Annotated in this window: 51 protein-coding genes and 1 riboswitch (1 of these 52 cut by a window edge); of the genes, 20 read left to right on the top strand and 31 right to left on the bottom strand. The window is 35.1% G+C overall.

Translation table 11 applies throughout. The features are described 5' to 3' along the window. On the bottom strand, positions 1–1,292 hold the 5' portion of the coding sequence (locus KA878_RS07980; protein WP_193838991.1) for an MFS transporter. Its footprint begins 103 nt before the window's first position; only the first 1,292 of its 1,395 coding nucleotides appear in the window; it begins with the start codon at positions 1,290–1,292; the stop codon falls past the left edge of the window. 429 nt (positions 1,293–1,721) lie between these two features. Between KA878_RS07980 and KA878_RS07975 the strand changes: the two genes are divergently transcribed. The 4 genes from KA878_RS07975 (at position 1,722) to lrgB (ending at position 5,677) form a co-directional block, all read left to right on the top strand. Then, positions 1,722–3,476, top strand: coding sequence for a sensor histidine kinase (locus KA878_RS07975; protein WP_193838990.1), 1,755 nt, complete (start codon positions 1,722–1,724; stop codon positions 3,474–3,476). After that, the gene (locus tag KA878_RS07970) at positions 3,477–4,244 is read left to right on the top strand and encodes a response regulator transcription factor LytR (protein WP_193838989.1); all 768 of its coding nucleotides are present in this window, start codon (positions 3,477–3,479) and stop codon (positions 4,242–4,244) included. A gap of 276 nt (positions 4,245–4,520) precedes the next feature. Continuing rightward, a complete protein-coding gene (gene lrgA / locus KA878_RS07965) occupies positions 4,521–4,976 on the top strand; it encodes an antiholin-like murein hydrolase modulator LrgA (protein WP_053028738.1) in 456 nt (151 codons plus the stop codon). Further along, complete coding sequence (gene lrgB, locus KA878_RS07960) at positions 4,976–5,677, top strand: antiholin-like protein LrgB (protein ID WP_075109019.1); 702 nt, start codon at positions 4,976–4,978, stop codon at positions 5,675–5,677. The genes lrgA and lrgB overlap by 1 nt, the downstream gene beginning before the upstream one ends. 284 nt (positions 5,678–5,961) lie before the next feature. Here the strand turns inward: lrgB and KA878_RS07955 are convergent, their stop codons facing one another. From KA878_RS07955 to KA878_RS07940, 4 genes are read right to left on the bottom strand one after another with little or no spacing between them, the layout of a single operon-like run. Then, positions 5,962–6,648 carry an ABC transporter permease gene (locus tag KA878_RS07955; protein ID WP_075109018.1) on the bottom strand — a complete coding sequence of 229 codons (687 nt, stop codon included), beginning with the start codon at positions 6,646–6,648 and terminating at the stop codon, positions 5,962–5,964. Then, positions 6,648–7,595, bottom strand: a complete 948-nt coding sequence (locus KA878_RS07950) for an osmoprotectant ABC transporter substrate-binding protein (protein WP_075109017.1) — start codon at positions 7,593–7,595, stop codon at positions 6,648–6,650. Before KA878_RS07950 ends, KA878_RS07955 begins: the two co-directional genes overlap by 1 nt. Positions 7,596–7,619: 24 nt before the next feature. After that, a complete protein-coding gene (locus KA878_RS07945; RefSeq protein ID WP_037535693.1) occupies positions 7,620–8,255 on the bottom strand; it encodes an ABC transporter permease in 636 nt (211 codons plus the stop codon). Beyond that, on the bottom strand, positions 8,255–9,562 hold the full coding sequence (locus KA878_RS07940; protein ID WP_193838988.1) for a betaine/proline/choline family ABC transporter ATP-binding protein: 1,308 nt from the start codon (positions 9,560–9,562) through the stop codon (positions 8,255–8,257). Before KA878_RS07940 ends, KA878_RS07945 begins: the two co-directional genes overlap by 1 nt. Positions 9,563–9,992: 430 nt before the next feature. Between KA878_RS07940 and KA878_RS07935 the strand changes: the two genes are divergently transcribed. Beyond that, positions 9,993–11,036 carry a 2,3-butanediol dehydrogenase gene (locus KA878_RS07935; RefSeq protein WP_053028744.1) on the top strand — a complete coding sequence of 348 codons (1,044 nt, stop codon included), beginning with the start codon at positions 9,993–9,995 and terminating at the stop codon, positions 11,034–11,036. Positions 11,037–11,209: 173 nt separating this feature from the next. On the opposite strand, the gene KA878_RS07930 is transcribed toward KA878_RS07935, so the two are convergent. Next, positions 11,210–11,809 (bottom strand): YdeI/OmpD-associated family protein, encoded by a 600-nt coding sequence (locus KA878_RS07930; protein WP_193838987.1) that lies wholly within the window; start codon positions 11,807–11,809, stop codon positions 11,210–11,212. Between the two features lie 185 nt (positions 11,810–11,994). Between KA878_RS07930 and KA878_RS07925 the strand changes: the two genes are divergently transcribed. Both KA878_RS07925 and KA878_RS07920 read left to right on the top strand, forming a co-directional pair. Next, positions 11,995–13,656: an APC family permease gene (locus tag KA878_RS07925; protein WP_070854694.1), complete on the top strand. Its 1,662-nt coding sequence runs from the start codon at positions 11,995–11,997 to the stop codon at positions 13,654–13,656. Between the two features lie 357 nt (positions 13,657–14,013). Continuing rightward, positions 14,014–15,366 carry a carboxylesterase family protein gene (locus tag KA878_RS07920; protein ID WP_193838986.1) on the top strand — a complete coding sequence of 451 codons (1,353 nt, stop codon included), beginning with the start codon at positions 14,014–14,016 and terminating at the stop codon, positions 15,364–15,366. Between the two features lie 155 nt (positions 15,367–15,521). Here KA878_RS07920 and KA878_RS07915 read toward each other — a convergent pair whose 3' ends face one another. Beyond that, entirely contained in the window at positions 15,522–16,697 is a 1,176-nt protein-coding gene (locus KA878_RS07915; RefSeq protein WP_193838985.1) for an MFS transporter, read from the bottom strand. A 117-nt stretch (positions 16,698–16,814) separates the two neighbouring features. Continuing rightward, complete coding sequence (locus KA878_RS07910; protein ID WP_193838984.1) at positions 16,815–17,045, bottom strand: hypothetical protein; 231 nt, start codon at positions 17,043–17,045, stop codon at positions 16,815–16,817. A gap of 151 nt (positions 17,046–17,196) precedes the next feature. Here KA878_RS07910 and KA878_RS07905 point away from each other — a divergent pair, with 151 nt between their 5' ends. Next, positions 17,197–17,874: a response regulator transcription factor gene (locus KA878_RS07905; protein ID WP_075109012.1), complete on the top strand. Its 678-nt coding sequence runs from the start codon at positions 17,197–17,199 to the stop codon at positions 17,872–17,874. After that, positions 17,867–19,333: a sensor histidine kinase gene (locus KA878_RS07900; RefSeq protein WP_193838983.1), complete on the top strand. Its 1,467-nt coding sequence runs from the start codon at positions 17,867–17,869 to the stop codon at positions 19,331–19,333. Before KA878_RS07905 ends, KA878_RS07900 begins: the two co-directional genes overlap by 8 nt. Before the next feature lie 78 nt (positions 19,334–19,411). Here KA878_RS07900 and KA878_RS07895 read toward each other — a convergent pair whose 3' ends face one another. The 4 genes from KA878_RS07895 to lnsB all read right to left on the bottom strand — a co-directional run bounded on the left by KA878_RS07895 (position 19,412) and on the right by lnsB (position 22,908). Then, positions 19,412–20,197, bottom strand: a complete 786-nt coding sequence (locus KA878_RS07895; protein WP_193838982.1) for an ABC transporter permease — start codon at positions 20,195–20,197, stop codon at positions 19,412–19,414. After that, a complete protein-coding gene (locus KA878_RS07890) occupies positions 20,190–20,852 on the bottom strand; it encodes an ABC transporter ATP-binding protein (RefSeq protein WP_075109009.1) in 663 nt (220 codons plus the stop codon). Before KA878_RS07890 ends, KA878_RS07895 begins: the two co-directional genes overlap by 8 nt. 422 nt (positions 20,853–21,274) lie before the next feature. Then, entirely contained in the window at positions 21,275–22,075 is an 801-nt protein-coding gene (locus tag KA878_RS07885) for a CPBP family intramembrane glutamic endopeptidase (RefSeq protein ID WP_193838981.1), read from the bottom strand. A 50-nt stretch (positions 22,076–22,125) separates the two neighbouring features. Next, entirely contained in the window at positions 22,126–22,908 is a 783-nt protein-coding gene (lnsB, locus tag KA878_RS07880) for a CPBP family lipoprotein N-acylation protein LnsB (RefSeq protein WP_193838980.1), read from the bottom strand. A 188-nt stretch (positions 22,909–23,096) separates the two neighbouring features. Between lnsB and KA878_RS07875 the strand changes: the two genes are divergently transcribed. Then, positions 23,097–24,674 (top strand): FMN-binding glutamate synthase family protein, encoded by a 1,578-nt coding sequence (locus KA878_RS07875; protein ID WP_193839953.1) that lies wholly within the window; start codon positions 23,097–23,099, stop codon positions 24,672–24,674. 60 nt (positions 24,675–24,734) lie between these two features. On the opposite strand, the gene KA878_RS07870 is transcribed toward KA878_RS07875, so the two are convergent. After that, positions 24,735–25,202, bottom strand: a complete 468-nt coding sequence (locus KA878_RS07870) for a YehR family lipoprotein (protein ID WP_228480672.1) — start codon at positions 25,200–25,202, stop codon at positions 24,735–24,737. A 160-nt stretch (positions 25,203–25,362) separates the two neighbouring features. Between KA878_RS07870 and KA878_RS07865 the strand changes: the two genes are divergently transcribed. Continuing rightward, positions 25,363–26,439 carry a M42 family metallopeptidase gene (locus tag KA878_RS07865; RefSeq protein WP_193838979.1) on the top strand — a complete coding sequence of 359 codons (1,077 nt, stop codon included), beginning with the start codon at positions 25,363–25,365 and terminating at the stop codon, positions 26,437–26,439. Between the two features lie 100 nt (positions 26,440–26,539). Here the strand turns inward: KA878_RS07865 and KA878_RS07860 are convergent, their stop codons facing one another. After that, positions 26,540–27,358 (bottom strand): SDR family oxidoreductase, encoded by an 819-nt coding sequence (locus KA878_RS07860; RefSeq protein WP_053028758.1) that lies wholly within the window; start codon positions 27,356–27,358, stop codon positions 26,540–26,542. A 270-nt stretch (positions 27,359–27,628) separates the two neighbouring features. Here KA878_RS07860 and KA878_RS07855 point away from each other — a divergent pair, with 270 nt between their 5' ends. From KA878_RS07855 to KA878_RS07845, 3 genes are all read left to right on the top strand, one after another. After that, positions 27,629–29,173 (top strand): AbgT family transporter, encoded by a 1,545-nt coding sequence (locus tag KA878_RS07855; protein ID WP_193838978.1) that lies wholly within the window; start codon positions 27,629–27,631, stop codon positions 29,171–29,173. Positions 29,174–29,381: 208 nt separating this feature from the next. Further along, on the top strand, positions 29,382–30,923 hold the full coding sequence (gene ppx, locus KA878_RS07850; protein ID WP_075108123.1) for an exopolyphosphatase: 1,542 nt from the start codon (positions 29,382–29,384) through the stop codon (positions 30,921–30,923). Positions 30,924–31,019: 96 nt separating this feature from the next. Continuing rightward, positions 31,020–33,185, top strand: a complete 2,166-nt coding sequence (locus KA878_RS07845; RefSeq protein WP_193838977.1) for an RNA degradosome polyphosphate kinase — start codon at positions 31,020–31,022, stop codon at positions 33,183–33,185. A 58-nt stretch (positions 33,186–33,243) separates the two neighbouring features. Here the strand turns inward: KA878_RS07845 and KA878_RS07840 are convergent, their stop codons facing one another. Both KA878_RS07840 and KA878_RS07835 read right to left on the bottom strand, forming a co-directional pair. Next, the gene (locus KA878_RS07840) at positions 33,244–34,476 is read right to left on the bottom strand and encodes an acetylornithine deacetylase (RefSeq protein ID WP_210130028.1); all 1,233 of its coding nucleotides are present in this window, start codon (positions 34,474–34,476) and stop codon (positions 33,244–33,246) included. 117 nt (positions 34,477–34,593) lie between these two features. After that, a complete protein-coding gene (locus KA878_RS07835) occupies positions 34,594–35,289 on the bottom strand; it encodes an SDR family oxidoreductase (RefSeq protein ID WP_193838975.1) in 696 nt (231 codons plus the stop codon). 189 nt (positions 35,290–35,478) lie between these two features. On the opposite strand from KA878_RS07835, the gene KA878_RS07830 reads away from it, so the two are divergent. Continuing rightward, positions 35,479–35,745 carry a DUF1413 domain-containing protein gene (locus tag KA878_RS07830; RefSeq protein ID WP_070854710.1) on the top strand — a complete coding sequence of 89 codons (267 nt, stop codon included), beginning with the start codon at positions 35,479–35,481 and terminating at the stop codon, positions 35,743–35,745. A gap of 284 nt (positions 35,746–36,029) precedes the next feature. Here the strand turns inward: KA878_RS07830 and KA878_RS07825 are convergent, their stop codons facing one another. The 15 genes from KA878_RS07825 to KA878_RS07755 all read right to left on the bottom strand — a co-directional run bounded on the left by KA878_RS07825 (position 36,030) and on the right by KA878_RS07755 (position 53,158). After that, positions 36,030–36,221, bottom strand: coding sequence for a hypothetical protein (locus KA878_RS07825; protein WP_053028767.1), 192 nt, complete (start codon positions 36,219–36,221; stop codon positions 36,030–36,032). 341 nt (positions 36,222–36,562) lie between these two features. After that, on the bottom strand, positions 36,563–37,252 hold the full coding sequence (locus KA878_RS07820; protein WP_193838974.1) for a hypothetical protein: 690 nt from the start codon (positions 37,250–37,252) through the stop codon (positions 36,563–36,565). Positions 37,253–37,353: 101 nt separating this feature from the next. Beyond that, complete coding sequence (gene dcm, locus KA878_RS07815; RefSeq protein WP_193838973.1) at positions 37,354–38,592, bottom strand: DNA (cytosine-5-)-methyltransferase; 1,239 nt, start codon at positions 38,590–38,592, stop codon at positions 37,354–37,356. A gap of 105 nt (positions 38,593–38,697) precedes the next feature. After that, positions 38,698–40,170, bottom strand: a complete 1,473-nt coding sequence (locus KA878_RS07810) for a Sau3AI family type II restriction endonuclease (protein ID WP_193838972.1) — start codon at positions 40,168–40,170, stop codon at positions 38,698–38,700. An 847-nt stretch (positions 40,171–41,017) separates the two neighbouring features. After that, complete coding sequence (gene galU / locus KA878_RS07805) at positions 41,018–41,884, bottom strand: UTP--glucose-1-phosphate uridylyltransferase GalU (protein ID WP_053028771.1); 867 nt, start codon at positions 41,882–41,884, stop codon at positions 41,018–41,020. Positions 41,885–42,148: 264 nt separating this feature from the next. Beyond that, a complete protein-coding gene (locus KA878_RS07800; protein WP_053028772.1) occupies positions 42,149–43,507 on the bottom strand; it encodes a gluconate:H+ symporter in 1,359 nt (452 codons plus the stop codon). A 40-nt stretch (positions 43,508–43,547) separates the two neighbouring features. Continuing rightward, positions 43,548–45,086, bottom strand: coding sequence for a gluconokinase (gene gntK, locus KA878_RS07795; protein ID WP_193838971.1), 1,539 nt, complete (start codon positions 45,084–45,086; stop codon positions 43,548–43,550). Between the two features lie 21 nt (positions 45,087–45,107). Continuing rightward, positions 45,108–45,794, bottom strand: a complete 687-nt coding sequence (locus KA878_RS07790; protein ID WP_228481710.1) for a GntR family transcriptional regulator — start codon at positions 45,792–45,794, stop codon at positions 45,108–45,110. Between the two features lie 128 nt (positions 45,795–45,922). Next, positions 45,923–46,645, bottom strand: a complete 723-nt coding sequence (locus tag KA878_RS07785) for a MerR family transcriptional regulator (RefSeq protein ID WP_193838969.1) — start codon at positions 46,643–46,645, stop codon at positions 45,923–45,925. 94 nt (positions 46,646–46,739) lie between these two features. Continuing rightward, positions 46,740–47,615: an alpha/beta fold hydrolase gene (locus KA878_RS07780; protein ID WP_053028776.1), complete on the bottom strand. Its 876-nt coding sequence runs from the start codon at positions 47,613–47,615 to the stop codon at positions 46,740–46,742. A gap of 141 nt (positions 47,616–47,756) precedes the next feature. Next, positions 47,757–48,458 (bottom strand): GTP pyrophosphokinase, encoded by a 702-nt coding sequence (locus tag KA878_RS07775; protein ID WP_053028777.1) that lies wholly within the window; start codon positions 48,456–48,458, stop codon positions 47,757–47,759. Positions 48,459–48,626: 168 nt separating this feature from the next. After that, positions 48,627–49,049 (bottom strand): DUF2188 domain-containing protein, encoded by a 423-nt coding sequence (locus KA878_RS07770; protein ID WP_193838968.1) that lies wholly within the window; start codon positions 49,047–49,049, stop codon positions 48,627–48,629. A gap of 71 nt (positions 49,050–49,120) precedes the next feature. Then, the gene (locus tag KA878_RS07765) at positions 49,121–51,058 is read right to left on the bottom strand and encodes an FUSC family protein (RefSeq protein WP_193838967.1); all 1,938 of its coding nucleotides are present in this window, start codon (positions 51,056–51,058) and stop codon (positions 49,121–49,123) included. 166 nt (positions 51,059–51,224) lie between these two features. Then, on the bottom strand, positions 51,225–51,509 hold the full coding sequence (locus tag KA878_RS07760) for a putative quinol monooxygenase (protein WP_075108140.1): 285 nt from the start codon (positions 51,507–51,509) through the stop codon (positions 51,225–51,227). A gap of 368 nt (positions 51,510–51,877) precedes the next feature. Next, positions 51,878–53,158 carry a pyruvate MFS transporter gene (locus KA878_RS07755; protein WP_193838966.1) on the bottom strand — a complete coding sequence of 427 codons (1,281 nt, stop codon included), beginning with the start codon at positions 53,156–53,158 and terminating at the stop codon, positions 51,878–51,880. Between the two features lie 588 nt (positions 53,159–53,746). Continuing rightward, positions 53,747–53,856, top strand: a riboswitch (TPP riboswitch). A 65-nt stretch (positions 53,857–53,921) separates the two neighbouring features. Here KA878_RS07755 and KA878_RS07750 point away from each other — a divergent pair. From KA878_RS07750 to KA878_RS07730, 5 genes are read left to right on the top strand one after another with little or no spacing between them, the layout of a single operon-like run. Next, complete coding sequence (locus KA878_RS07750) at positions 53,922–54,512, top strand: thiamine phosphate synthase (protein WP_193839951.1); 591 nt, start codon at positions 53,922–53,924, stop codon at positions 54,510–54,512. Then, on the top strand, positions 54,505–55,620 hold the full coding sequence (gene thiO / locus KA878_RS07745; RefSeq protein WP_193838965.1) for a glycine oxidase ThiO: 1,116 nt from the start codon (positions 54,505–54,507) through the stop codon (positions 55,618–55,620). The genes KA878_RS07750 and thiO overlap by 8 nt, the downstream gene beginning before the upstream one ends. After that, positions 55,604–55,804, top strand: a complete 201-nt coding sequence (thiS, locus tag KA878_RS07740) for a sulfur carrier protein ThiS (RefSeq protein WP_053028784.1) — start codon at positions 55,604–55,606, stop codon at positions 55,802–55,804. Before thiO ends, thiS begins: the two co-directional genes overlap by 17 nt. A gap of 1 nt (position 55,805) precedes the next feature. Further along, positions 55,806–56,573 carry a thiazole synthase gene (locus tag KA878_RS07735; protein ID WP_053028785.1) on the top strand — a complete coding sequence of 256 codons (768 nt, stop codon included), beginning with the start codon at positions 55,806–55,808 and terminating at the stop codon, positions 56,571–56,573. After that, positions 56,573–57,571 (top strand): ThiF family adenylyltransferase, encoded by a 999-nt coding sequence (locus tag KA878_RS07730; RefSeq protein WP_193838964.1) that lies wholly within the window; start codon positions 56,573–56,575, stop codon positions 57,569–57,571. Before KA878_RS07735 ends, KA878_RS07730 begins: the two co-directional genes overlap by 1 nt. Positions 57,572–57,671: the final 100 nt, after the last annotated feature.

Below are 57,671 nucleotides of genomic sequence, written 5' to 3'. Positions count from 1 at the left end.
AAATTCATGAATGATGCGCCAAATCCAAAGATAGTACTAGACATCGCAACACCAAACGCGTTACCTAAAGATGATGCCATTTTATATAATCCTGATGCCACCCCTACTTTGTCGTCAGGTGCTTCCGCAACTGCAGTATCTGTAGAAGGTGTCGCATAAGTACCTAAACCAATACCAAATAATAAGTAACCTATAATACTTGAAATAATATAAGCAATATCTGGTAAGAACGTTAACGATAATAATAATAGTCCTAAGAATGAGAAACCACTACCTACTAATAATGGCTTTTTAGCACCTAGTTTTTGTAATAATTTCTCACCGACACGAATCATGATAAGCACGGCTACAAGATACGTGATTGAGATTAATCCTGCTTGTAATGAACTAAAGCCTAATTGACTTTGATAATACGTATTAACAACAATAAGTGTACCACCAGCAACACCATTTAACATGAAGTTTGATAATGTCGCACCACTATAGCCTTTATTTTTGAAAATACGAAAATCAACAAGTGGATTTTCCGTTTTCAATTCTCTTATGATAAATAGAATACCTGCAACGATAAATACAACGCCAAGTGATAAAATCATTGGTGAGAACAATCCACGATCTGCAGCTTGCGTAACCATTACATTAACACTTAATAGCGTGATAACTAATAATATTAAACCAGTCACGTCAAATTTAGCTTTTGTTTCGTTTTCACTAGGTTCAACTTTAGTCTCGGGTGTATGTTTAATTAAGAAAAAGGCTAAAATTGAAAGTGCAATTGAAACTATAAAAATCCACTGCCAACCAATGGTTGAGGCCATAAAACCACCAAATAATGAACAAATACCACTACCGCCCCAAGAACCTATAGACCAGTAACTTACAGCGCGTTGTCTTTCTTTTCCTATGTAATATTCATTAATGATCGCAAGTGTTGACGGCATAATTAAAGCACCAGATAAACCTTGTAACGCACGACCTACTAATAGTAACCATGCGACAGGTGCAATGATTAAACACAATGATCCAATAACATTTAATGCTAAGCCGATGTATGTCATTTTCACTCGACCTAATTTGTCTGCAATATCCCCTGCACCTACGATAAATAATCCAGAGAATAATGCTGTTAAACTAATGGCAATATTAATCGTACCCATGTCTGTATTAAATGATGATTGCAACGTTGGTACAACGTTAACTAATGATTGTGCAAATAACCAGAACGTAAGTACACCAATGATAATACCAATTAGTAATTTATTATCTCCCCTAAATTGTTTTGAAGACTCCATCTCGAAAAATTCCTCCTAAATTACCCTAAAACTAATCTACTCAAGTAGATTTACCTCATCGTAAATCATTTCTTTGAGTGTCATATATTTTATGTAGCACTATTTAATAAGTTCCCTATTTCTATAATTTATTAACATGCGTATCCTGCCTTACATCATCTGACGTTCGCTTATGAAAGATACAACACTCACTTAAGAAATTAGTTTATATTGAAAACCTTATCATAATTAAGAAGAAATGACTTAATAAAATACTCTAATTTTTTCAATAATTATTTTTCACAACATACTCAAAAGCGCAATAAACCAATTATTAGATACCTATAAATTATAACTTTTAATTTTAAACTATTAAGTTAAAATTATCCATATTATAATTAAAGAAAGAACAAGTATTTTAACTGAAACTACAATGAATAGGTGCTTACAATGTTTAATTTATTTATATTATTGCTTGAACGTGTAGGGTTAATCATTATTATTGCTTATATATTAATGAATATTAATCACTTTAAAACGATGATGGGCGAACGAGAAAAATTACGTTCGCAGTGGCAATTGACCATATTATTCGTCCTATTTGCTATCACTTCAAATTTCACTGGCATTGAAATCGAAAATGGACATATTGTATCTAGCAATATTTATTACCACCTTAACGACGAAGCTTCTATGGCAAATACACGTGTATTAACAATTGGGATGTCAGGTTTAATCGGTGGTCCTTTCGTAGCAATTATTGTCGGTATTGTATCAGGGCTATTTCGCCTTTATATCGGTGGTGCAAATGCGTATACCTACCTTATTTCGTCTATAATTATCGCACTCATATCAGGATTTTATGGTTATCGTACGATGCGTCGTTATACTTATCCAACTGTCTTAATGGGTGCTTTAATTGGCGCATTAAACGAAGCCATTCAAATGGCATGTATTCTAATTTTTGCCAATGATACAACTGCTGCATGGTCGCTTGTTCAATTTATTGCATTACCTATGATTTTGATTAACAGTATTGGGACAGCTATTTTCTTATCCATTATCCTTTCAACATTGAAGCAAGAAGAGCAAACACGTGCGATTCAAACGCATGATGTCTTTGAAATAGCCAATAAAACTTTACCTTATTTCAGATCCGGTTTAACGGCACAGTCTGCACGTCCAGTGGCTGAAATTATTCTGAAATTAATGAATGTATCGGCAGTCGCCATCACAAATAGAAAGGATATTTTAACACATGTTGGTGTCGCCAGTGACCATCACGTTGCTAAAAAGGCCATTATTACCGATTTATCTAAGGAAGTGATTCAAACGGGACAATTAAAAGAAGCCCATTCCAAAGAAGAAATCGGATGTCATAACCCGAATTGTGCTTTAGAATCTGCGATCGTTATCCCTTTAATGACCAACCAAGAAGTCGTTGGAACATTAAAATTTTATTTCACTAATGAATATGACAACACAACATCAACGAAGCAACTGGCACGTGGTTTAGCTGACATCTTTTCAAGTCAATTAGAATTGGGACAAGCGGAAATGCAGAGTAAGCTATTAAAAGATGCTGAAATCAAGTCGCTACAAGCACAAGTTAATCCCCACTTCTTCTTTAATGCGATTAATACGATTTCAGCACTCGTACGTATTGATAGTGAAAAGGCTAGAAAGTTATTATTACAATTGAGTCAATTCTTTAGATCCAATCTACAAGGCGCTCGTAATAACACCATTACATTAGATAAAGAGTTACAACAAGTAGAGGCCTATTTAGCATTAGAACAAGCTCGATTCCCTGATCGCTTTACGATTAAATATCACATTGATGCAACTTGTCATCATGTGCTCATCCCACCTTTCATTATTCAAATCTTGGTTGAAAATGCGATTAAGCATGCCTTTAAACATCGTCGAAAAGATAACATCATTGATGTGCATGCACACTATGATGACGACGTATTAACATTAATGGTTCGTGATAATGGTAATGGAATTGAGGATCATAAGTTACCATTAATCGGACAAATGAGTGTTGACTCAGAGACAGGAACAGGAAGCGCCCTAGAAAATTTAAACAGACGTTTAATTGGATTGTACGGTACAACAGCAGGATTACAGTTTGATTCAACAGAACTAGGAACGACGGTAAGTTGCCATATACCAACACATGTTATAAAGGAGGATATTTAAGTGAAGACGTTAATTGTTGATGATGAACCATTAGCTCGCAATGAGCTTCATTATTTACTCAATGAAATCTCAGGATTTAACGTTATTGATGAGGCAGAAAATATTGAAGAAACATTAGAAAAACTTTTATCTGAAACCTATGATTTAGTCTTTTTAGATATTAATCTTATGGATGAAAGTGGTATTGATTTAGCACAAAAAATCAAAAAAATGAAACAACCCCCACACATTATTTTTGCAACAGCACATGACACATTCGCAGTTAAAGCCTTTGAACTTGATGCAATAGATTATATCCTTAAACCGTTTGAACTCGAGCGTATCGAACAAGCAGTAAATAAAGTTAAGCAGGCGACATCCAATAAACAAGGATTTAGTCAAACAACGATCGAATCTCCAACACCATCGTTGCAAGCGGATGACAGTCATCATGGTGATCAGACGGTATTACCCATCGAAATGAACGAACGCATCTACGTGATTCGAATAGATGACATCACAGCCGTTTCTGTCAACAATGGTATAACAACCATTAATACAACACAGCGCACGTATCAAACAACTGAACCACTAAATTACTATGAAAAGAAATTGCCAAGTCATCTATTTATTAAAATTCATCGCGCCACTATCATTAATAAAATGCATATTGATAGTGTTGAGCATTGGTTCAATTATACTTATCAAGTCACTATGTCATCAGGCGATAAATTCCAAGTCAGTCGTTCATTTATGAAGACCTTTAAACATGAAATCGGACTTGCCTAATATAAATTTAAAATATTCATTATTAAACATATCCATATCATTAGTATTTAATCTGATGAAGTCAAGATAACGTTCTTTGTCCTACTTCATCCATGGTTAAATACTTTTTTTATTGTTTGAATCACATACATTTATCGTTGATTCATTCTTTTGATTTTCAAGTTGAATATGGTGCAACTCACATACGAATTTTTGCAAGTCACTGCCAAAAGACACAAAAGTAAACGTTTTCATACTATCCTGTTTGTAAGGGAAAGAGAAAGGGAGCGTTAAAATATGGCAAATGAACAATCACAAAGTAATGCACGCAAAAGTAATCATAAGTTAACGAAAACGTATAATTTCTTTCAGCAAGCATTAACCATTGCTATCGTATTATTTATTTCGAAAATCATTGAAAGTTTCATACCATTTCCAATGCCAGCATCAGTTATAGGACTTGTTTTACTATTCATCCTATTATGCACTGGTATTGTTAAACTAGGCCAAGTTGAAGATGTGGGTACAGCATTAACGAATAGCATTAGCTTCTTATTCGTGCCGGCTGGAATCTCTGTTATCAATTCTTTACCAATACTAAGCCAACATCCAATTTTAATATTATTATTAATCATTATTTCAACATTATTATTACTAATATGTATCGGATTTGTATCACAATTATTCGTAACAAAAACATTGTTCCCATCTAAAGAACAAAACGAACAAACTAAACTTGGGGAGGGTAACTAATGGTAGAGCATTTAGGTATAACAACACCTTATTTTGGTATCTTAGTTTCATTAATACCATTTGTTATTGCACAATATTTTTATAAAAAAACGAATGGTTTCTTCTTATTAGCACCGCTATTCGTAGCTATGGTTGCGGGAATTGTATTCTTAAAAGTAACAGGCATTAGCTATGAACATTATAAAATTGGTGGGGATATTATTAACTTCTTCTTAGAACCAGCAACCATTAGTTTTGCTATCCCTTTATATAAAAAACGTGATGTCCTCAAAAAATATTGGTTACAAATTTTTGGTGGGATCGCAATTGGTACGTTAATCGCATTAATTTTAATATACTTAGTAGCTACTGTATTCCGTTTAGGAGATCAAATCAGTGCTTCAATGTTACCACAAGCTGCTACAACAGCCATTGCCCTTCCAGTATCTGAAGGTATTGGTGGTGTCAAAGAGCTAACATCATTAGCAGTCATCCTTAATGCCGTTGTCATTTCTGCATTAGGTACTAAAATTGTTAAGTGGTTTAAAATATCAAATCCAATCGCACGTGGCTTAGCACTTGGTACAAGTGGTCACACATTGGGTGTAGCTGCAGCTAAAGAACTTGGTGAAACTGAAGAATCTATGGGCAGTATTGCCGTAGTTATCGTTGGTGTCATTATCGTTGCCATCGTTCCACCATTAGCTTCAATCTTATTCTAGATATAAAGAAAGCCTGGGACAAAAATTGATGTCTCAGGCTTTCAATATATGTTGGCAGTAGTTGATTGAATTAAAAATGCACTTGTAACAAGCTTTTTTTTATTCTAGTCAACCTTGCCGGGGTGGTACAACGAAATAAATTTTGAAAAATTTTATTTCTGTTCCACTCCCTTCTTGTGTATTGCAAACTGCTATAGCGAAATCATTTATTCCGTATTCACACACACTCACGTCAATACTTCTAATGATTGAAATCAAAGTACTACTGTATGTGGTTAGCATCATTAATTGATACTTTGTACTTGATTCTCGCGTTTTTTATTTTTAGTCGTTGGATCAAGTTTCTTTTCTAAGAAACGTAATCCTAAATCGATAATAATCGCGATTAATGCTATTGGAATGGCACCTGCAAGGATATATACAGTACCGTCAGTAGAGTTTGTACCACGTATGATGATATCTCCTAATGTTGATGCCCCAATAAATGAGCCAATGGCCACAATACCTATCGCTACAACTAGCGCAATACGAATACCGCCGATAATAACGGATAAGGACAATGGCAACTCAATCATGCGCATAACCTGATTTTTAGTCATACCCATGCCTTTACCGGCATCTTTAATATTGTAGTCCACTTCAGTGATACCAGTGTACGTATTCTTAATAATCGGAAGTAACGCATATAAGAAGACTGCAAACACTACAGTGTTAGGTCCTAATCCAAGCGCCAACATGAGTATTGCTAACATTGCAATTGCTGGTACGGTTTGAATAATATTCGCAATAGTAATGATAGGCCATGACAATTTCGTATATCTTGAAATTAAAATCCCTATCGGAATACCAATAATACAAGCAAATAAAACACCATAAATAGACATTAATAAATGCTTGAAAAAGAGTTCCATGAGATAGCCAAAGTTCAAGGTATAATATTCATAAAGCGAGCTTAACAAGTTACCTTTCATTATTTTTGACCACCTTTCTTACTATCATCTTCAAAATAGTTATGTTTTTTCACATATTCTTCTGCAATAACGGCTGGTTCTTTCCCTTTGCCATCCGCTTCATAATTTAGTTTTTGCATTTCTTTCGTACTAATTTGTCCCTGTAATTTTTTCAATGCTTCATCAATTTCAGGATGATCTTTAATTAATTTTTCAGTTGCCAATGGACTTCCATCATAAGGTGGGAAGAATTTACGATCGTCTTTTAAAATTTTCAAATCATACGCAGCAATACGTCCATCTGTTGAATAACCAACTGCCACGTCTAATTTTTTATTTTTTAACGCATCGTACACTAAACCAATTTGCATTGGACGCGCACTCGCAAATTTGAATCCATATTCCTTTTGGAAAGCTGGGTAGCCATCACCTGCACGGTTCATCCATTGTGTATCCATACCTAGACGTAAGTCATCTTTATATTTTTCTAAGTCAGATACTTTTTCTAAATTGTATTTCTTAGCAACGTCTTTGGTCACCATAAATGCATACGTATTTTCAAATCCAAATGAGTCATAATATTTTTGATTGTATTTTTCTTTAAATAGTCTTTGTGACTCTGACATTGCTTTTTTCGTATCTTTGGTTGGTGGTGCATCCAGCACACTTGTTAATTCAGTCCCTGTATATCGAACTGAGGACATATTCACATCTCCACGTTGTAACGCATTATGTTGAATAATACTTGATCCTAAATTACCAACAATTGTAGGTTTAATTTTGCCGTTTGTATAATGTTCTATCATTAACTTTTCAATGTTTGCCATAATTTTCGTTTCACTTGTTTCTGTGGCAGTAATTTTCACACTATCTTTCCCGTCACCATCGCCTAATCCTGGTAAGCTACATCCAGATAATACGATGAGAGACATTGCAAGAAGTATGAAAGTCAATTTAAGCTTTTTCATAATTTTAAAATCCTCCCTTTGTATTTATCTAGATACTTTTAACCCTTTAGGCACGGCCCACTTTTCAATTAAAGAAAGTATGAAATCTACAAGTAATGCGAGACATGTTACTAGAATAGCAGCACTTATAATCATTGGCGGTTGATATAAATTCAAGCCGTTAAAGACTAAATCACCTAGTCCACCTGCACCAACATAACTTGCTAATGTTGCCCAACTAATAACGTAAACACTAGATAAACGTATCCCACTAATGATAAGTGGTAAGGCTAAAGGTAATTCAACATCTTTCATTAACTGCATCTTCGTCATACCCATACTTGTTCCAGCTTGTATGATATTCTTATCAATATTTTGTACACCTAGGACAGTGTTATTTAAAATGGGTAATAATACATAAATGAATAATGCGACAATCGCTGGCGTCTTACCTACACCAAAGATTGGAATCATAATGGCTAATACGGCTAACGTCGGTATTGTTTGAAGCACACCCGCAATCGTTAACACTACATTTGCAGTACGCTTAGTCTTAGATAATAGAATGCCTAATGGTACCGCAACTACAATCGCAATTAACAGCGCGATGATAGATATGTAGAAGTGTTCAATCGTTTTTGATACGAGTTGGCTTCCATATTCTTGGAAAAATTGGCGCATTAGCGATCAACTCCTGATTGGTCAGAATCCTTCACATCATGTGTGTCTAATCTGTCGGTGACATCTTGCTGTTTAGACGTCGCGTCATGAGGTCTTTCTTGTGCTTGTTCTTTTTTATTGATATTTCCTAACTCATTTTCACGTTCAACGGCATTCATATGTGTATCAGATAAAATCATCTCGTCATCTTGTTCACCCCAAATAGAGTCATAAACAATGTCAACGAGATTTGCACGTGTAATCAGACCAATGAGTGCATTATCATTATCTACAACCGGTACATTTCTTACATTTCGTTTAAGTATCGTACGTACAGAGTCTTGTAATTTAGAATCAATATGTACTTTATAAACATCACGCTGCATTGTATCGATTAATTCTTTGCGTTGACGTAAGCCTTGATTGATATCTTCAATATCTAAAAATCCGAGTAAATGCTGATGGTTATTTACAACAAATATCGTATCTACACGTCTCTGTCTCATAATATTGACCGCGTCATTCAATGTGTCATTTGCGTTAACAGTGACTGGTTTAATCATTGCATCTTCAACGGTTCTCATATTTGGACGATCTTGAATTAATCTATTTTGACCAATAAATTCTTTTACGAAATCATTTGCTGGATTTCTAAGAATATTATCTGGTGTATCGTACTGCACAACTTTCCCCTTAGACATAATACAAATTCGGTCTGCAAGTTTAATTGCTTCGTCCATATCATGTGTAACGAAGATAAATGTTTTTCCTAACTTTTTCTGAAGGTCTTTAACTAAATCTTGTAACGTATCTCTAGTAATCGGATCTAATGCACCAAAAGGCTCGTCCATTAAGATAATATCTTGTTCAGCGGCTAATGCACGCACAACACCAATACGTTGTTGTTGACCACCTGATAACTCAGATGGATAGCGATCTAAATAATCTTCAGGTAAATCTACAAGTTTAATTAACTCTTTCGCTTTAGCATCTTTCTTTTCTTTAGACCATTTAAGCAACTTTGGTACTAACACGATATTTTCTCGTATAGTCATATGTGGCATCAATCCGATTTGTTGAATCACATACCCAATGCTACGACGTAATTCAACTGGATTCATATTTCGAACATTCTTGCCATTCATTTCAATTGTCCCATCAGTAGCTTCAATCATTCTATTGATCATTCGTAAAGCAGTCGTTTTCCCACTACCACTTGTCCCAATAAACGCAATAAATTCACCTGATTCAATATCTAATGAAATATTATCTACAGCTTTTTTATTGCCAGCATAAATCTTTGTTAAGTTCTTAATACTTAGCGTCATTAGATTGCTCCTCCCTATTGTTGCAAGATAAAAAAGCTCAAAATACAAAAGGCCAGTAGTCCCATTGTTAAACAAATACGTAATAAGTTAAACAAGAGCCACACGGCCTTTGCTTCATAAAATTTTAATAAATTCAATTGGAATATCATTCGAGCGTTTTCCATCTTTAATTTTTATATACCCTATATAATTTTTTGAAACATTTTTTATATAAAATGATTAAAAATGTTCACAATTGCAATTTTTTAAGTTTTATTCAAGCGTGATTGTGATAAAAAATATTTAAAAATAAAGTTGCCTACAATAAAATTCATCAAATTGTCATATTTATTCAAATAAATCATTGAAAGCTGGATTCAAAATTGCATTCTAATATCAATAGTATTAGTCTATAGGTGTAATAAGTATTTATTGAAGGGATGTTGTAATAATGAAAGCAGCAGTATGGTATGGTCAAAAAGATGTTCGCGTGGAAGATCGTGAACCTAAGCAATTAAAAGACAACGAAGTAAAAGTAAAAGTATCATGGGCCGGCATTTGCGGAACTGATTTACATGAATACTTAGAAGGACCAGTCTTCATCTCTACAGATAAACCTGATCCACTACTTGGACAAAAAGCACCTGTTACTTTAGGACATGAGTTCTCAGGCGTTGTTGAAGAAGTTGGTAAAGACGTTACAAAATATAAAAAAGGCGATCGCGTCGTTGTTAACCCAACTGTATCTAAACATGAGAAAGATGAAAGCGTTGATTTATATGACGGCTATTCATTTATTGGTTTAGGTTCTGACGGTGGCTTTGCTGAATTTACAAATGCACCAGAAGAGAATGTCTATGCATTACCTGAAAGCGTATCAGATAAAGAAGGTGCATTAGTTGAACCAACAGCCGTTGCGGTTCAAGCAGTTAAAGAAGGTAAATTATTATTTGGAGATACAGTTGCAGTATTTGGCGCTGGCCCAATTGGTTTATTAACAATTGTTGCAGCTAAAGCAGCTGGAGCAAGTAAAATCTTTGTATTTGATTTATCTGAAGAACGCCTAGCGAAAGCGAAAGAAGTCGGTGCGACTCACGTAGTCAATTCTGGTAACACAAATCCTGTAGACTTTATTAATGAACATACTGACAACGGTGTAGATGTAACATTTGAAGTTGCTGGTGTTGGTGTAACATTATCTCAATCAATTCAAGTAACACGTCCAAGAGGTACTGTTGTTATCGTATCAATCTTTGCACATGCAGTTGATTTCGATCCAATGTTATTAACTAACTCAGGTGTTCAATTGACATCTACAATTGCTTACTCACCTACTACATTCCAACAAACCATTGATTTAATTGCGAACGGAAGCTTAGACGTTAAGAGCGTCGTAACAGATGAAATCGAATTAGAACATATTGTTCAATCAGGATTCGAACAATTAGTAAATGATAAATCACAAGCTAAAATTTTAGTTAAATTAAATGGCTAATTGAAGAGAAATCGGGACATAAGTGTTTAGGATTTGAGCAGAACCGAACGACGAGTAAAATTTTTTCAAATTTTGTCGAATCGTGAGTGTCTCTGCCGATAATCCTACTTTTAAGACGTCGTTTGACGGTAGTCTTAAAACACATTATGTCCCGATCTTTTTTTATTCTCTTTTTATTTATCGTACATGCCTTTACCTTCAAGAATATGGTCGATATACTTTTCAACTCTATTTTGTCTTGTTTGGCTACGTTTCGCTTGTGAAATGTGATACATGTACTGGTGTTGTCTGCCAGGTGTTAATTGATAAAATGCCTCTTCTAATTTTGGATCATCATTAAATGCTTGTTGTAATTCTTCAGGCATTTCATAGTCTTCTGTCTTCTTCATTTCAACTTTCTTGCCCGCTTTTTCTGTTTTAATGGCTTCATCAATATAATATAAAATTTCGTCTCGACGCAGTTTAATCTCATCTAATGTTTCAAAACGTAATTGTCTTGCTGCTTGAACACGCTCTGTTTGCTGAATTAACGATTTATATTTATCTTCTAAAATTGCACCTTTATGAAACAATAAGGCTACATAATGCTTAAAACCATGGATCGTAATAACATTTTTATCATTAATTGTATAAGTCGGATGCATCCATTTATATGTTTCTGCTAATTCTGACTCATTAAAGATTAAATTTCTTAAATATTGATAAGCTTCTTGCCACTGACTCTCCTTTTCAAGAAAAGCTAACACCTGTTTATCGGATTGTTTCTCTGACACTTTAGTCACCCCATATCGTTAGTTTGATAACAATACAATCATTATATTATTTAAGTCAATCAATAACTATTTATAACACAATCATTTGTAAATTTACAAAATCATAAATTGACTAATGAAATGATAAGCGTATAATTATAACGTATCATTTTTGATGAATATTAAAATAACATAAAGGAGTATTTATGGGACAAAATAATAACGAAGGTAAAATCAATCTGGTCCAACTTGTTTTGTTAGGATTAGGAAGTTTAATTGGTTCAGGCTGGTTATTTGGTGCATGGGAAGCTTCTTCTGCAGCTGGTCCTGCAGCCATATTATCTTGGATTATCGGGTTTATCGTTATAGGAACGATTTCTTATAACTATATCGAAATAGGAACAATGTTCCCTCAATCTGGTGGTATGAGTAACTATGCTCAATATTCACACGGCTCATTGTTAGGCTTTATTGCCGCATGGGCAAACTGGGTATCATTAGTTACAATCATTCCTATTGAAGCTGTGTCTGCTGTTCAATATATCAGTTCATGGCCATGGGATTGGGCGAAACCAACTTCTGCATTAATGCATAATGGCTCAATTAGTACGACAGGCTTATTCGCCGTGTACGTCATTATCATTATTTTTTCATTATTAAACTATTGGTCTGTTAAATTATTAACATCATTCACAAGTTTAATTTCGTTCTTCAAATTAGGTGTACCGTTATTAACAATTATTATGTTAATGCTTTCAGGTTTCGACACAAGCAATTACGGTTCTTCTATAGGCGAATTTATGCCGTATGGTAGTGCGCCTATCTTTGCGGCAACAACAACATCAGGGATTATCTTCTCATTTAATGCATTCCAAACCATCATTAATATGGGATCAGAAATTAAAAACCCTGAAAAGAATATTGCACGTGGTATTGCCATTTCTTTAACATTAAGTGCCATTTTGTACATTATACTACAAAGCACATTTATTACATCAATGCCACAATCAATGATTAGCGAACACGGTTGGAGTGGTATTAACTTCAATTCACCATTCGCAGATATGGCAATCCTATTAGGCATTAACTGGTTAGCGATCTTGCTATACATCGAAGCAGTTGTGTCACCATTCGGAACTGGCGTATCATTCGTTGCGATTACTGGTCGTGTATTAAACGCGATGGAACGTAATGGTCATATTCCTAAATTCTTAGGTAAAATTAACACAACGTATAATATTCCACGAGTAGCTATCGTATTTAATGCCATCATCAGTATGGTCATGGTTACCTTATTCCGTGATTGGGGCGTACTTGCTGCCGTTATTTCAACAGCAACATTAGTCGCTTACTTAACAGGTCCAACAACCGTCATGTCATTACGTGAAATGGGACCTAAATTGCATCGTCCATTCCGAGGCGCTATGTTAAAAGTGATGGCACCATTATCCTTTGTACTTGCGTCATTAGCAATTTATTGGGCAATGTGGCCAACAACTGCCGAAGTTATTTTCATCATTATTTTAGGATTACCAATTTATTTCTTCTATGAATATAAAATGAATTGGAAAAACACTAAAAAACAAATCGGCGGTAGTATGTGGATTATCGTATACTTAATCCTATTGGCTTGCATGTCATTCATCGGTAGTAAAGAGTTTAAAGGTATGAACTTTATTCATTATCCTTATGATTTCTTAGTTATTATCGTGTTAGCACTTGTCTTTTATAGAATTGGTATTACAAGCCACTTCAAGAGTGTTTATTATAAACGCGCTAAGAAAATCAATAAACAAATGAAAGAAGATACAATGGAAGCAGAACAACAAGAAGCTGATAGAAAAGAAGCTGAACAACAGAATAATTAATCTGACCATGTCCGGAACATAGCGTTCCTGGATAAGTAAAAAAGGCATTTTCTATTGAAATAATATAGAAGTTGAGTCATGCTACAATGTTTATATATAAGGCACCTCGTTAATTTAGTTTAGTAATGTTTATTAAATTACACGAGAGTGCCTTATTTTTTTAGTACTCCATTGTAAATAAAGAAGCCAGTAAATGAATTTGTTAAAACGCATTTACTGGCTATTTCTATACGAATGATGCCCCAGACGCTTTTTAATATGATATAGCACAAATTTTAATTTCATTGTCCCAATCTGTTTTTACATTCATACGTCATGGTATAGTTAAATTAATTCATAAGTGTAGGTGATGATTTAGTGGTAACGATTAATACAACAGCTGGCTCTTTTCAAGGGATAACACATCATAATATAGAACAATTTCTAGGTATTCCTTATGCACAGCCGCCGATTGGTAATCGCCGTTTTAAACATGCTAGCCCACGATATAGCTATGATACGTTAGTTGATGCAACGCGCTTTAGAGCCATCCCACCACAACCGTACAATAAGTTAGAAACATTCTTTTCATCTAAGCAACATACATTCAAACAGGATGAAGATTGTTTATATTTAAATATTTGGCGTCAATCATCTGGTAAATCTAAGAAGCCTGTTATCATTTATTTTTATGGTGGTGGCTTTGTGAATGGTCATGGTTCTGCCGAATTATATACGCCAGAACATATTGTCGCCCAACGTGATGTCATTGTAATTACGTTTAACTATCGATTAGGTGCATTAGGCTTTCTGGATTGGTCTTATTTTAATCCCCAGTATGATAAAAATAACGGCCTATCTGATCAGATTGCGTTATTAAAATGGGTTGCACACTTTATTGAATACTTTGATGGCGATCCTAACAATGTCACATTATGCGGACAATCCGCAGGCAGTATGAGTATTCAAGCTTTAATGCAGCAACCACAACTGGACCACTATTACCACCAAGTCATGTTATTAAGTGGCGTATTACAGCTAGATTCCATAGAAACAGGTGTGCACAAAGCTAAACACTTCGATGCCTTAATTCAACAGCACTTTTCCGGAAAAAGCATATACGATTTAGACACGCACGCATTGCTACAGTTAATGGCATATGATGAACAAGCACGTGGCAAATCCAAAGGCTTAGAATTAATATATCAACCGATTAACGAGACAACGATGTGCCGTCCACTTGCTCAGTTTAATAAACCTGTTGTGTTAGGCTATACAAAGGATGAAGGTGATTGTTATATCCGTAATGAATCACGTAAACTTGAGCCACAGCGTTTTGTGAATGTGATGAAACTGAATCATATCAACGTTGATTTTAATCATGTTCAAACGGGTCAACAACAAGCTGAAGTTGTGACAGCGTTATATTTTAAAAAACCGACACTTAACTTGTTACACCAAATGCGTGAGAATCCGCATCGTTGGTTATTACGATTTGATTGGGCTCGACCTGAATATGTTGATTTCGCAAGTGCCTATCATATTTTAGACGTCGTCTTTTGGTTTGGTAAGATGGCTATACTTAAGGCGCATAACATCAAATTGCACACTTCTGATATTGAATTAAGCAAACGTATGATAAATGACATCGTTCATTATGCCACAACAGGTACCATGCCCTACGCACCCTATTCAATCGATCACACAGAACCACACATATACAATAATTAAAAAAGGAGTGGGACAGAATTCTTAATAAATTCGTTGTCCCACTCCCAGTTTGCTTAAAATGTCTTCTTAGTTCAGTCAGCTATTGTGAATTCACAAAGTAGCATTATCTTATTATTTATGTCTCAGCCTCTTCCCTATTCAATCATAAGATACGCTTAGTTTTTGGCATAATGAACATTTTTCAATGTAAGCACGATGATAAGTCCCAGTAAGCCAATAAAGGCACTGACAAATGTGACCGCTTCAACATTCGTATTTGATACAACAAGGCCACCGATAATACCACCTATACCAATACCTGCATTGAGACAAGACATATTCCAACTCATCACTTGACTTGTGTCACCTTCAACATGTTCGATGATACCACTTTGTATTGCTGGATTGGTACTCCATTGTACGATATTCCAAATAAAGAGTGCTACGAGTAATAACACCGTTGTTGACAATACTAAATTAATGGCAAGCATCACTACAATAAACACAGTAAACGCAATGATTAACCAACGTTTACTTGTTAATTTATCAGCGAGTACACCACCCATTGATGTACCAACAACACCGGCAACACCATTAACGAGTAGCGCTAATGATACATAGCCCATGGTATGACCATTTTCCAAAATAAGTGGATTGATAAATACAAATGTCACTGAATTGGCAATTAAAATAAGTAATGTAATCGCTAGAAACTTAACGATTTCAATTGGTCGAATAATATGAGATGTGACTTGATTATCTTCAGAAACGTTATTATACATTCGATTGGCTTGATTAAGTTCTGTAGTTGTAGGAAGATATTTCAACATTAATAAGCCGGCAATAAGACTGATAACAATAATAAATACGAACGTAAAACGCCAGCCAACCCAGTCACCAATCATCGTACCAATTGGCACACCAAAGACATTGGCCCCACTAAATCCAGTATAAACTACGCCAATCATCTTACCTCTATTCTTAGGTATTGTCAGCATAGCTGTTAATGCTAAGACTTTAACGATAATTAAAGATGCTGCAGCTGAAGATAATATTCGTCCAACGACTAGAATCGTAAAGTTAGGTGCAATGGCGATAATACCATTCCCTACGACAAAGGCCACTAAAGTCCACAAAAGAACGGGACGTGCAGGAAATCGATTCGTTAATTTAACCAGTATAGGTCCACATATGGCGAAGGTTAATGCGTAAAGTGTAACCAGTTGCCCGATAATCGCTTCTGAGACACCTAAGTCATCGCTCATTAAATTCATAATTCCAGCGACCATCATTTCAACCATGCCCACAATAAACACACTAATGATAAATGTCGCTATACGCATGACAGACATATTTCTTTCTCCTTTCATTTCATTATTTCTACATAAAAAAACAGTTACGCACTGTTCTTCAAATTTCGTAACTGTTCTATTATATAATATTCAATTGTATTTTTCTTCCCCTATGTTTTAAAAGGTTTGTTCATTATTGTTGTATCGATGTTCGATAAGTTCTTGTAGAAAGGCACAAATGGCAAGTAATGCGAGCGCACCATAAATGACGTAATGATTATGTAGTACACCATCAATACCAAAATTTATATTAAAATACGATTCAACTAGGCTTGTTAAAACTCTGATTATATTAAATAAAACAAGGATAAGTATGATAAACCCAAACACATTGGAAATGACTTTCATTTCATTTGCTCCTTTGCTTATTGATTTACTTATATACTAAAATTTTCAAATTAAATGCTACTTAGTTTAATCTTAATTTTTCCTTAAATCATCATTATCAGAATAGTTAAATGTTAAAAAGTTGTATAAGATAGACAATGAGGTGGTATTCATGAACGACGACGTACTCATTATTGAAGATGATAAAGATATTAATGCGTTAATGACATTATCTTTAAGTACGAAAGGGATACAACGTATCAAGTCTGTCGATAATATTGAAGATGCAAAATATGAATTATTGAATTTCAGCTTTCAGGTTATATTATTGGATTTAAACTTAAGATCTGAAGACGGTTATCAATTACTTAAATATATTGATTTAAAGGATACTGCCGTTATCGTAGTGACTGCGAAGACAACAAATATCGATGTATATAAAGGGTTTGAACATGGGGCTGTCGATTATATTAAAAAGCCATTTGATCCGATGGAGTTGTACTACAGAGTTTCTTTACATTTAAACGATACAGATCAATCAACGTACCATTATAAAGATTTAGCCATCAACTTCAACAGTATGGAAGTATTTGTTAATGACAAACCGATCAACCTTACAAATCGTGAATATAATTTATTAACCTATCTTATTAAAAATAAAAACCAAGTACTGACTAAAGATCAGCTCTATGCTAAAGTCTGGGGATATGATACCGGCGTGGATGATAATACTCTAATGGTCCATATTAGAACATTACGGAAGAAGATTGAAACCACGCCGAATGCACCTAAAATGATTAAAACTGTACGTAGTAAAGGTTACATGTTTAAGGAAGATCGCGATGATTAATAAATTCACATTAAAATTTCTTAAGTATATGACGATATTTGTCCTTCTAAACTTTACTATTACATGTATCTTAGTTGTCATACTATTTTTTAAAGTATTGCCTAATATTTACTGGGATATTAATGAAATTGAACCTACATACTTAGAGACGTATGGCATCACTCAAGCACCCAATGATAATCTAAAATCACTTGCCGAAAAGCGTCATGTTGACTTATATTTTGTTCGAAAAAATGGAGACATTCTCTATCCTAAGTCAAAGCGTCATACAAACATAAAATCAACATTGTTAAAAAATATCAATAATGCGAATTCAGTTATATCAAAAGAAGGAACCTACCTTGTTTATATTTATAAAGATAAAATTGAACAACCTAAAATAACAAATGGTCATGAAATCAAGACGTCACAATTGCTTGATAGTATCGCTACGCTTGATTTCAATCGTTACAACTATTCGGTTTCAAACAATGAACTTCACTTTGTAAGAAATCCAGGACAAAGAACGATATTGTGGAATGATAATTTCGGCGAAGCGTTCAATGATAGTAAAAACACGTATATTTTACTGTTCATCTCATTTATCATCGTTAACATCATCTTAATTGCTTTAACGGCAATGTTAATTTCGAAGCGACTCACAAGACCGTTATCTTTTTATATTGACTGGATTGGTAACTTATCGTTAGGCAAACTGCATCAGCCTACGTCGAAACGAAAGCGATTTAAGAATCGTCGTACTTATCCTGAATTGGATGCATCTTTGTCACAATTAAATGAACAAATGTTGTCTGATAAGTTTTATCATAACCAAATTTCATATTACAAATCAAAATGGATTAGCCAAATTTCTCATGATTTGAAATCGCCATTAACAACTATTTATGGTTATTCTAAGCTCATCCAGACCGATAAACAGACGCAATCTTATGTTCAACTTATTTCGGAGAAAGCAACGTTTATGAGTGATTTGATTGATAGTTTGAACCAAACATTTGATATGGAAACAAACCAGACAAAACAAGATAAAGAAGATTTTCCGATTCAATCAACGGTCAATCGAATCACACACATTATTGGTTACGATTCTATAACATGTCACTTTTATTTAGAAGATAACGCCACATTTTATGGTAATAAATTGTATTTCGAGCGGCTATTAATTAATTTAATCAACAATAGTATTGATCATAATGAAATCAATCCTAACATTCAAATGACTTTTTCTAAAATTGAAAATAAGTTAATGATTGATTACGTTGACGATGGTCAAGGCATACCACATTCAAATATAGATACATTATTTAAACAGTCGTATACATCGAAAGCGCATAAAGCACAACATGGTATTGGTTTATCGATTATTAAAGATGCTGTGAATTATCATCATGGCGCAATCACACTATTACCATCTAAACAAGGCGTTCATTTCCATATACTATTGGTGGATGACTCTTAAATATTATCTAAAAAAGTAAGGGCGTAGGACAACGAATTGAAATAAAATTCTGTCCTACGCCCTTACTTCTCATTTCGTCTATGCTTCATCATCAGGTGCATTGAGTGCGCTATTGCGTGCAACGAGTTGATGACGAACGTTAAAGAATTGATTATAGCTTAAATAAGTTGCAATTAGGGCTGACATGATTGTCGCTGTTGTGTGAATAAACACGACAAGTAATTGGAATTTAATCGCTTGTAATGGTGGTACGCCACCAATAATTAAACCTGTCATCATACCTGGTATCGAAACGAGACCGTATGTTTTAACCGAGTCTATTGTAGGTACGATGGCAAGACGTATACTCTCTCTAATCGATGCTTTAGATGCCAATTTAGGTGTCGCTGCTAATGTAAGCTTAGATTCAATGTCGGTAATGTCTTTCACAAAGGCACGGTCTAAGTTTTGATACGCTAAATTAATCGCAATTAGTCCATTATTCGCTAACATACCTCCGATTGGAATGACTTCATTTGCTTTAAAATCGATAGCCCCTGCCAACACAGTAGCCGTTAAAGGTAACGCTGTTCCAATAAAAATGGCGATAAACGAAATCCAAAAGACATGATGCATTACTGGCGAAGCACGATTAATCGTATTCCATGACGCATTAATAATAATCACTAATACCGCTAACATTAATATCCACGCTTGATTAATTTTGAAAATATAATGCAAGATAAATCCTAATATAATCAACTGTACAACTGCGCGTATGGAAGCTACAACTAAATCTTTAATAATATGTAATCCTTCTTTATATGAAATAAAGATGGGAATTAATAATAACAAAGCAGTTAAACAAAGGGCTGTATTACTCATTCTGATTTAAAGCCTCCTCTTTCGTGATTTCACCATCGCTAATTGTAATTCGTCTATGGAAATGTCTCATACTTTGATCATCACTATGTGTAATCCATAACACGGATACACCTTCTTTTACCATGTCGAAAATCATATTTTCAATGGTCTGCTTATTTTGTGTATCGAGCGCACTTGTAGATTCATCTAATAATAATATATCTGGACGGTACATGAGTTGACGGGCAATTGTAATCCTCTGACGCTCGCCGCCTGAAAGATGTTCAATTTTAGAATTCAAATCATATTGACCTAAGTTCACTTTCTTTAGTAAATCCATTGCTTTGTCTTTATCAAAGCGGTCATCTCGCGCTAACGCTGGAAATGACATGTTATCACCAATCGTTTCGCCAAAGAGCTGACTCTGTTGCATTAGATAACTGATTTTCATTCGTAATGTTTCAGGAGGATAATCGTTAAATGGCTTCCCTTTTAAATAGAGTTCCCCATCCGTCGGGCTAATTAAATTATTGATTTGCTTTAAAAATGTGCTCTTACCACTACCAGAGGGACCAATAATGGCAACTGCCTCTCCCTCAGCTAATTGAAAGTTAATATTTTTAAGTATCATACGTCTATCCGCTTTATATGATAAATTTTTGACATCTAATAACATCCTTTTACCAACCTCCTCATAATAAACACTGTTATAATTAAAAATAAATTAAAATCAGTCTGGGACATAAATAATATAATCATGCTAATTAGCAAATTCGCAGTAGCTGACTGAACTGAGAAGGCGCTTAAATCAAGCTTTTCTCAGTTCTAGTCATCCTTGCGGGCGGGGCCCCAACACAAAAAATCACGAAAGTGATTTTACAAGCAAAGCAAGTTGGGAGTCGGGGCCCCAGCATAGAGAATTTCATCAAGAAATTCTACAAGCAAAGCAAGCTGGGAGTCACGACGAATTCAAAAGAATTCTGTCCCACTCCCATGAGCATTATTTATATCTATAATAACAAAAAAAGAAGTAAGATAAGTGTCTTCAAGTTGACATTTCTTGAAACACTGTATCTTACTTCTAATTTAATGCATCATTTACCAAATCAGCGGAATAATGATAGTCACATACGATACTAAGTTGTTAATCATATGTAACGTAATCGTCATTGCTAAATTCCGTCCACTATAGTGGTATGCAATCACAAATCCAATTGCCATAATAAGATATGGACCAATTTCAAATGGAGATGATGCACTTAACACGTGTAAACTAGCAAATAACACGACTGAAACAACGTACATTGCGCCGTATGTTAATTTCTTACCAAGTTCATGAATAATTAAATGTCTAAAGAGCAATTCTTCAACAATTGGCGTTACGATAACAATATCTAGGAACAATACGGGCCAAATCCATTTTGTCTTGAAGAGTTCTTCGATTTGTTTGTTGTTTTCAGTATTACTAAACTGATATTTCTCAGGTAATAATTCTATCAAGTTACCATATATATATTGCGCCAAATACATCGCAATGAGTACAACAACGATTAGTACGATATGTTTTCTCAAATCTTTAAAGCGCTGAATTGCTAATGGGATGAGCGACTTACGATGCATTAAATAAAACAATAGTAATAAGAGGCACTGCCCTAATAAAACAAAGATTTGATTAATTCCCATCACTTGCTTCATCATTGGCGCTTCGGATGTCTGCCCTGTAATCGCCATAATCATGATCATTGTAACTATCGTTAATATCAACGGCAGTACAATATTAATGATTAAATATCCTGGTATTAGCCAAAAATCACGTTTCACAATTCGTTTCGATGCAAATTCATTTTTGAATGGCGCTTGCTTTGATGCTTCTTGCGCATGTTCATTTTCAAAAGTCATATGTCTCTCCTTATCTTTTTTAACGATGTATGTTTAATCATGCTCAATATTTAAAATAATCTTTCTATTATTGTAATAATAAATAAGATGAATTGTACAGAGCTATGATACAGATATGATGCTGCTAAATTCTTGCCAGTTCTCAGATATATAACGATCGCCCCTACTGATAATATGAAATAAGGTATGACTTCCATAACGGATATAAAGTCATAGACCTGTACGCCTACTTCAATCACTATACTCAACACAATGACGACACTAACATTTAGCCTTTTCCCAAGTTCATGAATCATTAAATGTCGATAAATTAATTCTTGAATCAACGGTTGTAACACAACCATAGTAATAAAGGTAAATACAATTGCACTCGGATGATTAAATAAGCCTTCTAAACGAAGTTGCGCCTGTGTTATATCATAACCAATAGGCTTTGGTAGATACTGCGCTACAACGTTAATCGCATAAAACAATAGTAGTGCAAATAGTGTAACTGTAATAATTAACGGTATGTAATGACGTTTAGCTATACGATACTGTCTCAATGCGACATCAGCAATATCATATTTATGTAACGCAAAAAATGAAACGATAACGACAAATTGAGCAATGACAAAACTGATACTTAACGTTAAATTATATAAATAAAGTGGCGGTGGATCTTGCGTTATCATTGCATAGACACCTAAAACGCCAAACACAATAATGATTGGTACTAAAATCTGGAGCATGATGTAAATAGGAATCAATAAGAAATCTTTCTTCACTATTTGAGAACTTCCCCATTGATTTGTAGAAACCTCATGCGTGATTGCCTTTTTTCTTTTCTCCATAGGTCACCTCATACATCTTGTAAGTCATACTTTATCATCGAAATACATCTATGTCATATACCATTTGTTAACCTAACATATTAATAATTTTAAAAAATCGTAAATTTCTTCTTATTTTAAATTGTAAAAGATTTACATTGGTGTATGATTTAAATTGTAGAAGGTTTAAAGGGGGAGAAATAAAAGTGATTTCTATACTTACAGTAATGCAGTTTATTGTGAACGTAATGATATTTATTGTCATACTTTCAATAATCGGCTTGGTACTTGTGTTGTTATTTAAAGATAAAGGACAAGATCAACACAGTGTCTTACGTAATTATCCTGTTCTAGGACGTGTACGTTACTTCGCAGAGAAGATTGGCCCGGAATTACGCCAATATTTGTTTGCGAATGATACAGAGGGGAAACCATTTTCAAGAATTCAGTATACTAATATCGTTCTAGCCGGTAAATACAATTCTCGAATGTCTAGTTTCGGGACACAACGCGCATATCAAGATGGATTTTACATACGTAACACCATGTTCCCATTACAACGTCATGAATTACAAATTGATAATCACGCTATGATTTCAACATTTGTCTATAAAGTAGATAGCGAGCGATTATTCAAACGTGATGAACATCGTGATCCAACAGACATTGATCCGTACTACTTAACGGACGATAATGCCATCGTTCTAGGCGATGATTTGGAACATCCTTTTAAAGTAAAACGACTGGTTGGTCAATCAGGCATGAGTTATGGTGCATTAGGTGGTCGTGCAATCACTGCATTATCACAAGGCTTAGCTCGTGCAGGCACGTGGATGAATACCGGTGAAGGTGGCTTGTCAGAATATCACCTTAAAGGTGGCGGCGACCTCATCTTTCAAATTGGGCCTGGTCTATTCGGTGTTCGTGATAAAGATGGTAACTTTAGTGACGAACAATTTCTAAAAACAGCACATCACAAAGAAGTTAAAGCCTTTGAAATTAAACTGGCGCAAGGTGCAAAAACACGTGGCGGTCATATGGAAGGCAATAAAGTTACAGAAGAAATTGCCAAAATTAGAAATATCGAACCGTATAAAACGATCAATTCACCGAACCGCTTCGACTTTATTGACTCACCTGAAGATTTATTACAATTTGTTGATAAACTTCGCCAATTAGGTCAGAAACCTGTAGGCTTTAAAATCGTTGTAAGTAAAGTGGAAGAAATTGAGTCACTCGTACAAACAATGGTTAAAATGAATATTTATCCTGACTTTATCACCATTGATGGTGGTGAAGGTGGTACCGGTGCTACGTTCCAAGAATTACAAGATGGTGTCGGTCTTCCATTATTTACCGCGCTGCCAATCGTATCTGGAATGTTAGAACGCCACCAAATCAGAGATAAAATGAAAATCTTTGCCTCAGGTAAGTTAATTACACCAGATAAAGTAGCAATTGCCTTAGGATTAGGTGCTGATTTAGTTAATATCGCTCGCGGTATGATGATTAGTGTTGGCTGTATTATGAGTCAACAATGTCACTTGAACACATGTCCTGTCGGCGTTGCAACAACAGATCCTAAGAAAGAGAAAGCGTTAATTGTCAATGAGAAGCAATATCGTGTGACAAACTATATCACAAGTTTACATGAAGGCTTATTTAACATTGCCGCTGCCGTCGGTGTTAAAAGTCCAAATGACATTACGAGTGATCACATTGTAATTAAACGTTTAGATGGTTCAATTGAAGACATAGTCGATTACAAACTGAAATTAATAAGTTAATATTCAAATAAAAAGATGTCGAGACACAGCATTATGTGAGGTGTCCCGACATCTTTTTCATTATTCATCTGTCATATTACTTTTTTGTTTAAAGCCCAGTTTTTTCAATTCTCTAACAGTGCCTTCCATATTGACTTTTTTGTCATTTTTAGACGTTGACATTAAAGAAAAATGATTTTTGACTGCTTTGATATCTGCTTTTTTATAGTTAATATCAATGGTTTCAACCCATTTTTCATGATTATGCTTTAGATTATAAGATACACCTTTTAAATCTTTCATTTGACGGTGATCTTGAAACATCTTCTTAGCTTCTTTCTTAGACATACCGAAATCATTATATTTCAATGTCGTTACTGTTGATTGTTTAACTACTTTATTCTTTTTATAAGACAATGTAGTTAACACATGCTTACCATCCATGTCCCCTTCATATGTCTTAGAACGCTCTTTACTACATGCTCCTAATACACTGACACTTAACACTAATAATATCATTAACATAAAGCACTTTTTCATCATACTCATCTACTTCCCACTATGTCATTTTCAAATAAATTATAGCATTTACTTTATCTTATTATGTATATCATTACCAGATAATTCGTATTAGAAACACTTTTTTCAGAAAATCAAATGCCGACATGCTACAATATGAGTAACTAATGACGTGAGGAAGTGTGTGCATATGAAAGAATCAATTGAATTATTAAAATCATTGACCGATGTTAACGGCATTGCTGGTTATGAACACAATGTTAAAGCAAAGATGAAATCCTATTTAGAGCCAGTGAGCGATGAAATTGTTGAAGATGGCTTAGGTGGCATCTTTGGTAAAAAAGCGAGCGACAATGGTACAAAGTCACTTATGGTAGCTGGTCACTTAGATGAAATCGGCTTTATTGTAACCAAAATCGATAATAATGGATTTATTAAATTTCAACCGATTGGTGGTTGGTGGAACCAAGTCATGTTATCTCAAAAAGTAACTATCACAACCGATGATGGTACTGAGATTCGTGGTCTTATAGGCTCAAAACCACCACATGTCTTAGATCCTGAAGAACGTAAGAAACCAATCCAAATTAAAGACATGTTTATAGATATTGGTGTGAGAAGTAAAGAAGACGCTGAAAATCACGGTATCGAAGTGGGCAACATGATTACACCATACAGTGAATTTGAGCAACTTGCGAATGGTAAATATTTAACGGCTAAAGCCTTTGACAATCGTTATGGTTGTGCACTCGCTGTCGACGTATTAAAACGTCTCAAAGATGAACATATCGGCATTGATTTATATGCAGGCGCAACCGTACAGGAAGAAGTGGGCTTACGCGGTGCTAAAGTAGCTGCCAATAAAATCAAACCTGATTTTGCTATTGCTGTAGATGTTGCAGTGGCCTATGATACACCGGGGATGAATCAACTTGGTAGTGATACGACTTTAGGTAATGGCCCTGTCGTTATTTTAATGGACGCATCAAATGTTGCCCACCAAGGCTTACGTCAGCATATTAAAGAAGTAGCGAAGAAACATTACATTACTGTGCAATGGGATACCACTGCTGGTGGCGGTACCGATGCTGGTAGTATCCATGTAGCGAATGAGGGTATTCCTACCATTTCCATCGGTGTAGCGCTACGTTACATGCATTCAAATGTTTCTGTATTACACACAGATGATTATGAAAATTCAGTTCGCCTAGTAACTGAAATCGTTCGTTCACTTAACGATGATGCTTATAACAGAATAAAATGGTAATTTGCGAATGAAATAGTATGTCATTTTTCTAAAATAACTAACGAATTAAAAAGTCGTTCTAAATAAATAGAACGACTTTTTTATATAATATGATGTTTTTCTATTCTACTGAGTGCTTCCAGCTATCATCACTTAGCATTTCTCCAGGCCAAGTATAAGCCATAACACCGCCATCAATTCGAACCGTTTCACCTGTAATAAATGAACTATCATCAGATGCTAGGAAAGCCACGAGTTTACCTACTTCTTCAGGTTTCCCTAAACGACCAAGTGGAGTGACCCATTTCTGATTATCGCGGAATGTTTTACCCGCTTCATCTTCAGACGTTCCTGCTAGATTATCCACTAATGGTGTCTCAATAGTACCTGGTGCAATGGCATTTGCACGAATATTTTCACGGCCATATTCAATCGCAATCGATTTAGTAAAGTTAATCACTGCCCCTTTAGCCGCATTGTAACCTGAACGGTATAAGTCTGCAGCTTGGCCAGAGAATGATGCCGTATTAATAATTGAACCACCTTGATCCATCATTAATGGTAGTAAGAATTTAGTTACTAAGAATGTCCCTCGCATATCCACTGCCATGATTTTGTCGAACACTTCTACAGGATATTCATGTATACGACCTGCACCATTATCCACACCTGCGTTATTAAAGATAATATCTACACGTCCATATGTCGCTTTAGCTTTATCCGCAAAATCTTGAACTTGTTGATCATCTGAAATATCTACTTTATACGCAGTCGCTTTGCCACCGTTGTTATTGATTGCTTCAACAGTCTTTTCTAATTCATCTGAAATATCCAGCGCTAATACATGAGCACCTTCATTAGCTAATGCTTTTGCTGATGCTTGCCCTATACCTGTACTTGCACCTGTAATCACTGCAATTTTATTTTCTAAACGTTTCATAAAGGCCTTCACTCCTATTTTTCCAATCTTATTAATGAAACTAAATGTATCTATTCAATATATATTTTCCACACTTCAAATGCGCTCAAACCCTATTCCGAAAATGATACCGCTTACTCTTACAAACATGATTTAGTTCTATATACATAAGCTAATATTATTGTACTTATCTTATACATAACCAATTCTTATATTTAAATTTCTGAAAATTGCTATATTTTAAAAAACATTTTGTTATACTTTGTTTTAACGAACAAAGGGGGCCATTTTATGACCACTAAAACAAATGAACAAACATCTATCGTTAATAAATTACTTAATGGCGTAGAAAAAGCTGGTAACAAATTACCAGACCCTGCCATGCTCTTTTTCTTAATGTGTATTGGTTTAGCCGTTATTACTTGGATCGTTTCTCTGTTTGATGTATCGGTTAAGCATCCAGGAAATGGAGATACCATACATATAAAGAGTATTCTGAGTACTGAAGGTATCGCCATGATTATGAATGATGCCATTAAGAACTTCTCAGAGTTCCCTGCACTTGGTCTTGTATTAGCTGTAATGATTGGTGTCGGTGCTGCTGAGAAATCAGGTTACTTTGATAAATTAATGATTTCAGTTGTGAATCGCGCATCAAAACGCATCATTGTACCAACCATTATTTTAATTGGTATATTAGGTAGCTTAGCTGGAGATGCAGCAACAGTCATCTTGCCACCACTTGCTGCAATGATTTTTATTAAGATTGGCTATCATCCCATCGCTGGTCTTGCAATGGCCTATGCCTCATCACTAGGTGGATTTGGTGCCAACTTCTTAATTGGTATGCAAGATGCACTTGTTTATGCATTTACAGAACCTGCAACGAAGATTGTTTCAGATAGTGTCAAGATTAATGTTGCAATGAACTGGTACTTTATTGCAGCGAGCGTGATCTTGGTACTTCCTGTGATTTATTTTACCACAACAAAGGTTGTTATTCCACGTTTGGGCGACTATGATACGAGTCAAGCAGATTACGATGAAGATGAGGAAACATCATCACATATTACGCCAACAGAGAAAAAAGCATTGTTCTGGGCAAACATGTCTTTCGTAATACTCATCGTAGCGTTAATCATTTGTTGCTTACCAGAAAGTAGTTGGTTAAGAAACGCAAAAACTGGAAGTCTTATTGATGATTCTCCATTAATTAATGGTGTGGGCTTAGTCATCCTCGTTATTTTCTTAATTCCTGGGATTGTTTACGGGATTTTAAGTAAACAAATTCAGAACTCCAAAGATTTAGGCAGCATGATTAGTGACTCACTTGGTTCTATGGGATCATTTATATTAATCGTCTTCTTTGCCGCTCAATTACTCGCCTTTTTACAATGGAGTAATCTAGGGATTATTGTGTCTGTCTATGGCGCTAAATTATTACAACATCAAAATGGTATTGTGCTCATCATCGGCATTATCATATTGAGTAGTTTAATTAACTTAATTATCGGAAGCGCATCTGCTAAATGGGGTATTCTTGCGCCAATCTTTGTACCAATGATGATTCTACTCGGTTATCATCCGGCGTTTACACAAATGATTTATCGTGTTGGTGATTCTATTACAAACCCTATTACACCAATGATGCCTTATATGCCACTGGTGCTATCTTATGCGCAAAAGTATGATAAAAATATGAAACTAGGTTCCCTACTTTCGAGTTTAATGCCATACACCTTCGCATTAGGTATTGTGTGGACCTTATTCGTCATTGCGTGGTACCTTCTTGGCATCCCGCTTGGACCAGGTGGCCCTGTCAAAATTCCACACTAATTCGCAATGCATCGTGATAATTGAAACGCAAATCTTTGTAAAAACCTTCTCATTTATTGAGAAGGTTTTTTGTAATCCCTTACAAAAATTCTTACTTATTACCAATAATTATGTCACTCTCTCTTTTTCAAAGCGTGATATTACGGTAAAATAAAGGTATAGAAGTGTATTCATTATTAACATTATTTTAGGCATTTAGGAGGACACGATGGAAGAACGAATAGGTTTAGTAGATATTGGATCCAACACAATCAGATTAGTTATTTTCAACTTTAATAAAGCGACAGGCATTAATGAATTGCTCAACATTAAGACCCCTGCACGTCTAAGCCAATATCTCACTAAAGATAATAAGATGAGTAAAGACGGCATAAAAGTACTCATTGATGCACTACACAGTTTCAAATCTGTGTCAGATAAATTCAATGTAACCGCGTTACATCCGATTGCTACAGCAGCAATTCGTCAGTCTAAAAACAACGACGAAATCGTCAAGGAAGTTAAAAAGGAAGTAGGCATCGATATTAAAATCGTACCCGAATCAGATGAAGCCTACTACGGTTACTATGCAATCACACATACGACGGAAATCGAAAATGGTGTATCCGTTGATATCGGCGGTGGTTCGACTGAAGTAACATTATTTAAAGATAAAGAACTTTTTGAATCCCACAGCTTCCCTTTCGGTGTCGTGACACTCAAAAGAAAATTCTTCAATGACAAAGCGCACAATGACAAAGGTGCTATAAAAGATATGGAGAAATTCTTATCACAACAATTTGAATCGTTAGAATGGCTTAAAGATCAAAAGGTTGCACTTGTGGGTGTTGGTGGTTCCGCTCGAAATGTTGCGCGTATTCATCAAGCCGAGCATTCATATCCTATTGGCGGTGTCCACAACTACACAATGACGAATAAAGATATCGATGAAGTTTTTGATATCATTCGTAAAAACGATCGTGATGATTTAACCAACCTTGATGGTTTAAGTCGTGATCGTGCAGATATTATCCTTCCAGCGGTATCCGTATTCAAAACATTATATAAAATTGTAGACGCAAAGCAGTTTACATTCTCAAGAAATGGTCTACGTGAAGGCTATGTCATGAAACAAGTTCGTGAACGCTACCCTGACGTCTTTGATAAACATAACGTCCGTAAAGAGTCCATCCATTTCTTAGCACGTGAATACAAGATTGAAGATGTTAGTTCACAAGCGCGTCTCAAACTAGCTAAATCGTTATTATCACAACTCATTGATATCGCAGATTTAGATATTAGCGATAATGAGCAACGTCTCTTTGAAGAAGGCGCTTATATATACTATCTTGGTAGTTTCATCGATTCTGATTCAAGTTCTCCACACACGTATTACATCATTGCAAACTCAATGATAAACGGCTATACACATAAAGACCGAGTTAAATTGGCGTTACTTGCCAGCTTTAAAAATAAATCACTATTGAAATTCTATTGCCAAGAAACGGATTGGTTCAGCAATAAAGAAATAGATTCAATCCAAACATTAGGTGGCATTATTAAATTCATTAACGCATTAAACATTTCACAAACAAGTTTTGTTGTCGATGTCGAATTGAAGAAAAAGAAAAAAGGCGACGACGACTATCAATTAACTGTATTTTATACAGAAGGCGAGCCTATTGCCGAAGAATATCAAGCAAATAGACAGAAAAAACATATCGAAAAGATACTTAAAGGAAATGTTTCTATCATCTTTACAAAATCTTAAAACAAGTATGCTATCTTAAAGTTAGGATGTTATGCCTTTTACTTACTAATTGAAAAGAACAACGCATATTTGAGGAAATGACGAGGTGTATTTGGAATGCAAACTCAATTGGGAGAAAATGATATTAGCTTACCGCAATACTATAACAATCGCGAATTAAGTTGGCTTGATTTCAACTATCGTGTACTTCAAGAAGCCTATGATAAAAACAACCCGCTACTTGAAAAATTAAACTTTATATCTATTTTTAGTTCAAACTTAGATGAATTCTTCATGGTTCGTGTTGCTGGTTTAAAAGACCAGGTTAAAATGGGATATGACAAACCGGAAAACAAAGCACAAATGACACCACAAGAACAAGTTGATGCTATCCAAGAAAAAGCTAAAAAATATGTAGATAAGCAATATGAACGCTACAATGAATTAATGACTGAACTTCGAGATTACGAAATTGTGATGTGTGAACCACACGAATTATCTGAACCAATATTAGATAAATTAGAAAGAGATTTCAAATTAACTATCTTGCCAACCTTAACACCACTCGGCATAGATGCTTACCATCCGTTTCCTAAGCTTAATAATAAAAGTTTAAACATCTTCGTTGATATTGACACTGAAGATGCCATCAATTCAGCCATCGTTCAAATACCATCACTTATTCCAAGATTTCTAACTTACAATGAAGGTGCTAAACAGTATGTTGTGATGGTTGAGGACGTAATTACTTACTTTATCAATTATTTATTTACTGGTTATGAAGTCTTAAATACATTTACTTTCAGAATTACAAGAAATGCTGATTTAACGATTCATGAAGATGGCGCAGAAGACTTACTTATCGAAATTGAACGTTTCCTTAAAGAACGTAAGAGTGGTTCAGCAGTACGTCTAGAAGTTGATGGTCGTACCGCTAATCCAGATGATCTTGATTGGCTTATCGAGACATTAGAAGTGGATCATCAAGATGTTTATTTCCTTAATGGACCACTTGATTTAACATTTATCTTTGGTTTAGTGGATCATTTATCTCATAAATTAAACTATCTCACTTACGAGAAATATTCACCACAAATTCCACGTTCACTAGGAAATAACAATTTATACGAACTTGCATTGAAACGTGACATCTTCTTCCACCATCCGTACGAATCTTTCGAACCGATCGTTGATTTTATCCGTGAAGCGGCAGATGACCCTAATACGATTGCAATTAAACAAACATTGTATCGTGTAAGTAAAGACTCACCTATCATTAAGAGTTTGAAAGAAGCCGCAGAAAAAGGAAAACAAGTAACTGTACTTGTGGAATTGAAAGCACGCTTCGATGAAGAAAACAATGTCCATTGGGCACGTATGCTAGAAGACGCAGGGTGTCACGTGATATACGGTATGACACACCTGAAAACACATAGTAAAATTGCATTAGTAGTTAAGCGTGTCGGTGGCGAATTAACGTCATTCGTTCACTTGGGTACAGGTAACTATAATGACAAAACTGCGAAATTATATACAGATATGGGTATTATCACTACAAATAAACAAATTGCAGAAGATGCAATTAACTTCTTCAATTATTTAAGTGGGTACTCTGTCAAACCAGAATACAATAAATTAATCGTTGCACCGTTTGATATTCGTGACGTCTTTATCGACCGAATCGACAAAGAGATTAGCAGTCACCTTCAACATGGTAACGGTAAAATTATGATGAAAATGAACTCATTAACAGACAAAACAATCATCGAAAAATTATTCGAAGCATCACAAGCCGGTGTGAAGATTCAACTCATTATTCGTGGTATTTGTTGCTTAAAACCTGGTATCCCAGGCATTAGTGAGAACATTGAAGTTGTAAGTATCGTTGGTCGATTATTAGAACACTCTCGTATTTATTACTTCCATAATAATGGCGATGAACGTATTTACTTATCATCAGCTGACGTAATGACACGTAATATGATTAAACGTGTAGAAATCCTATTCCCAGTTGAAGATAAAGAGATTGGTAAACGTTTAGTTGACTTTATGGATTTACAATTATCTGATAACCAAAAAGGACGTTTCCAAGACGAACATGGTCATTACCATTATGTAGAAAATAACTTGTCACCATTAAATTCACAAGTTTATTTAATGCAAGAAGCGATTAAATATGGCCAAGAACTTAAAAAACGTTCAGCTCAACCTTCAGGCATGCCCGTCGTATCGAAACGTCGTGCAAATTGGATGAACCGCATTCGTCGTTCATTAAAAAAATAATCTTTGAAATAGCTAAAAAGGCAATGGTCGCACATGATCATTGCCTTTTTTATATTGTTTACTTCTCTGGATGATCGTACCAATGATTTAAGAAATGATATAACACATCGCTGTAAGTTTGAAGTTCTGATGCTTCAATCTTCTCATCTACGCTATGTGCTTCTTCTAGACTACCAGGTCCATATAAAATCGTAGGAATACCAAAGTGCGCAGTCCAACCACCATCTGTGACGGTCGTACTCATACCATGTTTTAAGTCTGTGCCATGAACATGATGATGTGCTGATTGTAATTGTTTAAATCCAGGATGTTCTGTAGGTATTGTGAAGCTTGGGAAGATTTCACCTTTGTCTTCAATCATTGATTCGCCGCCCCATTCAAATTGTAATGGGTTCTCACGTAGCCAAATATCCGCTTCAGCCACACGATTCAAGTAATCTTCTATTTCTGCGACAACGTCTTCATAACGTTCATTTGGTAAATAATGTACTGTAATCCATAAGCGACATTCATCTGCAATAAATGCAGGATGGCGTCCACCTTCAATGACAGCTGGGTTTATCGTATTTGCACCTGGTGGCATTCCTGGACTATGTTTCATCACTGCCCAATGTTGTTCTAATTCATTTAATGCACGAATAATCTTAGCCATTTTTTCAATGGCACTCGCACCAAATAACCCACCACCTGCATGTATGGTCTGACTACGTGCACCGTCATGAATGGTGTTCTTACTCTTAATCGTAATCCATCCTGTAATTACGCCACCTTGACCAAGTGCCATATTCTCACTGGTATCTAACACAAGTGCTAAATCAGCTTTAGTACCAATTTCACAGGCACGCTTTGTACCTGCTTCGCCAACTTCTTCGCCTACGACAGACTGTACAATGATATCGCCTTTCGGTTGACGTCCTTCTTGATGTAACTGTTCAAGTACATAGAATAACGATGCCATGCCACCTTTCATATCACTGACACCACGTCCATATAACCAGCCCTCATTTTCAGTTAATTGAAAAGGCGGATACTGCCAGTTCGAATCATCATCGACTGACGCTACATCAACATGTCCATTTAATATGAGTTTCGGTGCTTCAGGGTCCTCACCCTTTAACGTTGCTACAATAATACTATCATTCTTATACAGTTGTTCTCGTTGAATGCTAAAGCCATAACGTGTTAATAATGTTTCTATCTCATCTTGTAATGGGTCGGTATTACGTCCCGGTGGACTCTCCGTATTGTAACTAACTAGCAATTCCAACAAGTTATAAAGACGTTCCTCCATCTTCGTCACTCCTTTAAATCATAATCCCCCACTATGTCCTTCATTACCAGTGTATCACGATAGAGATTACAAAAAAGGTGTTTCTTGCCAAATGACAAGAAACACCTATGATTATTGTTATACCGGTCGCACAGTCACTTCGTTTACATTGACATGTGCTGGTTGTGTTAGTGCATAAACTATCGCATCTGCTATGTTTTCAGGATCTAGTTTCTTACGACCACCAAAGTCACTATGTTCTGTCATTGGTGTATCCACCATACCTGGTAAGATGCTTGTCGTTTTAATACCTGTTTTGGCTAATTCTTTTTCTAAGCCATTAAAAATCATCAGTACGGCAGATTTCGTTGCACTATATAAGGCACTGGCTTTAGAAACTTCATTCGCAGATATTGAAGCTAAATTCACAACATGTCCTGATCCTTGTGCCTCGAACTTAGGTAATATCGCATTCAGACTATATAGAAGGCCTTTAATATTTGTATCTACCATTGCATCCCATGCGTCAATTTGATAGTCTGTGATTTTAGAAGAGCGCATAAGACCTGCACAGTTAACAAAGATATCGACCTGTCCAAATCTGTCGATGGCTTGCGCGACTAATGCATCAACGTCTGTTTGAATGGTTACATCTGTAGGTACAATGTGTACGGCCTCTTCATTTAATGTTTGTGCGACTTGGTTTAATTTATCTTCATTACGTCCAGCTAAGACGACTTTCACACCTTGTGTCGCAAGTGCTTTCGCTGTTGCTGCACCAATACCGCTACTTGCGCCAGTAATAATTGCTACGCGTCCATTTAATTCTGTCATTTCACTTCATCCTTTACTATAGATTCATTGAATACATTACCTTATTTCATATACATTAAACCTTCATAACTGTTCCCGGGAAATATTATCATGAAAACACTGAGAAGAATTGTAATCTTTATGAAAACGTATTAAAGTTAATGTATATACTTAAATCATTGGGCATATAGAAAGATAGGAGGAGACGCAATGACATTTGAAGAACGTATTCAAGCGTTACGCGCTGAAAAGAGTAGAACAAGTTTCTCATTCCATTTCATCGATTTATATAGTGAAGACGAGTGGATGAATATGAGCGTGAAACAACGTACACGCCAAGAAAGAGAATTTATCGCACAATTGGACGAAATACCACGTGTAAGAATGCCATTCTCTAGTCAAGAAGGTTATAAATTCAAGTTATATAATCAAGAATACCAATACAATGAAGTTAAGAAGAATTTCAAAGATTTATAATATGCAAAGGGAGCAAGACAGAAATAATGTTTTCTCAAAATTTATTTCGTTGTCCTGCTCCAGCAAGGATGACTAGGTTTGATAAACGCTTGATTGAAGCGCATTTTCAAATCAGTCATTTACTGTCAAAATGATAAAGAGGCTGAGACATTTTAGTATGTCCCAGCCTTTTTCAACACATTATTCCAGAATGATTAGGGGTATATTTATGGTATGCCTTCGACTGCTCACCAACGAAGGCATATAAGGTTCTTGAATGTTAATAGGAGGCCATTCAATTTGAATTAATTTGTAACGAGTGTTTTACGTTCGAGTCCATAGTAATATAGTCGTTCTGCATCAATGTACGGAATAGAATCGATAGTCAAGTAGCCATCTTTAATATCACCGATCATTCCTTGATTAACACCAGTTTTTAAATAAATTTCGTAACTGCCTTCATCAGAAAAAACAACTTCTTCAATTACTTTTCTCATCAGTATCACTTCCCATTACTTATTCCTTACAATTCTTATCATACACCCTTTTAAAAAATTTTAAAGTCTTTTGTGATACTTTTCACAAATAGTTCACTTTTTTGAAAATGAAAGTAATTGAAGGGATTTATGTATGTGGAATATACATCAAATAAAAAAGAAGAAATTCTAATTGAATTATCCCGTTCAGTAGCTATGCTTTCCGTGGGTACAGTTTCAGCCAGAATTACCAGACAGATAAATCTGTTGGTAATTCTAAGGTCTTCAACTCGTACTGTTCCCACAGGAGTCTTCGCTACTTTCCTATAATAATTTTTAGAATTTCTTTTATATTTAAAATTTTACTTAATTACTTTTACATTATCTTTAGTAACTATGAACCAACTTTGACATATTTGTTTTAACATATCTTTATAATATAGCATTAGAAAAGGCTTTTCTTTGGCATCTTTCGATACTCTCCAATAAGCTTTTTCAGATTTATTTAATACATAATCCTTATTACTACTATCGTATGGTTTGCTACCCACTTCATGCATTTTATTTAAACAATACTCATAGTAATTATCTTTATTCAAATTAAATCTTTTATCAATATCTTCCTGAAGAGCTGATTTTTTTACTGAGCAAATTTCTAATTTATTAATGTTATTAGAAAAAATTTCTTCCCCTTCATTCCACCCCCAAATAAATAAAAATGTTTCAGTTGAATCATATTTATCTCCAAATAGCCAACCTGTTCTTAATTCGTTTGATTTATTATGAAAGAATATTTCTAATGAAAAAGTCGGTATATCTTTATTAAAATATCTAGCTGCTGCCTTTTCATCGATATTCATTTTTTTACCATTTCCGTATTCAATGATTAAATCTATACCTCTATGTTGATTATCTAAATCAAATGTTCTTTCAGTATCTACAATTTCACAATTTTTATATACACTATTTAGCTTTGGGTAAAAATATTTATCCAAGAACTTTCCAATTTCTCTTTCTTTCTTCAAATCAAAACTGATCTTGCTCTCTACCATAAATATCACCTCAAATTTATATGTACTTTACATAAATAATATCAAAATATTCTGTTATTTTAAACACAATAAAAAAGACAACACTTCTATAAGCATTGTCTTTAAAATAAACTCAACTGACTGAAATCATCATTCGTCATTTTTTCTATTTTCTCTATTTCATTACCTATTCGAGTAACCAGTGGTACTACCAAAGCATTACCCATGCAAAAATATCTCATTCTATCTGGCATTGTGTCAGTCCAATTATCAGGAAAACCATTTAGCCTTTCAGCCTCAACTGGAGTCAACGTTCTAAATTTACCATTTATACTCAAAAAGTGAGAACTTCTGTTAACCGAAGCTTCACTTGTTAACATTGTTCGTGCTGGTAAATCTAAAGAATCAAATTCTGACATACCACCTTCAGAAAAATAATATTCATGGCCGTCTTTAGAAGTACGCTTAATTTTTTTAGGCCCTCTTAAATATTTAAACTTTTCAATTTTATCATCAGTTAGTGAATAACTATCATCCACTTCTTTTAATACTATTTCTTTCAGCGGTGTAGGTTTTTCAAATATAGGTATCGTATCAATTGTTAAAATTTCACCGTTTTTCATAACACCGCTATTATAAAATTTGAAACTAAAATTATTAGATATATCAACAATATCATTTGAAATCGTTATAGACTCTACTCTATTCTTGTTAGGTTCTTTTTCAATAGGAAATGCTTTTGCAAACATTCCAGAATTATAAATAATATCTTCTAAAGAGTATTTATCAATCATATCTGCGTAATTTAAATCTTGTTTATAGCCAAAAATAAAAACTCTTCGTCTTCTTTGTGCATTTCCATAATCAGCAGCATTAATTACTCTCCATTCGACGTTATAACCTAATTCATTGAGTGTTGATAGCATTACTCCAAAATCTCTTCCTCTTTGACTTGAAGGTGACTTCAATAATCTATCTACATTTTCTAATAATAAATATTTCGGATAGGTATTTTGAATAAATCTAATAATTTGCCAAAATAAAACACCTTTTTTCCCCTGAATCCCTAATTCACCACTTAAGCTTCTAGCAACTGAGTAATCTTGACATGGAAATCCTCCGACAATCATATCAGCTTTAGTATGTGCTATTTCTTCATCACTAACAGATGCAATGTCTTTATTAACATGTTCTCCCGTTACAAATCTACTATTATAGCAATCAAAAGCATGTTGAATTTTTCTTGAAGGCTCCCACTGATTTGCCCATGTAACATCAAAGATTTTTTCTTCGGTATTTTCTAAACCTAACCGAAATCCTCCTACTCCTGCGAAAAGTTCAGCTACCTTTAGTTTTTCCATTAGGCACCTCCTTTACTAACATTAAACTTATTATACCATAAAAAGCGAACGATCGTTCGCTTTTTTCATTAATATTTTCAAAACATAACTATTTTATCACAATTGCTAAAGCATATCTTTAATTTGTTCTTTAATATATCTCTTATTAATCCAAAAGCTGTGTTTAGTCATCCACTGATCAGAATATTTCTCCTTATCATCTGGACGATTTAACCACTTAATCGGGGCGGGGAGAAAATCAGCATTTTTACCATTTACTCTATAATCTGCTTTACCTGCGTGCGATTTAAAATGACAAATCAATTCATCAGACCCCTTAATAAAATTACTACTAATTTTCCAAGGTTTACCTTCTTTTGTATATCTTTGCTGTAACTCCACGCCATTTTTCAATTTTTTTACAGTGTCTTCCCACACTATACGCACGGTATCCTCAATATCCTTCTCAGGCATACTAAAAAATTTAATTCCTTTAAAAACAGGCCCTTTAGACTCATCTTTTACCACAAAAAACAAAAATCTAGTTTCAAGCAAGAAGTTATGCCAAGATGCTGACGGATATCCTTCAGAATTTTCCCATTCTTCCTTGATTAGTTCATTAAATTTAGAAGCGTGAAAAGACATATCTTCTGCAATTTCATTATTTGATTTTACATTTACAGTTTTAACAACTATTGATGCTTTTTCAAATTCTTCTACGTTAGAAAAAGCATCAGTGCTAGTATTATTACCCTTTAAATTTAAAATTGCTGAAGCTATGCGATAATTTATAGCTTTATTACTATTACTTTCGATATTAAACTTTTGACATAGTTTCTCTATGGTCCAGTTAAAATATGGTTTAAATTTATCGTAAACAATATCTTCTATACTTTTATTTTCAATTTCAAATTTATCCTTAATAATGGATTCAACTTTCTCATCACCTAAGATATATTTTCTTAATAATGATGTCATGTAACCGGATTTTAATGAAAATGCACGTTGTTTAGCCGGAATGTCTGAATAAGGTTGTTTACGTACAGATTTAGCTGACTTACCCTTTGTACAAGGTGCTAAATAATCAGTTAAACTCTCACTTAATTCGTGCACTCTTCCTTCTCTAATGTATTGATTAATAGTATGCCAATCTTTTTTAATAATTTCATAATCAACTGGATTTTTCTTCATTTCATATAAAACAGCCTCTTCAATTTTCCATTCTTCTCTTTTCAAATCTTTAACATATTCATAAAATGCCAGTTCTATTGTCCCATTTTTATACAAAAACGAGCTTTCTTCAAATTGCTCTTTTGCCACTTTTTCATAATTAATTATATTAAGTACGAGTCTTTCTTTAGCACTATACTTACCGCTTTTCAACTTTTTAAATGGTGTTGCTTTTAATTCAACTCCCGCTTCTTCCATATCTGGTTTACTATCACTGTCTTTTGTTTTCCCAAACCATGCTTCAAATGCATCACCTACTGAACTCTTATATTCGTTAACCGGTGCGCCATTATTTAATTCTTTTAATGTCTTACCTACTGCCTCTTTTGCTCTATTATGAACCGCTTCTTTAGTCTTATACTCAACCATCTTACTATTACACATCCTTAAATGTTAAATAAGTAATTTAATTATATAATATATTTCTATATAAAGTAGCGTGTATTTGTATTGATTTTTATATGTATTAAAACAGTATTATGTTTTCATAATATTTCATACTTGAAGATAATAAAGTGATACTTTCAGTCCATTTTTTGATAACGTATACCTTAATGTTTGGTTTATAATTAACTTACATTAGATCGATCTGATGTACGAGGATATGAGGTCCTTAATTGATAAAATTCGTTAGAGGTTCATCTTAACTGGAGAGTAAGATGGGTCTCTTTCTTTTTTTCTATACTTTTTTGAATGAAGTAAAAAGTTTGATATTTTTAGCTAAAGTTTTGATATCCGGAGTGGTATTCTATTCGAATAATATATTGTACAATTTAAGTGTATTAGATTTATATCTAATACACACAGGTTTTGAAGAGGCTGGGAAATATAACCATTACATATTGTATTTCCCGACAGCTCATCTTAGCGGAAACTGGGATGAGTTGGTTTTATAGTTTTTGAAATATTTGTTCATAATACGTTTGACAAGTCAGTCAACTCAACATGAATCAACAGCCTAGATTACGTAATCTAAAGAAGAACCCATAATTCTTTATTCAATGTCAGGATGTATTATGATCGGTGTTTCGAGGAATACGCAATTACATGATGTTAATTAATACTTACTCTCTGATGCTTTATCTAAGTATTAATTAAAGCGGAATCGCTTTTAGAGAAATATGAGCGTGATGTATGGGGATACATCAAAGTTGAACCCCATAAACATTTAAGCTGATCACTTAAGTGTTTATGGGGTCTTCTTTTGCATTTACGGCTATAATCCTAATTCTTTAATAAACTGAACCAGTTCATCTTTCATCTTTGGATCTTTCAGGGCATACTCGATTGTTGTTTTAACGAATCCTAATTTCTCGCCAACATCATAACGATCACCGTCAAAGTCATATGCATATACAGGAATATCACTATTCATACGTTCAATCGCATCTGTGAGTTGAATTTCGTTTCCTGCGCCTTCTTTTTGTGTTTCGAGGTAATCAAATATTTCTGGTGTTAAGATGTAACGACCCATGATGGCAAGGTTCGATGGTGCTGTACCTTGTTTCGGTTTCTCAACAAATTGTTTGACTTCGTAACGGCGTCCTTCTTTTCCTAGTGGATCGATAATACCATATCGATGTGTAACACTCTCTGGCACTTCTTGAACACCAATGACTGAATGGCCAGTTTCTTCATAAACGTTCATCAATTGTTTAATTGCAGGTGTTTCTGATTCAACGATGTCATCACCTAATAAGACTGCGAAGGGTTCATTCCCTATGAATTGACGAGCGGTATGTATCGCATGGCCTAATCCTTTTTGTTCTTTTTGTCGAACGTAGAAGATGTTTGCTAAGTCTGTTGAATATTGTACTTTCTCTAGTAACTCATCTTTACCTTTGGCTTCAAGAACCATTTCTAATTCCTTTTGGTTGTCAAAGTGATCTTCAATTGCGCGTTTATGTTTACCAGTTACGATGATAATATCTTCAATTCCTGCACGTGAAGCCTCTTCCACTATGTATTGAATTGTTGGTTTATCTAAGATTGGAAGCATTTCTTTCGGCATCGCTTTAGTGGCTGGTAAGAATCGCGTCCCTAAACCAGCAGCAGGTATGATTGCTTTTTTTATCTGTTTCAAACTCAAGTAACTCCTTTGCACATTGTGTCTTTTATATCATTTTTTAGTTTATCACGCTTTGGAAGTCTTTCCTAGTGATAGCCTGTGATACCCTATTGTTTGAGGATGCTTTTAAGTTCTATTCTAGAATTTTGTAACAAATCTAAATCAATATCGTTCGCTATTGAAAACGCGCATTATATCTTTCTTTAGTATTGCTATCTAGACTTATAACCTATGGTTAAAAAAATTGCCACTCTAACGAGCGACAATTATTATTACATATTACACAAACAAACTAATGAATAAGATAAAGATGATACCTGATACAGAAATAATGGTTTCAAGTAATGACCATGTTAGGAATGTTTCTTTTACGGTTAAACCGAAGTATTCTTTAAACATCCAGAAGCCTGCGTCGTTAACATGAGATAAGATAACACTTCCGGCGCCTATTGCGAGCACAACGAGTGCAACGTTTACGTCAGAGTGTTGCAATAATGGTAAAACGATACCTGTGGTAGAAATGGCAGCTACTGTAGCTGAGCCTAATGCGATACGTAATACGGCTGCTACAATCCAAGCAAGTAAGATTGGTGACATGGTTGAACCTTCGAACATTTTCGCGATGGTATCGCCTACGCCGCCATCAATCAGTACTTGTTTGAATGTACCACCGCCGCCAATGATTAAAATCATCATACCTATTGGATAGATGGCGTTGGTAACTGACTTCATAATATCGTCCATTTTTCTACCACGATTTAAGCCCATAGAGAAGATCGCAAAGATAACTGAAATTAACATTGCTGTACCTGCAGTACCAATGAAGTAAACAATTTGTTCAAATAAATTTGTAGCTGCTTCATGGCCTGTAATTAATTGTACAATAGTTGAAATTAACATTAAGATAACTGGCAACACAGCTGTAAATAAACTTAACCCGAAGCTTGGCATTTCAGATTCTTTGAATTCTCTTTGAGATCCTAGTGCTGAGATATCCCCTTCACGCGTGTAGGCAGAAGGAATGATTTTTTGTGCAATTTTATTAAATATTGGTCCAGCGATAATCGTTACTGGAATGGCAATGATAATACCAAATAGCAATACTTGACCAACGTTCGCTTTTAATTCTTTTGCAATAACAACGGGGCCAGGGTGTGGTGGTAAGAAACCGTGTGTTACTGATAAAGCCGTCACCATTGGTAAACCTAATTTAAGTGGTGAGACTTTCGCACGTTTAGCAATTGTAAATACTAATGGAATTAATAGAACTAACCCTACCTCGAAGAATAGCGCGATACCTACAATAAAGGCTGCGATTAGCATTGCCCATTGCACGTGTTTCGGTCCAAATTTAGCAATCAATGTATCGGCAATTCGATTGGCACCGCCACCATCAGCAAGTAATTTACCAAGCATGGCACCTAATCCAAAGATTAGCGCAATGTGACCGAGTGTACTTCCCATGCCCGCTTCTATGGTTTCCATAATTTTATTTAATGGCATACCTAGTAATATCGCAGTGACAACAGAAGTGATGATTAATGAAATAAACGTGTTCAATTTTAAGAAAATAATTAATGACAAAAGTAATAAAATCCCAATAACAACACTGATAATTGGCCAAATATCTCCAAACATCGTAAACCCTCCTAATGTTTTCTTTTTCTAATTTAATAATTTACTCCATGTGCTTACGTTGAAAGTCTGCAATTTCTGCATAACGTTCCTCTAATGAACGACTTAAGTTGATAAAGATGGATACTAACTGTTGATACACTTGAACTGTCTCTGGATTAGGTTGATGCGCGTTCGTTGTCCCGACCATTTGTTCAATAATTGAGTAGTCTTCAATGTCGCCTAATGCTTTCAAACCTAATACACATGCGCCTAAACAAGAGCTTTCATAGCTTTCAGGTACGATGAGATCTGTGTCGAAGATATCTGCCATCATTTGACGCCATACTTCACTCTTAGCAAAGCCGCCTGTTGCTTTGATTGTACTTGGTGTTTCATTCATGACTTCCACAAGCGCAAGATAGACTGTATACAGGTTATAAAGTACACCCTCTAATGCGGCACGTATCATATGTTCCTTTTGATGAGAGAGCGTTAATCCGAAGAATGACCCACGCGCATCTGCGTTCCATAATGGTGCACGTTCCCCTGCAAGGTAAGGATGGAAAATAAGTCCTTCTGCACCTGGTTTAACTCGGCTAGCGATTTTAGTTAGTACATCATATGGGTCAACGCCTAAACGTTTCGCCGTTTCCACTTCACTTGCGAGTAATTCATCTCTCAACCATCTTAGTACGACACCGCCGTTATTTACGGGTCCACCAATAACATAATGGTCTTCGTCCAATACATAACAAAAGATACGACCTTTATAATCTGTGCGTGGTTTATTAATTACTGTGCGAATAGCACCAGATGTACCAATCGTGACAGCTACTTCGCCCTTTTTATAGCTGTTTACACCTAAGTTTGATAGTACGCCATCACTTGCGCCAACAATAATAGGCGTATCCTCATCTATGCCCATTAGGGTGGCGTAGCGTTTTTTCATACCTTTAAGTATGTGTGTGGTAGGTACTAATTGTGGTAACTGTTCCTCAGTGATACCAAGTAATTCGAGTGCTTCTGCATCCCAATTGCGTGTTTCTAAATTAAACATACCTGTCGCGGATGCCATTGAATGGTCAATAACGTATGTTTCGAATAGTTGATAAAATATGTATGTTTTAATATCGGCGAACATCGCCGTTTGTTTATAAATATCAGGTTGTTCATGTTTCATCCAGAAGATTTTAGATAATGGTGACATTGGATGAATTGGTGTTCCTGTGCGTTGATATATGTCTGAGCCATGATGTTCCTTATTAATACGTTCAGCATATTGACTTGCGCGATTATCAGCCCAAGTGATACTCTCAGTCAATCGGTTATGTTGCGCATCGAGTGCAATCAAGCTATGCATTTGTGCACTAAATGCAATGAGTTTGATGTCTTCTTTTTTAATATTTGCTTCTCTTACAACATATTTCACAGTCATAAGAACGGCATCAAACAATTCGTCAGGATTCTCTTCAGATACATCAACATTGGGTGTATGTAAGGGGTAGCCAATGCTATGTTTCATGATAAATTGTCCATTTTCATCGTATAATACGGATTTCGTACTTGTTGTCCCAATGTCCACACCAATCATGTAGTTCATAGTATTCCTTCTTTCTTCTATTTATCTTAGCCAGAAACTTTCAATATCTTCGCCAACATCGTCGAAATTTAAATGAAAGGCTTCTCTTAATTTCGCTGAATCATAGTGTTCAATCGCCTCAACAAACACATTATGATTGTGATGAATGCGTTCAAAATCTGCTTTATCATGGTCCATACGTTGTCGCATGGATAACAATACGAGTGTTTCGATCACTGGTTTCAAATGTTTCCAGAATGTTTGTAAATATTGGTGATTTGATGCATGCATCATTGCTTCATGAAATTGAATATCATGTTGTGTGAATGCTTCAGCATCTTCGAATTTAACTGCTACTTTCATCATTTCAAGATGTTTACGCATCTCTTTAATAATCGGTTCTCTATCTATATGTTTTATCTTTGCGAATGCAAACGACTCTAGCATTAATCGTAAATCATACAGTTCTTTCTTCTCTTGCTCACCAAATTGCAATACTTTAGCGCCCATGCGTTCTAATTGAATGAGTTGATCTGTTTGTAATAATTTAAAGGCATCTCTAACTGGCGAACGGCTAACGTCAAATTGTTTAGCCACTTGATTCTCTGTAAGTAGTGTACCTGCTTCAATCTCACCACTTACAATTTGTAAACGTATTTCTGCTGCGACACCTTCCCCTTTAGACATGCCTCCAAGCCACTGCGTTGGATAACTTTCTTTCACATGCATCACTCCTATTCATTCAATTACAACTTGTATACAAGTATATTAATATATCGTATTCATTTTTGCAAACGCTTTCTTTTTAAAAGTAAATATCCCGGTCCTAAATAGACCGGGATGGATAGTAACATGATTTATTTTTTCTCATTTGAAACTTCAATACAATAATGGGTTTCATGGCAATTTGGACATGGTAATTTACGTGTTTGCATAGTATGTCGCGCCACGATAAATTGTTTCACAGATGGTTTAAACGTATGTTGGCAATTTGGACACAAATATGAAATGTTTTTATAATAGAATGTCGTTAATCCTATGGCATAGGTTACTAAAATAGGCAAGATTGAAACGAAAGGCTTACTTGAACTTCTCAGTAAACTTGCAATTAGTCCTGTGTATTGAATAATACCAATGACGCCTGCGCTCATCCATACTTTCTTTCTAAATGTCTTCAATGTCGTAGATTGTTTCATCGCTTTATCTATGTCAGATAGATGATTGATTGGTGCACTTGAGTGATCTGAAATGTACTGTTCTACATCATTGATATGCTGTAATGCTTTTGTTTGATCGTATATATGTGTTTGCAATGCTTCCTTATGTAGTTGAAGCATTGTTTTTAATGTCTGCATATCGCTATCTTCGTACAACAATGTTTTAATTTCATCTAACGTACAACCAAATTCCTTTAATAACGAAATCAACTGTAATTGTTGTACATCGTCTTCATTGTAATATCTGCGATTTGATTCTGCTGTACGTTTCGCTGTTAATAGACCTTTTCGATCATAATATTGTAGTGTTCGAACCGTTATACCTAGTTGATCAGCTAGCGCCCCAATAGTGTAATGTGACATAGTGTCCACCTCCTACATTGAATATAGTATATGACGTAACGTCACATTCAAGACCTTTTGATAAATGATGTTATCGGTCAGTCTAAAGGCAGTCTTATTTATCTTCAATCCATGATTTTATATGATCAATAATCCCTACAGTGCCATTAGGTAATTGTTCAAGGACAGATGGAAAGTCCATGTGTCCAATACCAGGATAGACGATTTCTTTCGTTTCTCCACCATAGCGTTTATACTGCTCCATAGTGGCTTGTGAATCTGTATACGGGATAATTTCATCATCTTGACCAGAGATAAATAATAACTTTGGAAATTGTTCAATTTCTTCAATATCTGGAAGATAATCTGCTTTAATTGTATATAATAAATCAGTGATGATCGTCTTAATCGGGGCTACAAAGGATAAGATATCTAGTCCGTTTTCTTTTCGTGCGTAAACTGTTTTCTTTAAGATGTATTGTGGCAAGTTTTTGATGGCAGTAATTTCATCTTTGAAATGGTCACGCTTACTATCTGTTGAGAATAAACGTGCAAGCATACTCGTGTTTGGCGTAATTTTAGCTGCGCTACTTAAATACACAAGATGAGATATCGGTAGTTTATTAAATTTCAATAGACGTGTGCCAATCATCCCTCCCATTGAATACCCAATAATCATGACCTTTTCAAGGTGTTGTGTGGCAACGATTTGTTCCAAAACATCTTCAATTCGTTCAGAGTAATCATCTAAAGTATGGTTATTACGATCAATCTTTGAACTTTTACCACGACTAGGACAATTAATGAAAATCATTTTATACTCTCTGAAGTAGGGTTCGAACATGGTCATAATACGGTATGTCATGATAGCACCATGTATAAATACGATTGCTCTATTTGATGTTGGATTGCCCGCGAAAGCGACTTCTACTTGTTCGTTATGATAATTTTTTAATTGATAAATTTGTGTTTTAAAATGTTTTCTGTTCATAATCAACCTCAAAAATCCCTATATTACTAAATTATTATTTTATCATAAAATTATCAAAACAGAGACAAATTAAAAAAGCATAACTTATAAAATTGTTACAGGTTACGCACAATCCAATAAGTTACGCTTTATCGTTTAACGTTATTCATTATTATCTGAAATCGCAGAATGAATGGATTGCATTTTAGATTCTACATCTGAAATTTCAAGGGCACAGTCTTTTAACATATCGCTATAATCTTCTGTATTAGCGTTATTTTTATAACGAATTTTATGTTCTAAACTTGCCCACATATCCATGCCAATGGTTCTAATTTGAATCTCTACAGGTAATGTTTCCACTTTATTGGATAAGAATACGGGAATTGTCACAACGATATGTAAACTACGATACCCATTTTCTTTCGGATTTTTAATATAATCTTTACGTTTGAGAAGTTTAACGTCTTCTTGTTTTAGGAGCATCTTCTCAATGACATATATATCTTCTAAATAGTTACAAACGACACGAATTCCCGCAATATCAAGAATATGTTTACGCGCACTTTCTGCACTAATTTCGACTTGCTTACGATGTAGTTTTTTAATTAGACTATTCATTTCTTTTACACGTCGTTCCATGTGATGAATCGGATTATGTTTATAAACATAGTTAAAGTTGTCATCGAGAATATCTAATTTGGTGCTGATTTCTTTTAAGGCTGAGGCGTATAAATGATCGAGTTCTACGAAACCAATTAATCTATCAAAGGCTTCATCTCCATCTTTGAAATGATGTAAGTTATCTTTAAATTCACTTCGTAATTCTTCTATATACAATGATGGTTTTCTTTCTACATACATAGTATTTCCTCCTTAATCATCACTGTTTATTATATCGAATTACAAAATAAACTAAAAATAATACTCTTTTATTGCAGATTATTTTAGAACTTTCAATTGATAATGAAAACGCACGACGTTGAAACAGCATTCTGTTTGAACGCATTGTTTCAGCCTCGTGCATTGATTTTATTGCGATGATTCACTTTTTTTATGTTCAATGACTGTCGTACCACGATTATCAGCAATAGCTTGCGCGCGTTTCGTGGCGTCTGCTTTCTTCTCAAAAGTATCGGACGCTTGTTTCGCCCCTTCTGTTTTCACTTTCCATTCGTCATCTTCAAAATATACATGTACATTTTTGTCATTGAGTTTTGGATTCGCTGATTGATCCTTTTGGTGTTGTGTGACATGCTTGTGCTTTAATTCATCAAGCGCTGCTTTCGATGCATCTTTATACCAATCTTTAGCTTGTTGTGTTGCAATCGGTATAACATCGCCTTCTTTATAGCCATCTTTCAACATTGCATTACCAATATCGATGGCTTTTTTTCGTTCTAATTCATCAAAGTACTTCCACGTATTCGGATAATCGTCCATCGTCCAAGGCATGGTATCAATCTCCTTTTTTAATTGATAGTTAGCTTTACCACTATCACCAAAAGTGAAACTCGATGATGATATTATGCTTTAATTGCAGCTCCATCTTCAACTTCATTAATATCTTTACGTGTATGCACACAATTATTTTGCAGTCGCATTAATGCCGATTTAATGTAATTATATTGCGGTAAATCGGAAAGTTCATTAATTTCAAGTCTGCTTTGAAGTTCGAAATGTTTCGCTAAGTTCTCAAAGGTAACAAGGTATTCTCCCATTTGATGATCAGAAATACGTTGACGTTGATGATCTTGCATTGCACGCATTAACATAAAGTTAATTTCTTCTAATGCGAAGATACTTGGATAATAATAACGAATCACTTCTTGATTTGAGAATAATTCACCACTTGCTGAATTATTAATTTGTGTCATGTTACTCATTTTCACTGATAAAGCTAAGCTTTCATCTCTTTCACGTAAATCATCTTGGTAATGATTTTCTGAGAATAAATATTGGAAGATAACGGCTTCTTTACGAACCACTTCTGCAATCGTTCGTGGTAACATGGCGGATGCTGTTTGTCGATTAATAAGTAAGATCCCAACAACTGCGATGGCAATACCAATCAATACATCAAAGATGCGTGTATAGGCAATTGAAATGGACAGGTTATCTGATGCTAAACCATTTAATAATATAACTTGGATTGTAATAAAGATTACCGCAAAGGCATAGTTAGAACCTACAAATGTTTCAGTAACCATTGCCGCAAGACCCATAATGATGACTGCGATAACCAAGTGTGGATTGAAATATAGTATTGCTGATAATACGAGTGTACCTAAGATGGTACCTAAGCCACGGGCTACAGAACGGTCTAACATGCGTCGTGTTGTCATACCTAATAAGATGGTATGCGCCGTTAATGGAATCCAGTAAGATTTTTGGATATTAAATGCTAATGAAATAAAAATGGCCACTGCCATAATTACGGCATAAATCAAAGTATTCCGAAATACGATAGAATCTAACGTTAAATTATGAATGATACGTTGACTGTAAAGTGGCTTACGAACACTCGCTTCATGTTCAATTTGGTTAGAATCTAAGTTTGTAATTTCATCGATTTTCAAGATATATTGCCATAAATCGTCAAACACTTCATCAACATTGACTTCTTTCGTCCATTTTTCTCGTGCTGCTGATGTGCGATATGCATTGCGTATTGCAACGTCCATCATTTCAACTAATTCATTTGGAATTGGGCGTATACCTTTTTCATGTAATTCCAATAGCTCTGAATACAAACCTTGTGCTGAGGTATGTAGCAATAACAATCTTTGGAAGCGTGGACTTAATTTTTGATCAGCCCCAGCTGTTGCAGTGATTAACAATTCATCAGAGTTCTTGAATTGTGTTACTGCTGCTTTGGCACTCTCTTTAAACTTGTCAACATCGTTATAATTGTGCATTAATTCTTTAATCATGTTAAAGTCAGCATTAATTGCTCTATTTTCAATCTTTTGCTTTTGGAAAAGGATTGTCAAAATAACTACAAATGTAGCAATCGCACCACCAATAAGAATGGCAACACCGCGGTACAGTGCTTCATTTGGTGCTACTGGCAAGTTGCTCGGTAAACAAAATGTTACAAGGAAGAAAGTTGAAGACGGTCCAGCTATCTTCAATGCACTGAAGATATAATAAGGAATGACCGTAACTAATAATAATGTCACACCATATAGAATCGGTTCAGTAACCGTAAGTGTTCCCAGTATCATACATACGGCAAATGAGAGTGAACATAAGATAACTGTTCTAATCATTGAACGTGGTGAGCTTTTGAACACATAAATATGTGCCAATGTCCCAGTTGACACGAGCAATCCTAGTGCGAAATTACCTAGGAAATAACCTAATAGAGCTGGGATTATTAATAACAAGCCCTGTCTGATACCTTTCATCGGGTCAACTTTACTTGTATCAAATGTGATAAGTGATTTTAAAACATTTCCCAATGTTATCTTTCCTTTCTATAAAACATACATATTCAATGATAACACTTTTTATTCGTTTATATGATAGTGATTGTTCAAATAATAAAAAGGTAGGATTGAAATCATCGCTTCACAATTGACTTCTTATCCTACCTTAGTAATGTTTACGTTATGAAATTAACTTTAATTATTTTACTTCAGCTACGTCGATCACTGGTTTTTCTGTAATATAGTTACCGATATTTTCACTAAACACTTTAAAATGATCTGAATGATTGTGTGCTTCAACAGCAGCTTGATCTTTATAGTTCTCTACAACTACGAACGTATTACGTTCACTTACATCTTCATAGTGACTATAAAATGTATTACCTTCTTCTTCACGTGCATGTTTGACTAAATTCGTCATTAAATCTAAATAAGCAGCACGATGTTCTTCACTTACTTTAAGTTTTGCATTAATAATAATCATACATTTCACCCTCAATTTGTGATTTATTCACTATCATCTTACCACTTCCACACATATAAAACAGGGAGTGGGACAGAATTCTTTTTAAATTCGTCGTCTCACTCCCAACTTTCTTTGCTTGTAGAATTTCTTAGTGAAATTCTCTTTGTTGGGGCCCCGACTCCCAACTTGCTTTGCTTGTAGAATTTCTTGATGAAATTCTCTTTGCTGGGGCCCCGCCCGCAAGGATGACTAAAACTGAGAAAAGCTTGATTTAAGCGCCTTCTCAGTTCAGTCAGCTACTGCGTAATTGCAAAATAGCTTAATTATATTATTTATGTCCCAGTCTCGACTATTTATCTAGGCATAATGCCCTAGTTTATATAAAATTATTTTAATTCACGACTTTCATCTTTAATCAATGGTTTATCTGGTGATACAAATAACCATAAAATTGCTGCGATAACTGCTGGAATAATTAGCAATTGGAAAGTCATTGTCCAACCAAGTGATGCTACTAATGCACCAGCTAAGAATGGACTTAATAACGCACCAATGTTACCCCATAAGTTCATCCAACCAGATACAGTACCTGCGAAGTTTCTACCAATGTCATTCGCTGCAGCCCAGCTCATACCCATTGATACGCCCATACCACCTAAACCAAGTGATAACCAGAAAATAGTTACATATAAATTATCAGTATGTACTGCAAAGAAAATTGAAACTGCAAATACGATGAAACCTACAATAGCAATCAAACCTCTTGAAATAAATCTTGATTGACCACTGCGTAAAATTTTATCTGAAATCGCACCAGCAGATAAAATTAAAATAAACATAATGAACCAAGGTAATGAACTAATCGCCATGTCTTTAAATTCTACATGATATTGTTCAGTTAAGTACGTTGGTAACCAAATTAAGAATAATGAAATAACAAATTGTACTACAAAGTATTGACCTGCAATCGCATAGAAACTAATACGACGGAAGAATTGATTCCATGGTGGTAATGATTTCGTTGTTTGAACAAGGTCACGATTCTCCATAATGAAATGTTTCTCTGCGTCATTAACCATACGATGTTGTTCAGGTAAATCTTTCGCAATAATTCCCCATAATATTGCAATTAAGATACCTGCCACACCAAAGATATAAAATACTGCTTGCCAGTTAAATGCGTTTACAATAGCAATTGTAATGACAGGTGCTAATACAGGCCCAAAATATGAACCAGCAAGTAACATACTTGATGCTCTACCTTTCTCATCTTTAGAGAACCAGTTTGCATTAAACACGGCGTTTGATGGATACATAGGCGCTTCCCCGATACCGAATAAGAAACGAACTAAATATAATAAACCGTGATGTTTAATCATACCTGTTAAAATGGTGAAAGCACTCCACCATACTAAAGCAATTGTAATCATCTTACGTGGTCCGAATTTCTCAGCTAGCATACCTGAAGGTACTTGCATTAAAGCATAACCTAACGAGAAGAATGAAGCTAATAGACCAAATTGTTGTTTTGTCATATGTAAATCTTCCATCATTTGCGGGGCAATATACGAAATGTTGGATCTATCCATATAGGCGATTACACCTATAATAAAAAATGCTAATGCAAAAAACCAACGAACACTACTTTTCTTTTGTCTTTGTACCATAACCTCTTTTTCCTACTTCCTCTAATTTGTTGATTCTAAATATGTTGTCTAATATACTCACAAGACTCCCTATTATACAAAAATAACTCCCTTATAACCCTTACCATCATAGGGTTTTTAGCATTTATTTTTATTTATATTACCAGGTTTTGAAATCGTTTTCAATATCTTATTTAAAAGTTCTTTTATTAAATTGTACATCGTTCGTTACTTTATTCACTAATTGCGTCATTTGGGAGTGGCGCAGCATTCTTTTCACATTCATTGTCCACTCCCAGCTTGCTTAGCTTGTAAAATCACTTTCGTGATTTTTTGTGTTGGGGCCCCGACTTCCAGCTTGCTGTGTTTGTAGAATGTCGTAATGTCATTCTTTGTGGTGGGCCCCACTCCCAAGGATGACTAGAACCGACAAAAGCTTAATTTAAGCGCCTTCTCCGTTCAGTCAGCTACTGAGAATTGGTGAAATAGGATCATTATATGATTGATGTCCCTTGCTCTTCCTATTAAAATTTGAACTCTATTCGAAAAAATTGTAGAATAAATTTGAAATCAAACGTGAATCATAATTATTAAAAATTAAATAGATAATTTATCCACTGGAAGTGCCTTTGTTTAAGGCTGAGAGTAAAGAAAGAACTTTATAATTCCTGGAACCTGATCCAGTTTGCACTGGCGTAGGAAAGTGGCTTGCTAAATAACGTTCTATATAGACCAACGCTATTTCCTACGAAGGAGATAGCGTTTTTTTCATTTATTAGGAGTGATAGCCATCTTTATAGCGATAACAACTTACAAACATTTAACAGCGTCAGATTTACAACATTTTCTTGATATTAGTGAGGGGATTGATGGTTTACTCTTTCGTACCCCTATGTCTAGAGATGAGTTGCGTTCTTTTCTCAGCATATTAATCGTTGCTGGATTCCCTAGAGATAAAATCATTGTCCATAGCGATGTCGAATTATTAGAAGCGCTAAATCTTACACGTTTACATTGTCGCGAGATGGACACGTTGGCATTCCACTATAAAGAACACCATCCAGAGGTGCAGGTTAGCATGTCAACGCACTCGGTTGACACTGTTAAACAGGCTTATCGACATCACTTGGATTATGTCTTTTATGGTCATATATTTCCAACCGCTTCTAAGCCAAATCAGCAACCTAGAACATCGTCCGAAATCAACGATGTTTTGCACGTGCCTATCCCGATTTATGCCATAGGTGGTATGACGGAAGATACGATACATCAACTGCCGCCTGGCTTTGCAGGTATTTGTGCAATCTCATACTTTATGAACGCATCTTTACAACAAATTCAACATCTACGAAAGGAGTGGTTGAAAGATGCATGACGTTCTTATTATTGGTTCTGGTGTCATCGGAATGTCCATTGCAAGACACCTTAGTCACACGCATCTCGACATCGCAATCGTTGACCGAGATATACCTGGTAAACATGCATCCTATAAAGCTGGTGGCATGTTAGGTGCTCAGAATGAATTTACAGAAGATAGTGATTTATTTCGACTTGCACTCGAGTCGCGAGACCTCTTTCCTGAATTATGCCAATCTTTACAAGATGAAACGGGCATTGATATTCAATATCAAGCATCTGGATTAATTAAAATTGCGAATCAACCTAGTGATGTAGCCCATTTACGTGCACAATATCAATTCCTACACGCATTAGATCACAATGTTGTTGCGCTCTCAGACAATGACTTGGCCGATTTAACGAATGGTAATGTCTCTGCAGCAGACATGGCTATTTATATCCCAAATGATGGACAAATCAATGCGAATCATTATACGAAAGCATTGTTTAAATCTCTGCAACAACGTCACATTACGCGCTACTTTAATACAGATGTTACTGACATTCATCGTCTGAATGGCTACTATCAAATCGCATCATCTAAAGGTGATTTATATGCTAAAAAGGTTATCGTTGCAGGTGGTGCATGGTCATCTCAACTATTAAAGCAGTATCAACTACCACGTGAGGTTGTTGGCGTTAAAGGTGAAGTCCTACTTGTGGAACACGATAATTTACATTTAAATCAAACGGTATTTACGACCAATGGATGTTATGTTGTGCCAAAACAACCCAACCGTTATTTAATTGGTGCTACTAGTGAATTTGATAATTATTCAGTAGGTAATACAACGCAAGGCATTTCCTGGTTGAAACATTATGCAACAGCACGTATTCCTGAACTTGCAAACGCACGTGTACTCAAACAATGGTCTGGCGTACGTCCGTACACAGAGAGTGAACTGCCAATTATGGACCAAATTGATGATGGCTTATATATGATTACCGGTCACTATCGTAATGGTATTTTATTATCTCCTGTGATCGGACGTGACATCGCAAATTGGCTATTAACTGGTATCAAACCAGCTCAATATAAATCTTTTAATGTCTCAAGGAGGTTAAATCATGAAATGTATCATTAATGGTGACACGTTCACGTTCGACTCGGAACAATCGATCCATCAAGTGCTCGAATCACTTGAGTTAGACCCACAACGTGTCATTGTTGAACATAATAAAACATTGATTAAGCAAGATGATTATCATCAACACACTGTGCGTGAAGATGATCAATTAGAACTATTAGAATTTGTTGGAGGCGGATAAAATGTTTAAAATTGGCAATTTAGAATTACACTCTCGTTTGTTATTAGGTACAGGGAAATTTGAAAATGAAGACATCCAAACTAAAGCGATTAAAGCTTCGGAAACAAATGTACTTACGTTCGCAGTTAGACGTATGAACCTGTATGATAAAAATTTACCTAACCCACTTGCAAATATTAATTTAAAAGACTTTATCACTTTTCCAAATACTGCTGGCGCTAAAACAGCTGAAGAAGCAATTCGTATTGCAGAAATCGCTAAACATGCGGGTGTATGTGACATGATTAAAGTAGAAGTTATAGGTGATGATGAAACATTATTACCTGATCCTTTCGAAACTTACGAAGCTTGTAAAGTATTACTTGAACGAGGTTATATTGTATGTCCTTACATTTCTAACGATGTTGTCTTAGCTAAACGTTTAGAAGATTTAGGTGTGCACGCCGTTATGCCGTTAGCCTCACCTATTGGAACAGGTCGTGGCATTAATAATCAACTGAATTTGAGCTACATTATTAAGAATTCAAATGTACCAGTTATTGTTGATGCAGGTATTGGTTCACCTAAAGATGCATGTCATGCGATGGAATTAGGTGCTGATGGCATCCTTTTAAATACGGCAGTATCAGGTGCGAAAGACCCTGTGAAAATGGCAGAAGCAATGAAGTTAGGCATTCACGCTGGTCGCTTATCTTATGAAGCAGGACGAATTCCAGTGAAATACACTGCCCAAGCATCAAGCCCAACTGAAGGTTTAGGATTCTTATAATGCAACGATACAATCGGCAAATGAGATTTTCACCGTTTGGTGCGCATGGCCAACATGCTTTATCGGATGCAACGTTGCTTATTTTAGGTGCCGGCGCATTAGGTAGTCATGTTGCTGAACTTCTTGCTCGTATGGGTGCACATCACATCGCAATTGTTGATATGGATATTGTTGAAACATCTAATTTACATCGACAAGCATTGTACACTGAGGCAGATGCATTCAATATGGTGCCTAAAGTACATGCTGTTCAACAACATATCGCAGACATCAATCATCATGTAGATGTACAAACGTATTATCAAGAAATCACTTCATCTAATATTGAAGATATTATCACCGACGTTAAACCCGATATCATCATTGATGGCATGGACCATTTCAAAATACGCTACCTTATAAATGAAGTATGTCATAAGCACCAAATCCCTTGGGTTTATGGTGCAGCTGTTGGCAATAAAGGAACCGTTTATGGTATTGATTTCAAAGGTCCTTGCCTAAAATGTCTTTTAAAACACATGCCATCCAGTGGTGAGAGTTGTGCGATTAACGGTGTTTTACCTCCTATTATTTCACAAGTGGCGAGTTACGAAGTTTCTGAAGTGCTACGTTACTTATCAGGGGAAGGCTTTTCAAAGAAATTAATTACGATTGATACATGGCAGATCGATTACAAAGCGATGAACGTCGATATATTACAAGACCATGCTTGTGACGTATGTGCCAATCGACACTATTCACTCTTAGAAACAAAACAACAACACCATATTGAAAGTTTATGTGGCCGTACCTACCTTTTCCGATATCAGCCTAATGTCTTTCAACATGCACATCATCTTCCTGGAACGCTTGTGAAGGCCACGTCTTTCGCAAAATTAATTAAAGATGACCATTACGAAATCACTTTATTTAAAGATGGCCGTATGAATGTCTATGGTGTCGAAGATGATGAAGAGGCAACGCAACTCTATCAACACTATTTAAAAGCAATGAAATAACGGTTGTCATTAGTTTATACAAGCAATTCATAGTAAATTTTATTATAATGAATTTACTATGAATTTTTTATTTTTGAAATCAAATGGTAAAAATTAATGT

Source organism: Staphylococcus sp. GDY8P57P (genome assembly GCF_017892585.1).
In the GTDB taxonomy this organism is placed as follows: Bacteria; Bacillota; Bacilli; order Staphylococcales; family Staphylococcaceae; genus Staphylococcus; species Staphylococcus borealis.
This window is presented reverse-complemented; position numbering and strand designations above follow the sequence as displayed.

What these genes read in the sequence shown, in the direction of transcription:
- KA878_RS07975 (WP_193838990.1), top strand. Translation starts at nt 1,722, where the DNA reads ATGTTTAATTTATTTATATTATTGCTTGAACGTGTAGGGTTAATCATT.
- lrgA (WP_053028738.1), top strand. Translation starts at nt 4,521, where the DNA reads ATGGCAAATGAACAATCACAAAGTAATGCACGCAAAAGTAATCATAAG.
- lrgB (WP_075109019.1), top strand. Translation starts at nt 4,976, where the DNA reads ATGGTAGAGCATTTAGGTATAACAACACCTTATTTTGGTATCTTAGTT.
- KA878_RS07955 (WP_075109018.1), bottom strand. Translation starts at nt 6,648, where the DNA reads ATGAAAGGTAACTTGTTAAGCTCGCTTTATGAATATTATACCTTGAAC.
- KA878_RS07950 (WP_075109017.1), bottom strand. Translation starts at nt 7,595, where the DNA reads ATGAAAAAGCTTAAATTGACTTTCATACTTCTTGCAATGTCTCTCATC.
- KA878_RS07945 (WP_037535693.1), bottom strand. Translation starts at nt 8,255, where the DNA reads ATGCGCCAATTTTTCCAAGAATATGGAAGCCAACTCGTATCAAAAACG.
- KA878_RS07940 (WP_193838988.1), bottom strand. Translation starts at nt 9,562, where the DNA reads ATGACGCTAAGTATTAAGAACTTAACAAAGATTTATGCTGGCAATAAA.
- KA878_RS07935 (WP_053028744.1), top strand. Translation starts at nt 9,993, where the DNA reads ATGAAAGCAGCAGTATGGTATGGTCAAAAAGATGTTCGCGTGGAAGAT.
- KA878_RS07925 (WP_070854694.1), top strand. Translation starts at nt 11,995, where the DNA reads ATGGGACAAAATAATAACGAAGGTAAAATCAATCTGGTCCAACTTGTT.
- KA878_RS07915 (WP_193838985.1), bottom strand. Translation starts at nt 16,697, where the DNA reads ATGTCTGTCATGCGTATAGCGACATTTATCATTAGTGTGTTTATTGTG.
- KA878_RS07910 (WP_193838984.1), bottom strand. Translation starts at nt 17,045, where the DNA reads ATGAAAGTCATTTCCAATGTGTTTGGGTTTATCATACTTATCCTTGTT.
- KA878_RS07905 (WP_075109012.1), top strand. Translation starts at nt 17,197, where the DNA reads ATGAACGACGACGTACTCATTATTGAAGATGATAAAGATATTAATGCG.
- KA878_RS07900 (WP_193838983.1), top strand. Translation starts at nt 17,867, where the DNA reads ATGATTAATAAATTCACATTAAAATTTCTTAAGTATATGACGATATTT.
- KA878_RS07895 (WP_193838982.1), bottom strand. Translation starts at nt 20,197, where the DNA reads ATGAGTAATACAGCCCTTTGTTTAACTGCTTTGTTATTATTAATTCCC.
- KA878_RS07890 (WP_075109009.1), bottom strand. Translation starts at nt 20,852, where the DNA reads ATGTTATTAGATGTCAAAAATTTATCATATAAAGCGGATAGACGTATG.
- KA878_RS07885 (WP_193838981.1), bottom strand. Translation starts at nt 22,075, where the DNA reads ATGACTTTTGAAAATGAACATGCGCAAGAAGCATCAAAGCAAGCGCCA.
- lnsB (WP_193838980.1), bottom strand. Translation starts at nt 22,908, where the DNA reads ATGGAGAAAAGAAAAAAGGCAATCACGCATGAGGTTTCTACAAATCAA.
- KA878_RS07870 (WP_228480672.1), bottom strand. Translation starts at nt 25,202, where the DNA reads ATGAGTATGATGAAAAAGTGCTTTATGTTAATGATATTATTAGTGTTA.
- KA878_RS07865 (WP_193838979.1), top strand. Translation starts at nt 25,363, where the DNA reads ATGAAAGAATCAATTGAATTATTAAAATCATTGACCGATGTTAACGGC.
- KA878_RS07860 (WP_053028758.1), bottom strand. Translation starts at nt 27,358, where the DNA reads ATGAAACGTTTAGAAAATAAAATTGCAGTGATTACAGGTGCAAGTACA.
- KA878_RS07855 (WP_193838978.1), top strand. Translation starts at nt 27,629, where the DNA reads ATGACCACTAAAACAAATGAACAAACATCTATCGTTAATAAATTACTT.
- ppx (WP_075108123.1), top strand. Translation starts at nt 29,382, where the DNA reads ATGGAAGAACGAATAGGTTTAGTAGATATTGGATCCAACACAATCAGA.
- KA878_RS07845 (WP_193838977.1), top strand. Translation starts at nt 31,020, where the DNA reads ATGCAAACTCAATTGGGAGAAAATGATATTAGCTTACCGCAATACTAT.
- KA878_RS07840 (WP_210130028.1), bottom strand. Translation starts at nt 34,476, where the DNA reads ATGGAGGAACGTCTTTATAACTTGTTGGAATTGCTAGTTAGTTACAAT.
- KA878_RS07835 (WP_193838975.1), bottom strand. Translation starts at nt 35,289, where the DNA reads ATGACAGAATTAAATGGACGCGTAGCAATTATTACTGGCGCAAGTAGC.
- KA878_RS07830 (WP_070854710.1), top strand. Translation starts at nt 35,479, where the DNA reads ATGACATTTGAAGAACGTATTCAAGCGTTACGCGCTGAAAAGAGTAGA.
- KA878_RS07825 (WP_053028767.1), bottom strand. Translation starts at nt 36,221, where the DNA reads ATGAGAAAAGTAATTGAAGAAGTTGTTTTTTCTGATGAAGGCAGTTAC.
- KA878_RS07820 (WP_193838974.1), bottom strand. Translation starts at nt 37,252, where the DNA reads ATGGTAGAGAGCAAGATCAGTTTTGATTTGAAGAAAGAAAGAGAAATT.
- dcm (WP_193838973.1), bottom strand. Translation starts at nt 38,592, where the DNA reads ATGGAAAAACTAAAGGTAGCTGAACTTTTCGCAGGAGTAGGAGGATTT.
- KA878_RS07810 (WP_193838972.1), bottom strand. Translation starts at nt 40,170, where the DNA reads ATGGTTGAGTATAAGACTAAAGAAGCGGTTCATAATAGAGCAAAAGAG.
- KA878_RS07800 (WP_053028772.1), bottom strand. Translation starts at nt 43,507, where the DNA reads ATGTTTGGAGATATTTGGCCAATTATCAGTGTTGTTATTGGGATTTTA.
- gntK (WP_193838971.1), bottom strand. Translation starts at nt 45,086, where the DNA reads ATGAACTACATGATTGGTGTGGACATTGGGACAACAAGTACGAAATCC.
- KA878_RS07790 (WP_228481710.1), bottom strand. Translation starts at nt 45,794, where the DNA reads ATGCATGTGAAAGAAAGTTATCCAACGCAGTGGCTTGGAGGCATGTCT.
- KA878_RS07785 (WP_193838969.1), bottom strand. Translation starts at nt 46,645, where the DNA reads ATGTCACATTACACTATTGGGGCGCTAGCTGATCAACTAGGTATAACG.
- KA878_RS07780 (WP_053028776.1), bottom strand. Translation starts at nt 47,615, where the DNA reads ATGAACAGAAAACATTTTAAAACACAAATTTATCAATTAAAAAATTAT.
- KA878_RS07775 (WP_053028777.1), bottom strand. Translation starts at nt 48,458, where the DNA reads ATGTATGTAGAAAGAAAACCATCATTGTATATAGAAGAATTACGAAGT.
- KA878_RS07770 (WP_193838968.1), bottom strand. Translation starts at nt 49,049, where the DNA reads ATGCCTTGGACGATGGACGATTATCCGAATACGTGGAAGTACTTTGAT.
- KA878_RS07760 (WP_075108140.1), bottom strand. Translation starts at nt 51,509, where the DNA reads ATGATTATTATTAATGCAAAACTTAAAGTAAGTGAAGAACATCGTGCT.
- KA878_RS07755 (WP_193838966.1), bottom strand. Translation starts at nt 53,158, where the DNA reads ATGGTACAAAGACAAAAGAAAAGTAGTGTTCGTTGGTTTTTTGCATTA.
- thiO (WP_193838965.1), top strand. Translation starts at nt 54,505, where the DNA reads ATGCATGACGTTCTTATTATTGGTTCTGGTGTCATCGGAATGTCCATT.
- thiS (WP_053028784.1), top strand. Translation starts at nt 55,604, where the DNA reads ATGAAATGTATCATTAATGGTGACACGTTCACGTTCGACTCGGAACAA.
- KA878_RS07735 (WP_053028785.1), top strand. Translation starts at nt 55,806, where the DNA reads ATGTTTAAAATTGGCAATTTAGAATTACACTCTCGTTTGTTATTAGGT.
- KA878_RS07730 (WP_193838964.1), top strand. Translation starts at nt 56,573, where the DNA reads ATGCAACGATACAATCGGCAAATGAGATTTTCACCGTTTGGTGCGCAT.